45 protein-coding genes and 1 other RNA gene (2 of these 46 running past the window's edge) are annotated in these 57,671 nt (G+C 61.3%); 16 read left to right on the top strand and 30 right to left on the bottom strand.

Going from position 1 to position 57,671, the window contains the following annotated elements; translation table 11 throughout:
• The 19 genes in view from ACESTR_RS02365 to hutH are tightly spaced (at most 18 nt apart) and all read right to left on the bottom strand, a layout consistent with a single transcriptional unit that may run on beyond the window.
• On the bottom strand, positions 1–368 hold the 5' end (the start) of the coding sequence (locus ACESTR_RS02365; RefSeq protein ID WP_373178753.1) for a C45 family autoproteolytic acyltransferase/hydolase. Its footprint begins 1,291 nt before the window's first position; the window shows 368 of its 1,659 coding nt (coding positions 1–368); the start codon lies at positions 366–368; the stop codon falls past the left edge of the window.
• On the bottom strand, positions 365–1,864 hold the full coding sequence (locus tag ACESTR_RS02360; protein WP_302575465.1) for a phytoene desaturase family protein: 1,500 nt from the start codon (positions 1,862–1,864) through the stop codon (positions 365–367). The genes ACESTR_RS02365 and ACESTR_RS02360 overlap by 4 nt, the downstream gene beginning before the upstream one ends.
• A 1-nt stretch (position 1,865) precedes the next feature.
• Complete coding sequence (locus tag ACESTR_RS02355; RefSeq protein ID WP_373178751.1) at positions 1,866–5,708, bottom strand: 1-acyl-sn-glycerol-3-phosphate acyltransferase; 3,843 nt, start codon at positions 5,706–5,708, stop codon at positions 1,866–1,868.
• Entirely contained in the window at positions 5,701–6,855 is a 1,155-nt protein-coding gene (locus tag ACESTR_RS02350; protein ID WP_009596164.1) for a DUF2062 domain-containing protein, read from the bottom strand. The genes ACESTR_RS02355 and ACESTR_RS02350 overlap by 8 nt, the downstream gene beginning before the upstream one ends.
• On the bottom strand, positions 6,852–7,220 hold the full coding sequence (locus ACESTR_RS02345; RefSeq protein ID WP_014775380.1) for a (3R)-hydroxymyristoyl-ACP dehydratase: 369 nt from the start codon (positions 7,218–7,220) through the stop codon (positions 6,852–6,854). The genes ACESTR_RS02350 and ACESTR_RS02345 overlap by 4 nt, the downstream gene beginning before the upstream one ends.
• 18 nt (positions 7,221–7,238) lie before the next feature.
• Positions 7,239–7,853: a LolA family protein gene (locus ACESTR_RS02340; RefSeq protein ID WP_009596193.1), complete on the bottom strand. Its 615-nt coding sequence runs from the start codon at positions 7,851–7,853 to the stop codon at positions 7,239–7,241.
• Positions 7,850–8,536 carry a polysaccharide deacetylase family protein gene (locus ACESTR_RS02335; RefSeq protein WP_014775382.1) on the bottom strand — a complete coding sequence of 229 codons (687 nt, stop codon included), beginning with the start codon at positions 8,534–8,536 and terminating at the stop codon, positions 7,850–7,852. Before ACESTR_RS02335 ends, ACESTR_RS02340 begins: the two co-directional genes overlap by 4 nt.
• Positions 8,527–9,540 carry a beta-ketoacyl synthase chain length factor gene (locus ACESTR_RS02330; protein ID WP_279063189.1) on the bottom strand — a complete coding sequence of 338 codons (1,014 nt, stop codon included), beginning with the start codon at positions 9,538–9,540 and terminating at the stop codon, positions 8,527–8,529. Before ACESTR_RS02330 ends, ACESTR_RS02335 begins: the two co-directional genes overlap by 10 nt.
• Positions 9,537–10,700, bottom strand: coding sequence for a beta-ketoacyl-[acyl-carrier-protein] synthase family protein (locus tag ACESTR_RS02325; protein ID WP_227042270.1), 1,164 nt, complete (start codon positions 10,698–10,700; stop codon positions 9,537–9,539). The genes ACESTR_RS02330 and ACESTR_RS02325 overlap by 4 nt, the downstream gene beginning before the upstream one ends.
• On the bottom strand, positions 10,697–10,951 hold the full coding sequence (locus ACESTR_RS02320) for a phosphopantetheine-binding protein (RefSeq protein ID WP_262906758.1): 255 nt from the start codon (positions 10,949–10,951) through the stop codon (positions 10,697–10,699). The genes ACESTR_RS02325 and ACESTR_RS02320 overlap by 4 nt, the downstream gene beginning before the upstream one ends.
• A 5-nt stretch (positions 10,952–10,956) precedes the next feature.
• Positions 10,957–12,921 (bottom strand): beta-ketoacyl synthase N-terminal-like domain-containing protein, encoded by a 1,965-nt coding sequence (locus ACESTR_RS02315; RefSeq protein WP_288299203.1) that lies wholly within the window; start codon positions 12,919–12,921, stop codon positions 10,957–10,959.
• Positions 12,906–13,349, bottom strand: coding sequence for an acyl-CoA thioesterase (locus ACESTR_RS02310; RefSeq protein ID WP_022044338.1), 444 nt, complete (start codon positions 13,347–13,349; stop codon positions 12,906–12,908). The genes ACESTR_RS02315 and ACESTR_RS02310 overlap by 16 nt, the downstream gene beginning before the upstream one ends.
• On the bottom strand, positions 13,349–13,789 hold the full coding sequence (locus ACESTR_RS02305) for a hydroxymyristoyl-ACP dehydratase (RefSeq protein WP_195559123.1): 441 nt from the start codon (positions 13,787–13,789) through the stop codon (positions 13,349–13,351). Before ACESTR_RS02305 ends, ACESTR_RS02310 begins: the two co-directional genes overlap by 1 nt.
• Entirely contained in the window at positions 13,765–15,267 is a 1,503-nt protein-coding gene (locus tag ACESTR_RS02300; protein WP_279063185.1) for a B12-binding domain-containing radical SAM protein, read from the bottom strand. Before ACESTR_RS02300 ends, ACESTR_RS02305 begins: the two co-directional genes overlap by 25 nt.
• Entirely contained in the window at positions 15,237–16,118 is an 882-nt protein-coding gene (locus tag ACESTR_RS02295; RefSeq protein WP_009596156.1) for an acyltransferase, read from the bottom strand. The genes ACESTR_RS02300 and ACESTR_RS02295 overlap by 31 nt, the downstream gene beginning before the upstream one ends.
• Positions 16,108–16,356, bottom strand: a complete 249-nt coding sequence (locus tag ACESTR_RS02290) for a phosphopantetheine-binding protein (protein WP_009596180.1) — start codon at positions 16,354–16,356, stop codon at positions 16,108–16,110. The genes ACESTR_RS02295 and ACESTR_RS02290 overlap by 11 nt, the downstream gene beginning before the upstream one ends.
• Before the next feature lie 14 nt (positions 16,357–16,370).
• Positions 16,371–17,594, bottom strand: a complete 1,224-nt coding sequence (locus ACESTR_RS02285; RefSeq protein WP_227042272.1) for a beta-ketoacyl-[acyl-carrier-protein] synthase family protein — start codon at positions 17,592–17,594, stop codon at positions 16,371–16,373.
• A gap of 4 nt (positions 17,595–17,598) precedes the next feature.
• Complete coding sequence (fabG, locus tag ACESTR_RS02280) at positions 17,599–18,339, bottom strand: 3-oxoacyl-ACP reductase FabG (RefSeq protein WP_009596187.1); 741 nt, start codon at positions 18,337–18,339, stop codon at positions 17,599–17,601.
• Complete coding sequence (gene hutH, locus ACESTR_RS02275; protein WP_014775391.1) at positions 18,336–19,850, bottom strand: histidine ammonia-lyase; 1,515 nt, start codon at positions 19,848–19,850, stop codon at positions 18,336–18,338. Before hutH ends, fabG begins: the two co-directional genes overlap by 4 nt.
• A 264-nt stretch (positions 19,851–20,114) precedes the next feature.
• Here hutH and ACESTR_RS02270 point away from each other — a divergent pair, with 264 nt between their 5' ends.
• A complete protein-coding gene (locus tag ACESTR_RS02270) occupies positions 20,115–21,377 on the top strand; it encodes an anaerobic sulfatase-maturation protein (RefSeq protein ID WP_014775392.1) in 1,263 nt (420 codons plus the stop codon).
• A 75-nt stretch (positions 21,378–21,452) separates the two neighbouring features.
• Here ACESTR_RS02270 and ACESTR_RS02265 read toward each other — a convergent pair whose 3' ends face one another.
• Positions 21,453–22,976 carry a DHA2 family efflux MFS transporter permease subunit gene (locus ACESTR_RS02265; protein ID WP_302575435.1) on the bottom strand — a complete coding sequence of 508 codons (1,524 nt, stop codon included), beginning with the start codon at positions 22,974–22,976 and terminating at the stop codon, positions 21,453–21,455.
• 208 nt (positions 22,977–23,184) lie between these two features.
• Positions 23,185–23,553: RNase P RNA component class A (gene rnpB / locus ACESTR_RS02260), an RNA gene on the bottom strand.
• A gap of 193 nt (positions 23,554–23,746) precedes the next feature.
• Between rnpB and ACESTR_RS02255 the strand changes: the two genes are divergently transcribed.
• The 7 genes from ACESTR_RS02255 to ACESTR_RS02225 all read left to right on the top strand — a co-directional run bounded on the left by ACESTR_RS02255 (position 23,747) and on the right by ACESTR_RS02225 (position 35,978).
• Complete coding sequence (locus ACESTR_RS02255; RefSeq protein WP_130062911.1) at positions 23,747–24,343, top strand: RNA polymerase sigma-70 factor; 597 nt, start codon at positions 23,747–23,749, stop codon at positions 24,341–24,343.
• 87 nt (positions 24,344–24,430) lie between these two features.
• Positions 24,431–25,432: a FecR family protein gene (locus ACESTR_RS02250; protein WP_039939430.1), complete on the top strand. Its 1,002-nt coding sequence runs from the start codon at positions 24,431–24,433 to the stop codon at positions 25,430–25,432.
• A 126-nt stretch (positions 25,433–25,558) separates the two neighbouring features.
• Positions 25,559–28,924: a SusC/RagA family TonB-linked outer membrane protein gene (locus tag ACESTR_RS02245; RefSeq protein WP_279063179.1), complete on the top strand. Its 3,366-nt coding sequence runs from the start codon at positions 25,559–25,561 to the stop codon at positions 28,922–28,924.
• Positions 28,925–28,937: 13 nt separating this feature from the next.
• Positions 28,938–30,548 carry a SusD/RagB family nutrient-binding outer membrane lipoprotein gene (locus ACESTR_RS02240; RefSeq protein ID WP_014775395.1) on the top strand — a complete coding sequence of 537 codons (1,611 nt, stop codon included), beginning with the start codon at positions 28,938–28,940 and terminating at the stop codon, positions 30,546–30,548.
• Between the two features lie 27 nt (positions 30,549–30,575).
• The gene (locus tag ACESTR_RS02235; RefSeq protein ID WP_195559126.1) at positions 30,576–32,486 is read left to right on the top strand and encodes a glycoside hydrolase family 18; all 1,911 of its coding nucleotides are present in this window, start codon (positions 30,576–30,578) and stop codon (positions 32,484–32,486) included.
• Positions 32,487–32,507: 21 nt separating this feature from the next.
• Positions 32,508–33,674, top strand: a complete 1,167-nt coding sequence (locus ACESTR_RS02230) for a DUF1735 and LamG domain-containing protein (RefSeq protein ID WP_373178748.1) — start codon at positions 32,508–32,510, stop codon at positions 33,672–33,674.
• A gap of 243 nt (positions 33,675–33,917) precedes the next feature.
• Positions 33,918–35,978, top strand: coding sequence for a family 20 glycosylhydrolase (locus ACESTR_RS02225; protein WP_315976100.1), 2,061 nt, complete (start codon positions 33,918–33,920; stop codon positions 35,976–35,978).
• A gap of 91 nt (positions 35,979–36,069) precedes the next feature.
• On the opposite strand, the gene ACESTR_RS02220 is transcribed toward ACESTR_RS02225, so the two are convergent.
• The 7 genes from ACESTR_RS02220 to ACESTR_RS02190 form a co-directional block, all read right to left on the bottom strand.
• On the bottom strand, positions 36,070–39,696 hold the full coding sequence (locus ACESTR_RS02220) for a PL29 family lyase N-terminal domain-containing protein (protein WP_278973132.1): 3,627 nt from the start codon (positions 39,694–39,696) through the stop codon (positions 36,070–36,072).
• A gap of 331 nt (positions 39,697–40,027) precedes the next feature.
• On the bottom strand, positions 40,028–41,050 hold the full coding sequence (locus ACESTR_RS02215; protein ID WP_022044353.1) for a vWA domain-containing protein: 1,023 nt from the start codon (positions 41,048–41,050) through the stop codon (positions 40,028–40,030).
• A 13-nt stretch (positions 41,051–41,063) separates the two neighbouring features.
• A complete protein-coding gene (locus ACESTR_RS02210; protein ID WP_022044354.1) occupies positions 41,064–42,056 on the bottom strand; it encodes a vWA domain-containing protein in 993 nt (330 codons plus the stop codon).
• A gap of 12 nt (positions 42,057–42,068) precedes the next feature.
• Complete coding sequence (locus ACESTR_RS02205) at positions 42,069–42,851, bottom strand: tetratricopeptide repeat protein (RefSeq protein WP_022044355.1); 783 nt, start codon at positions 42,849–42,851, stop codon at positions 42,069–42,071.
• 4 nt (positions 42,852–42,855) lie between these two features.
• Positions 42,856–43,836 carry a hypothetical protein gene (locus ACESTR_RS02200; RefSeq protein WP_195559130.1) on the bottom strand — a complete coding sequence of 327 codons (981 nt, stop codon included), beginning with the start codon at positions 43,834–43,836 and terminating at the stop codon, positions 42,856–42,858.
• Complete coding sequence (locus ACESTR_RS02195) at positions 43,833–44,717, bottom strand: DUF58 domain-containing protein (RefSeq protein WP_009596218.1); 885 nt, start codon at positions 44,715–44,717, stop codon at positions 43,833–43,835. The genes ACESTR_RS02200 and ACESTR_RS02195 overlap by 4 nt, the downstream gene beginning before the upstream one ends.
• Positions 44,718–44,719: 2 nt before the next feature.
• Positions 44,720–45,718 carry an AAA family ATPase gene (locus ACESTR_RS02190; RefSeq protein WP_022044356.1) on the bottom strand — a complete coding sequence of 333 codons (999 nt, stop codon included), beginning with the start codon at positions 45,716–45,718 and terminating at the stop codon, positions 44,720–44,722.
• Between the two features lie 287 nt (positions 45,719–46,005).
• Here ACESTR_RS02190 and ACESTR_RS02185 point away from each other — a divergent pair, with 287 nt between their 5' ends.
• The 4 genes from ACESTR_RS02185 to ACESTR_RS02170 are packed head-to-tail and all read left to right on the top strand — an operon-like array spanning position 46,006 to position 50,951.
• Entirely contained in the window at positions 46,006–48,543 is a 2,538-nt protein-coding gene (locus ACESTR_RS02185) for an ATP-dependent helicase (protein WP_039939424.1), read from the top strand.
• Positions 48,544–48,548: 5 nt separating this feature from the next.
• Positions 48,549–49,490, top strand: a complete 942-nt coding sequence (locus ACESTR_RS02180) for a glycosyltransferase (RefSeq protein WP_195559132.1) — start codon at positions 48,549–48,551, stop codon at positions 49,488–49,490.
• Positions 49,487–50,140: an endonuclease III gene (nth, locus tag ACESTR_RS02175; protein ID WP_009596199.1), complete on the top strand. Its 654-nt coding sequence runs from the start codon at positions 49,487–49,489 to the stop codon at positions 50,138–50,140. Before ACESTR_RS02180 ends, nth begins: the two co-directional genes overlap by 4 nt.
• Before the next feature lie 34 nt (positions 50,141–50,174).
• Positions 50,175–50,951 (top strand): DUF4886 domain-containing protein, encoded by a 777-nt coding sequence (locus tag ACESTR_RS02170; RefSeq protein WP_227042280.1) that lies wholly within the window; start codon positions 50,175–50,177, stop codon positions 50,949–50,951.
• A gap of 439 nt (positions 50,952–51,390) precedes the next feature.
• On the opposite strand, the gene ACESTR_RS02165 is transcribed toward ACESTR_RS02170, so the two are convergent.
• Positions 51,391–53,262 (bottom strand): ABC-F family ATP-binding cassette domain-containing protein, encoded by a 1,872-nt coding sequence (locus ACESTR_RS02165; RefSeq protein WP_227042281.1) that lies wholly within the window; start codon positions 53,260–53,262, stop codon positions 51,391–51,393.
• Between the two features lie 193 nt (positions 53,263–53,455).
• Here ACESTR_RS02165 and ACESTR_RS02160 point away from each other — a divergent pair, with 193 nt between their 5' ends.
• The 4 genes from ACESTR_RS02160 (at position 53,456) to ACESTR_RS02145 (ending at position 57,404) form a co-directional block, all read left to right on the top strand.
• Complete coding sequence (locus tag ACESTR_RS02160) at positions 53,456–54,487, top strand: DHH family phosphoesterase (RefSeq protein ID WP_009596205.1); 1,032 nt, start codon at positions 53,456–53,458, stop codon at positions 54,485–54,487.
• A gap of 145 nt (positions 54,488–54,632) precedes the next feature.
• Positions 54,633–55,085, top strand: a complete 453-nt coding sequence (locus ACESTR_RS02155; protein ID WP_278432861.1) for a hypothetical protein — start codon at positions 54,633–54,635, stop codon at positions 55,083–55,085.
• Positions 55,086–55,133: 48 nt separating this feature from the next.
• Positions 55,134–56,021, top strand: a complete 888-nt coding sequence (locus tag ACESTR_RS02150; RefSeq protein WP_009596147.1) for a LysR family transcriptional regulator — start codon at positions 55,134–55,136, stop codon at positions 56,019–56,021.
• Positions 56,022–56,336: 315 nt separating this feature from the next.
• Positions 56,337–57,404, top strand: coding sequence for a YeiH family protein (locus tag ACESTR_RS02145; protein ID WP_009596153.1), 1,068 nt, complete (start codon positions 56,337–56,339; stop codon positions 57,402–57,404).
• 24 nt (positions 57,405–57,428) lie between these two features.
• Here the strand turns inward: ACESTR_RS02145 and ACESTR_RS02140 are convergent, their stop codons facing one another.
• A protein-coding gene (locus ACESTR_RS02140) for a GNAT family N-acetyltransferase (RefSeq protein WP_039939422.1) crosses the window boundary here: on the bottom strand, positions 57,429–57,671 show its 3' portion. 327 nt of this gene lie beyond the right edge of the window; only the last 243 of its 570 coding nucleotides appear in the window; its start codon lies beyond the right edge, outside the window; it ends in the stop codon at positions 57,429–57,431.

Genomic DNA, 57,671 nt, shown 5'->3' with positions numbered 1-57,671 from the left:
TTGAAGATCACGATCAGGCCCCGCAGGAACTTCAGGTAACCGTCCGAAGGGATGAATTCGCGGATCTGGTCCACGAAAACCTGCTCCTGATAGCGCATCAGCCCGGCCGTGAGCGCTCCCGCCGCCGCTCCCGACTCTTCGGGCGACCCGGCCGTGTAAAGCTCCCAGAGACCGTATCTGTTATGGCGCAGGAAACTTCCGCGGCACGAGGTGTAGCCGCCGTGGTCCGCGACGCGGTAGGCCGCCGTGTCTACGGTCATCGCGGGCGGCTCCATGTCGGCCGTGAGGTAGAGTCCCCAGAGGAACGCCGCCGCCAGCAGCGGAAGCGCAAGGAGCGTGATGAGCGTGTATTTGAGAAATCGTTTCATGCGTCGCCTATTTTTTTAGCCAGATATTCCGTGCCCAGCAGCTCGGCGCAGGTCGCCGCCGCCGAGAGCGTTACCCCGATCGCGCCGTGAACCGTCAGGTTCTGCCCCGTGAGCAGCAGGTTTTCGAATTTCGTCCGTACGGGAATGCAGGTCGCCATGACGTTGCGGCAGTCTTTCTGCAGGCCGTAGGCAGCCCCGTGGGGGATTCCGGTGTAATGCCGGTAGGTGAGGGGCGTGGCCGCGTACGTCTGTTCGATCGCCGCCCGCAGGCCGGGCAGCCGCTCGCAGACGAAGTCCGTCAGATGCTCCGCGACGGCCGTTTTCAGGGCCGTATACGCTTCGGGACGGCGGCCCGGCGCCGATCCGCTCCATGCCGACCAGATGTCGGTGGCGATCGGGGCCATCAGCGTCACCACCTCGCTCCATGCCGGATCGGCGCACGGCGGCTGTGCGCTGAACAATACCATTTTCGGGCGCATGGCCTCCGTGTCGAAGAGCGTATCCCAGACGTCTCCGCCCTCGGCGTAATAATAGAGGTTGCGGTTGATATAGGGAAAACTTTGCGGCCTGAGCAGCAGATACACCGAGAAAAGGCCGTACGTGCCCGGCATGCCGGCCATCCGGTCGCGGAACGCGCGGCGCAGAACCGGCGTCGGCCCGATCAGGCCGAACGTCGCCGCGGGATGGATGGCCGAAATGACGCTCTTCGCCTGCAGTATCCTGCCGTCGGCGAGTTCCACGCCCGTGATGCGCCTGCCTTCGGTGTGGAGCGCGCTTGCCCGGCATCCGGTGAGGATCGTGCCGCCGTGCTCGCGGATTCTGGCCGCCAGCGCGTCGGCGATATGCTGCGTCCCGCCGGCGAAACGGCAGGCGCCTTCGATGTTCGAATGGTTTATCATGGCGTGGTGGTAGAGCGGCGAACGCTCCCGCACGCCGCCGTAGAGGGGGTTGGTCCCGGCCAGAACGCTGCGCAGCAGCGGGTCGGCGACGCATTCGCCGATGAACTCCGCCGCCGATGCGCCGAGGTATTTCACCCCGCCGGACGACAGCCGTCCCGAACGGTGCACTTCGACGCCTATGCTGTCTCCTATCTCCCTGATTTTGTCGCAGTAGCGGGCGATTCCCGCCGCCTCGCGCGGGAAGAGGGAGGTCAGGTGCCGCCGGAACTCGTCGTAGCCGTGCATGTAGGCGAACTCTCCGGCTCCGCCCGGCGATACGATGTCGAACGCTTCGTCGAGCGGCCGTATTTCGAGCGAATCCCCGATGCCGAAATAGTCGAAATAGCGGCGCATGATGCCGCCCTGCTGCATGCTGCCCACGTAGTGCATCCCCGTGTCGATGGAATGGCCGCGGCGGCGGAACGACTGCAGGCAGCCGCCGGGGACCGCCGCCTGTTCGACTACGCAGACGCCCAGCCCTTCGCGGCTCAGCATGACGCCGCATTCCAGTCCGCCCAGCCCGCTGCCGATGACGATTATGTCGAATTCCTCCTGCATCTTATTCCGGTCGGGTCAGTATGTAAACCGTATTCGACGTGTGCGCGTCCGTGTGCGCCGCGTGGATCTCCAGCCCCAGCCTGCGGGCCGTCTGCTGCAGTTCCGGCGTCGAGGTGAAGTGCAGTTCGCCGTCTGTCTTGTTGAATCCGACGATCTTCGTGGACCACACTTCGGTCATGGCCGTGGTCTTGTGCCGTTCGGCCTTCCCCGCGTCGCCGTCGCGGATGATGATCCGCCCGCCCGCCTTGAGCCGCGCCGCACAGCGTGCGATCAGTCCGCGCTGCTCTTCGGGCTGCATGTAGTGCAGTACGTCGAGCAGCAGGAACGCATCGGCTTCGGGCAGCTCCGCCGTGCGCAGGTCGGCGTGGACGAACTCCGTTTCGGGCCGCCGCAGGAAACTGTGCCGCGCCGTTTCGATCTTCTCCGCGTCGTAATCCACGCCCACGATGCGGCGGCGGTCCGAGAGCATGGCGAGCATGTAGCTCAGCGGTCCGTATCCGCAGCCGAGGTCCACGACGGTCCCTTCGCGCGGCACGATGCGGTCGAAGAGCGTGTAGCACTTCTCCAGCCGTATCTTGACCCGCATGTACCACTCCAGCACGGGGCCTTTGTAGGTGTAGCTTTTGATGAGCATGTCGCGGAAATAGGGGTTGCAGGGCCGGTTGTAGGTCTCGTAGAGTTTGCGGTACTCGCGGCGCATCTGGCGGCATGCGGACTTGGCCTGCGCGGAGTAGTCCGCGGGGTCGCCGCAGGCCGTGCGCGGCAGGATGCGGCTCACGACCAGTCCGTGCTTGATGTAGATGGGCTGGCGTTTGGACGAGATCATGCCGTTGCCGTAGAGACATATCGGCAGGATGTCCAGTCCTAACTCCGCCGCGAGGTAGAAGGCGCCCTTGTGGAAACGCTTGATCCTGCCGTCGGCCGAGCGCGTGCCTTCGGGGAAGACGATGACGCTGTAACCCTCTGCGACCTTCTGCGCGAGCGCGGGAGCGAGGCGTTCGTACCCGTCTGCGGCGTGGTAGAAGCCCAGATAGCGGACGATGCGTCCGAAGACCGGCGAACGCCACACCCAGCCGTTGGTCACCATCACCGCCTTGGGGCAGATGCTCAGCAGTACGAGGATGTCGATGAACGACTGGTGGTTGGCGATCACCACCGCCGGTTCGGCGAACGTCTCGCCCGTGTCGTTCAGGCGGATGGTTTTGGTGGTGACCATCGCCCGCAGGAATCCCCGCGTCATGTGGTGGATCGACCACTGCACGATGCGCTGCTTGCGTCGTCGCGCCATCGGCAGCGGCCAGAGCGTGAAGATCAGCGCCTGCAGCAGCTGGCATCCCGTCACGAACAGTCCGAATGCGTAGAGGGTGTTGATGAGGCTGCCCAGCGTGTAGGGCGCGCCGCCTTTTTCGGTCTGCGACGAGACGAGCATCCGGAACAGCACGGGCTGTACGGTGTAGGATACCAGCACCACGGCGACGATGCCGAAGAGCGAGATCAGCGCCAGCGAATGGAGCGCCGGATGCCGCGCGAAGATCAGCGCTCCGAGTCCCACGACGACCGTGAAGGCTGAGAAGAAGATGGCCGTCTTGTGCGTGTCGAGCATCCTGCGCCCGGTTTTGTATTCGCTCAGCAGTCCGTCCATGATGAAGATGCTGAAGTCGTCGCCGATGCCGAATATGAAGGTCGAGAGGATGATCGTCACGATGTTGAACTCGATGCCCAGCATGGCCATCAGTCCGAGGATGATGACCCACCCGACGGCCATCGGCAGCAGCGACATGAGCGTCAGTTCGATCCGGCCGTAGCAGAGGAACAGCGCCGCGGTGACCAGTATCGACGAGATCGAGAGTATCAGGTAGAAGTTGCGGTTCACGCTCCGCGCCATTTTCCCGGCGTAGAACGCCCGGTCGGCGGCTACGATGTCGTCCGTCGCCGAGAACGCCGCGTATACCTCGTGCTTGCAGCTGTCAGCCAGCGTCACATGGCTCAGGAAGATGGGAGACTTCTCCTGTCCGTCGATCCACTCGCGGAATACCTCGCGCGCCGCCGCGGATGCGTAGTCGAGCGGGCCGTACTCCTTTTCGGCCAGCTTCAGCGCGCCGTCGAACGCGCCGTCGGCGAAACCGTAGCGTTTTTCCGCCTCTCGAATCCCCGCGCGCACCGCTTCCCGCCGCTGCGGAGTCCAGAACCGGCGCCACCGCTCCAGCCGCCGCTGCTGTTCGGCGCTGTCCACCACGAACGATGCGATGCCGGCGTGGGAGTCGATTTTCCCGGCCTGTTTGAGCGAGTCGAGCCGCCGGCCCATGCGCAGGTAGCTCGCGACGGCTTCGCCCGGCGTGTCGGCCGTGGTGATGAAGAGCACCTTCGACCGTTCGCCGTCTTCGTCGGTCAGCCTGCTCAGCCGCTGCTGCGCGGCGGCCAGCCGGGGCGGGTCGTAGTTCAGGTGCATCATGTCGCTGTCAAAGCCGATGCGGTTGAAGAAGAAGAGACATATGAACGTGAGCAGCAGGATCGCCGCCACCAGCGGGCGGTTCCGGTCGGGACGCATTCCCGTGAGCCGCTCCACCCGTTCCAGCACGGCGGACCCCCCCCCGCGTTTCTCCTTACGGATCAGGTGGGGAAGCAGCACCAGACTGAAAAGCGTCGTTCCGACCAGCGTCAGCGATGCGAACAGCCCGAAGTCGCGCAGCAGCTGCGAATCGGTGAAGAGCAGTCCCGCGAAGGCGCCGATGGTCGTTATGCTGCCGATGGTCAGCGGATAGGCCAGATCGCGGATGATCTGCCGCGGATCGTGGCAGTGGTTCGCATGGCAGAGTATGTGGATCGAATAGCTCAGCGCGATGCCCATTACGACGGTCCCCGCACCTACGGCGATCGACGAAATCGTATGGCACGTCAGCGACATGAGCGCCAGCGCGAACAGCGCGCCGCCCGCCACGGGAATCAGGGCCAGCAGGACCGCGAACTTGTTGCGGAACGAGAAGGTGATGAACGCCACGATGATCAGGATGGCGACGTTGAGCGTCAGCATCATGTCGCGCTTGATCTGGCGGGCGTTGTAGGCCGCCACGGCGGGTCCGCCGTAATAGTCCGCCGTGATTCCTGCGGCGGCGTATTCGGCGTTCAGCCCCTCCAGCGCCGACTCGATCCGCTCGATCAGCCGGTCGCCGACGCCCGTGTCGCCGCTCTGGTAGTGCGGTGATATGAAGACCAGCAGCGTGGTCATGTCCTTCGAGAAGAGGTAGTCGTCGCAGAGCGTGTAGTTGCCTCCGATGTTCAGCTCCTGCAGCTTGCCCAGCGCGCCGAACGACAGCCCCAGCGGATCGTCGTAGATATATTCGTCGATAAATCCCCCGACGGGCGACAGCAGGCGGCGGTAGTTGCCCTCCATCGCCTGCGCGATGCCCCGCGGGGTGACGAGCGTGTCCATGCGGGCGTAATCCGCTTCCGAAAGCAGCAGCGGCAGGTTGCCCTGCAGGAACGACCGCATGCCGTCCGCCAGTTCGCGGCCGAAGGTCGCTTCGACTTCGGCATAACGCCTGAAGAGCGTGTCGGCGTTGAGCCGCGCCGCCAGCGAATCGGCGCAGGCCATCATCTCGTCGGTCTTGTCGGCCGCATCCTCGCCGGCATTTATCATCACGGCGATCTTGTCCTTGATCTTCAGGTTCGAGAACGCCGCGGCCGCCTTCCGCTCCCCGTCGGGGAAGAATCCGGTGATGTTCTCGCTGAACCGCAGCCGCAGTGCGGCTGAGGCCATCGCCACGACCAGCACTCCCAGCAGCGCATAGAGCAGCGTGCGGCGGGATTCGAAGAAGTCGTACAGGGCGATGAAGAACTTATTCATGGCGGGGCGTGCGTTTACAGAAGACGAGCAGGGCGTAGCTGACCGCCGCGGCCGCGACCGCGCATACGGCGGCCATGACGAAACTGCCCACGACGTACTGGAACATGTCGGCGGCGGCCCTTTCGAGCGTGATGTCCGACAGCGACAGCGGCATTGCGCGCCGCAGTACCTGCGCGCCGGTCCAGTAGCTGCCGTAGAGGATGAAGGGGATCATCGGCGGGATGCTGATGTTCGAGCTGAGTATCGCCACGGCCTTGTTGAGCCGTGTGAAGTGGGCCGTAACCCCCGCCGCGATCATCTGGTAGCCCCACAGCGGGGCGATGCCGAAGAAGATTCCCAGCCCGATCGAGGCGGCCAGCTGCGGATTCGAATCCCGCGAACGGGTGATGTTGTCCGCCACGAAACGCCGGATATTCTCTTTGGTGAGCGACCGCAGGAACCGCCACGGATAGTAGAACAGCAGGGCGCCCAGCACGAGGAACGTGTTGAGGATGCTGATGCGCGTGAAATCCTTGCCCGGCCGGAAGTGCGTCACGCGTTCGTCCTTTTCGGGGTAGAAGACGTTGACGGGGATGTTGCGCACGGCGATTCCCCGCCATGCGGCCCGCACCAGCACCTCGACTTCGAATTCGTAGCGGCGCGTCAGGAACCGCATGCCCTTCATCCGCCGTACGGGATAGAGCCGGAATCCCGACTGCGTGTCGTCGAGCCGCATGCCGGTCTCGACGCGGAACCAGAAGTTCGAGAATTTGTTGGCGAAGGTGTTCTTGCCCGGCATGTTGTCCGAGCGGAGGTTCCGGGCGCCTACCAGCAGCGCGTCGGGCGTCTTTTCGATCTCTTCGACGAACTTCGGGATGTCCGACGCGAAGTGCTGTCCGTCCGAGTCGATCGTTATCATGTAGCGGTAGCCGTGTTCTTCGGCATAGCGCAGTGCCCGGCGTATCGCGTACCCTTTGCCGCGGTTCGGGGCGTAGGAGATGGTCCCGACGCCCTCGGCGGCCAGTATCTGCGCCGTCGAATCGGTCGAGCCGTCGTTTACGACCAGCACGTGCGCGCAGTAGCGGCGCACGTCGGCGATCACGCGGGCGACGGTTTTTTCGTTGTTGTAGGTCGGGATCACCGCCAGTATGTCGTTCCGGTCGTTCATGGTTTGGGGGTGGCGGTCGCCTTGAGTTTGAGGACCGTTTTTTCGTTGTTCGTGACGACGCAGGTCACTTTTTTCGCCGCCGTGCCGTCGTCTGCGAGGCGGATGTCTATGTCGAGCAGAGTGTCCGCCTGCGGAACGATCATGCCGAGGAACTTGCATTCGCGGATCGCCGTGAAGCGGTGCCTGCGTCCCGTGCCGCGCTCCAGACACTCCCGGACGATCTGCAGCGTGCAGACGCCCGGCAGCACGGGGTTGCCGGGGAAGTGCCCTGCGTAGACCGGATGCGCCGCATCGAGCCGGACCCGGAACGCGAGCCGGTCCTCTGCCGAGAGGTAGTTGTCTATGTCGCTGAAGAGTTTCTGCATCTGAGTCGGGATCGGAGGTCAGGGGTTGAATTTCGCGGGATCGACCGCGAGGTTGAATCGTTTGTCGCGGAACTCGTAGACCGAATGTCCGCCTTCGGTTTCGTTCAGCTCCATCCGGTCGAGCGTCATGTTCTCCAAGTCGAAGCGGAGCGTGATCGAGTCGATGTATTTGCGGGCGCGGCGCGACAGGGGTACCATCCGTACGGTCCCCGCGCCCTCCGTTTCGTCGTAGCCGATCTGCCACCCCTCGCCGAACTGCGAGAGGTCGCCCGTCATGCTGGCGCGGATCATCAGCGCGACCTGCTGCAGCATGGGATTGGCCGAGGTCGCGGTTTCGGTCACCTGCCCGGCGGTCCTGAGGATGATGCGGTCGTCGCGGATGATGACTTTGTCGCCCGCAGGCACGGTGTATTCGAGCGCCATGGCTTTGGTGTTGTCGTAGTAGAAACGGCCTTTTAGCTCGATTTCGCCCTTCATCCGGCGCACCTGCCGGTGCTGCGTGAAGTCGCACTGAATGGTCTTGTTATCGCGGCTGGCTTGGGCGAGCCGCTCCCGGAACGAGTCGGGCAGCTGTCCTTGGGCCGTCAGCGCCGACAGCAGCGCAAAGGGAATTAGCAGGGAGGTTATTTTCATGGTTTTTCGATTTTAAACAGTTCGCATACGGTCGCCGTGCCGTAGCCGCGCCGCTTCAGGTCGTCGAGAACCAGCCTTAGCAGCCGATCCGCGCCGGGACGGTCGTCGTGCAGCAGGATCACCTTGCCGTCGCCCAGCCGGCGGGCTATGCGCTCCGCCACGGCTTCGCGGCTGCGGCGCAGAAGCGTGTCGAACGAGCGGACGCTCCACCCGATGCAGCGGCTCTGCGTCCGCTTCACGGCCCGCGCCACCATCGGGTTGGTGACCCCGAACGGCGGCCGGAAAAGGTGCGTCTCCACGCCGGCGATCTGCCGGAGCGACTCCCTGCACCGCAGGATGTCGGCCGTCATCGCCCAGCTGCTCCGCATCGGGAACCCGGCTGCGTGCTCCCAAGTGTGTATGCCTGTATCGTGCCCTTCGGCGGCGATGCGGCGCACCAGTTCCGGATGCCGCTCGGCCTTTGCGCCGACGAGGAAGAACGTCGCCCTTACGCCCCTCTCCCGGAGCAGGTCCAGCACACGGGGCGTCATCTCCGGGTCCGGTCCGTCGTCGAACGTCAGCGCGACGACCCGTCCCGCGGCCCGGTTGCGGCACAGCGTGCGGACGTACGCCCCCAGCCGTATCTGGTAGGAGCAGTAGAACAGGACGAATCCCGCGGCGATTATGACGGCGGCTACATACATGTCAGTTCCATGGCCGATTCGGTGCGGCCCGAAAAGTCGTTGTAAAGTGTGATCTTATGCCCGGCGTTCTCCGCGACCGCCTGCCGGAATACCTCGGCGATCGCTGTAAAGTGCGGCTTGACGCCGGTTTGCGAAGCCCGTATCGCCCGGCCTTCGGACGCTTCTGCGCCGGCTTGTCCGATACAGGCGTTTTCGTTTCCCGATGTCTTTCCGCAGGGGTTTTCCGTATGGTTCTTTTCCCCGCCGCTCTCTCTTTCGTATCTCTTTTCGCAGGTCGCTCTGGCGTATGCTTTTCCGCCGGGTTCTCTTTCGTGTGCCTTTCCGCCGGGTTCTTCGGCGCGGGGCTTCTCTTCTCCGTCCGTTTCTCCGCTTGTTTCTCCGCCCGCCGGATATCCGCCGTCCGCTGCCGGAGTCCCGGCCGGGATGCGGATTCCCGTGATTTCGGCGACCGAACAGTCGAACCGCTCGGCCGTCAGCACGAAGAATACCGACGATTCGCCCCACGTCCCCTCCTGTGCGACGCGGAGCCGCTGCAGAACCTTCTCGACCGAGGGCGTCGTCTCGTCGAATGCGCCGACCAGCACGGCCTGCGACCAGCCCGCGCCGATGCGCAGTGCGGCGTCCGTAAGCGCGTTTTCGAAACTCGTCCAGCGGTGGGCGTAGGTGGTGTTGTAACAGTGCAGTCCGCGCAGCAGGGCGATCTGCGCGCCGACCGTGTTGAAGGTCGACTGGATGAACGGCGTGGGGTTGAGCATCGTCTCATTGCCTGCGATCAGCCCGTCGAGGAATTTCTCGCTGTCGGCGATGCACCCCAGCCCCGTCGCGGTGATTATCGCGTCAATCGGCGCCCGTGCGCCGAATTCCAGCAGCGATTCGATGCCGGCGGCCACGCCCGACTTCACGACACGGCTCATCCGCCGCCGCAGATTCATTTCGGGAATCAGGACCTTGATGTCGCTGCGCAGCTCCGCGCCCGATGTTATGCAATTGACGTATGCCTTCATTTTGCGAATATCAGTGAGGAACAGTTTCCGCCGAACCCGAACGAATTGGACAGCACCGAATTTACGGCTGCGGATTCCGTCTCCGCGACGGGCCGCAGCCCCAGCTCCGGAATCGGCTCCGCGAATCCGGGATTGCCGTAGCGCAGTCCGTGCCCGATGGCCAGCGCCGACAGCACGGCTTCGATGCCGCCCGCCGCGGCCAGCGCGTGCCCGGTGAAGCCCTTCGTCGAACTGAACGGCGGCACCTGCTCGCCGAACAGCCGCCGCAGAGCGGTGCCTTCGGTCAGGTCGTTGTTCGGCGTCGCCGTGCCGTGTGCGTTGATGTAGTCCACGCGCTCCAGCCCGCTCCGGGCCAGCGCTTCGGCCATGGCGCGGTACGCCCCCTCGCCCGTCTCGGACGAAGCGGTCTGGTGGTGGGCGTCGTTGGCGTTGGCGTACCCCGCAAGGCGGCAATAGGAGCGCATGCCCGGTTCTTCGCGCGCAAGGACGACATATCCCGCCCCTTCGCCCAGATTCAGCCCTGCGCGCGTGGCGTCGAACGGGCGGCACCGCTCCGGGTCGAGAATCGAGAGCGAGTTGAATCCGTTGAGCGTGAAGCGGCACAGTGCGTCGGTGCCTCCGGCCACGACATAATCGGCCATGTCGTTTTCGAGCAGCAAGGCTCCGGTGATGACGGTGTTCGCGGCCGACGAACAGGCCGTGCTGACGGTCGCCGTGTAACCCGTGATGCCGCAGTACTCCGCGATCCGGCGGGTGCTGTCGGCGCAGTCGTGCCCCGCCACTGAGCGCAGGCGGCCTCTGCCGTTGTCCGACCTGAAGTCGCGGTAGAAGTTCTCCGTGAGGTCCATGCCGCCGACCGAAGTCCCCGAAACGAGTGCCACGCGCGCCGCGGCGGGAATCGCCGCATCGGCCACGGCCTGCGCCGCGGCGATCATCCCCAGCAGGGCCGTGCGCGAAGGGGTCTCGCGCGCCGGGATGCCGAGCAGTTCGCCGAGCGCCCGGTTGTCGCGCCGGACCTCTCCGACGGGCACGTCGACGGCCGAACGGAAAAGCGTCAGCTTCCCGATCCCGCTGCGTCCGGCCCGCAGGGCCGCCAGCGTCTCCCCGGCCCCGTTGCCGAGTGCCGAGATGATCCCTATGCCCCGGACGGCTATGTTCATTTGCGGTTTTTACGGATATAGTCGGCCAGCGTGGCGACCGAGTGGAATATCGGTTTGGCTTCGGCCGGGTTGGCCAGCCGGATGCCGTAGTGTTTTTCGAGCAGGAGCGTGATTTCGAGGGCGTCGATCGAATCCAGTCCGAGTCCTTCGCCGAACAGCGGCGCGTCGGTGGCGATCTCTTCGGCGGTGATCTCCTCCAGATTCAGCGCTTCGATAATCTGCTGTTTGAGTTGCATTTCCAGATTTTCCATCGTATCTATTCGAGTTTTTCGGTTAATGTCAGTTCACAGTCGTACTCCCCGCCGCAGAGTTCGCACCAGCCCCATACGACGGCGTCCATGCGTCCTTGGGCGATCAGTCCTTCGGCGTATTTCCGGATAAAGTTACAGCTTTTGTCGGGGAACGCAAAAAAAGTGCTCTCGCCTTTCAGCCCGTGCTTGATCGCGATCTGCCCCAGCATGATGTTCGGGAGCGTGTAGACGAACACCGCCGGAGAAGCCCCGCCCCCGTCGTCGGCGTCGATGACGGCCTGATGGCGCATGTCGCTGTCGAGCGATGCGCTGCGGTTGGCCAGCACCACGCCGATCCGCTCGGCCGGGCAGTCGGGCCGTCGCCCGGCCAGCAGTTCGCACGATGCGACGTAGGCCAGCTTGCAGAGGTCGTCCATCTTCGAAAACTTCATGTTCGGGTCTGCCAGCGCGCGGTATCTCTCGCGGATGAAGACGCCGAACGGCACCTCCGGATGCCGCGTTATGGCTACGTGCGCCGTGTCGCGGGCGGTGCGTATCTCTTCGGTCTCGTCGCCGCCTGCCTGTCCGGCGTTTGTTATGACGTTGTTTTCGTTCGCAGCGGCGCACTCTTTCTGTCCGACGTTCGCTGCGGCGTTACTCTCGTCCGCTCCGGTGAATCCGGGTTGTCCGCCGGCTGTTTCCTGCCTGCGTTTGTTCTGTGCGTCGTCCCGGTCGGTTTCGGCGCCGTTTGTCCCGTCCTGACGGGCGGGATTCTCTCCGTCGCAGTATCGTCCGCCGAAAACGTCGCTTCGCTCCGCCGCGGCATTCTCGTCCGTGCTGCCCGTCTCGTCCGTGCCGTATGCGTTCCGGCCCGTCCCGCGCCGGAATACCGCCGCGGCGTTGCAGCCGCCGAATCCCGACGCCGTTTTCAGCGCGGCGTCCGTCCGGGTCGTGCGGTGTTCCGCGCTTATGTTCAGCGGATAGGGCACCCCGCACTCCGCATAGCCTTTGACGCCGAAGACGGTTCCTTCGGCCAATCCGTGCACCGTGACGATGCTTTCGATGACGCCCGATGCGCCGAGCGTATGCCCGAAATAGGGTTTGAGCGAGTTGCAGGGCGTGCCGCACAGTCCCGCGAGATGCAGCGCCCGGCTCTCCATCTCGTCGTTGTAGAGCGTCGCCGTGCCGTGGGGATTGACCATGCCGATCGCTGCGGCGCCGAGCGACGCTTCGCGGAGCGCTGCGCCGATTGCGAACGCGAGTCCGTCGCCCGTGCGCGACGGAGCCGATATGTGGTTCGCGTCGTTGGAGATGCCGCCTCCCGCCACGGTGACGCCCGTCGCCGAAAGTCCTCTGTCGGCCGTGAGCAGCACCGCGCCGCCGGCTTCGCCCAGCGTCAGCCCGTCGCGCGCCGCGTCGTAGGGGCGGCAGAGCGCGGGACTTACCGATTTGAAGGCGTTGAATCCGCTGACGATGAAATCGCACAGCAGGTCGAATCCCGCGACGAAAACATGGTCGTACTCGCCGCTGCGGATCAGCCGCGACGCGACGACGATGGCCGACACGCCCGAAATGCAGGCGTTCGAGATCACCAGTGGCCGGTTCGCTGCCCCGAAATACTTTCCGACGACCTCCGCCGTGTCGTTCAGGTCGCATTTCGCCGGATCACCGTTCAGCAGGCCGATGTTGCCTTTGGTCGTGGAGAGCAGGATGAGCGTCCGTTCGTTCGCGGGCGACACGCCCGATCGGGCGATCACCTCGCCCAGAGTCAGCAGCGCCAGTCGTTCCGCGGGCGTGTATTCCGCCACTGCCCGCTCCGCCGCCAGCTGCGCAAACCGTTCCGGGTCGATCCGGCAGACGGGCGTGCCGTCGTGCCATACCGAGAGATTCGTCCTCCCGGCGCGCACGGCCTCCATATTCTCCCGCGTGCCGAATCCGAGCGCTGACAGGATGCTGTCGGGTCCCCACCAGACCGCTACTTCACGTCCCATCTCTCCTTCCATTTGCGGTAGAACTCCGGCGCGAGCAGCTGCAGCTCGCCGCGGGCGTCGAGAAACACCTGCGTCGAGCTTCCCTCGGCGACGATTTCTCCGTCGGTGGCGCTGCGGATCGTGTATTCGAAACATATTTTCGCCGCTTCGGTGGCGATATAACGGGTCTCGACCACGGCCGTGTCGTTTACGCGCAGCGGCTTTTTGTATTGCAGCTGCAGTTCGACGATCGGCGCGGTGTATCCGCTGGCATGGATGTCCATGTAGCCCAGCCCCGCGAATTCGCGCCCGAAGGCCTCGCGTCCGTCCTCGAAATAGCGCACGTATTCGCCGTGCCACACGATCTGCATCGAGTCCACCTCGCTGAATCTTACGCGCAGCGACGTCTTGCCGACCAGACTCGCCTCGGCTGTTTTTCTGCGTACCATCACTCTTCCATGTATATTTTCATCCGGCACTCGGCGACGGGCTTTCCGCCGCATTCGGTCCGTGCCGAAAGTAGGGTTACGTTCATTACCGCCTGTTCGACGGCGATCGTCGTGACGAGCCGGCTGCCGACCGGGGGCAGTGCGTGGACTTTCAGGTCGTTCACGGCCCCGATATATCCCAGCCGCACCTTTTCGCCGCGGCTGCGGTCCATGTAGCCTGCGCGCAGGGCGGCCGACTGGGCGATATGCTCGATCAGGCCGCACTCGCTGAGCGCGCCCTCTTCGACGAAGATGTTGTCTTCGCATACGGTCAGCCCGCTGCGGGCGCATCCGTCTTCGCCGATGCCGTAGAAGGCGTCCGCCATGACGATCGGCGGCCGCTGCGGAATGTATTCCACTATTTCGTCCGCCGCAATCAGGGCTTTCTCAGGTACTCCCATAAAGGTCCTTTTTTATTTCGTTTCAGCCGCAGCGTATCGACCAGCGCGCTCTGCGGATCGTCGGGGAAAACCCACGCCTTGCCCGTCGCGGCGGCCGCGCTGCGGGCCTCTTCCAAGTCGAAGTCCGGGGCGATGTAATAGGCCGGCGCCAGCAGGTCGTCGTCCGGGGCGACGACGCCTTCGCGTGCGGCCAGCTCCGCCAGCCGGGTGTGCGGATAGATGCGCATGCCCGCATAGGGGAACATGACGGTGTATTCCAGCCGGCGCGAATTTTCGATCGTTTCGCGCACATGCTCCCGCGTGTCGCCGTACCCGCCCAGAATCAGGAAGTGGGCGTAGTAGACGCCGTTGTCCAGCGCCAGCCGGCTGGCCCGCACGACGTCGCCGAAGGTGAAGCGTTTGCCGTAGGCTTCCAGCGTCCGGTCGCAGAACGACTCGGTGCCGAATTCGATGTGGGTCAGGCCCGAAGCCCTGAACAGCCGCATCTGCTCGGCGTCGATGCCCCGCGGCGAGAAGTAGGCGCCCCACGCGACGTTCGTCCCGCGCCGGATGAGCGTTTCGGCCAGCCGGACGTTGTATTCGGGACGGATGTTGAACACCGAGTCGGTGAAGAACAGGTAATTTATGCCGTAATCGCGCTTGGCGCGGAGGATGTTTTCGGCGATGATTTCGGGGTCCATCGTGCGCACGCACCGCCCGTCGATATGAGGATACGAACAGTAGATGCACTCGTAGGGGCACCCCCGCTTGGTCTGGATGTTGAGCATGCCGCTCCGCTTCCAGTAATACCCGGTCAGCTCCGGCTCGAACTCCACTTCGATCGCCGGCAGGTAACTGCGCCGCCCGTTTCCCGTGCGTTCGTTTCCGGTGGGGCTGTTGGTGCGTTCGTTTTCCGTGGGTGTGTTTTCCGTGCGTTCGTTTTCCGAGAGACGGTTTTCCGCAGGGCCGTTTCCCATAGGTCCGTTTCCCGTGCGGCCGTCGCGGGTGTAGACCGCCGGAATGTCTGCCCCGGTTTCGCCCCGCTCCAAGGCTCCGATCAGCTCCGCCAGCGGCCCTTCGCCCTCGCCGTGAATGCCGTAATCGGCCCCCAGCTCCCGCATGAACGCCTGCGGATAGATCGAGAATCCCGCCCCGCCGATAATCAGGGGTGCGTCGCTGGCTGCGCGTATGACGTCGATCAGCGCCTTGTACTCCGGCAGAAACCCCCGCCGGTCGAGCGAATTGGCGCCGTCCACGTTGCGCAGCGACACCCCGATGTAGCGGGGCGCGAGCGTGCGGATGCGTTCGGCCAGCTCTTCGTCCGTGAGCAGGTTGCAGTCGGCCGTATCGACACGTATCCCGCTTATCGTGCGCTCAAGGTAGGTTTTCAGGTAGGAAATTCCGAGCGGATAAACGGGGTAGGGCGACGTGTGACGGTTTGCCGAAATGAGTAATATGCTACATGCGCTCACGACCAGAACCGATAGAAATTGAACCATTGCTGCGGATAGCGCCTCACCACGGCTTCGAGCGAGCGGACGTAGCTTTCGAGCACGGCGTTCGGGGTTTTGCCGTCCGGCGTCTCCGGAATGTCGAAGATGAAGCGGTAACGCCTGCCGCGTTCGCGCATCGCATAGTAGAATACCGCCGGCGCCCGGAACTTCTCGGCGACGACGAAGGGTCCCGCCGGGAAGAGGGCCTTGCGGCCCATGAAGGTCACCGGTGCCGTGGCGCCGCCTTCGACGAAGCGGTCGCCCTGAAAGCAGACGTACTCCCTGCTGTCGAGCACCTCCTTGATCCGCAGGATCGACTCGATGCCGCCCTCGTTCACGGGGATCACCTTGTAGCCCTCCTGTTTGCAGTGCTTGTCCATGACGTTTTTGATCCGCCGGTATTCGGCGTCGTACATCACGAGGTGCATTTTGCGGGCGTAGTCGCCGAAGAACCCGGCCCCCGTGCCCCAGCAGCCGACGTGCGCGCCGATGATCACCGCGCCGCGCCCGCCGTCGAGCAGACGCAGGAAAGCGTCGTAATTCTCGAATTCGAATTTATACCGGTCCGCCATGCCGCTGCCGATGGCCACCCGGTCGATGATGGTCTGCCCCAGCGCGTAATAGTGGGCATAGAGTTTGACCGCCGAGCGGAAGACGCCGTAACGGAGTATGCGGCGGTTATAGAACCAGACGGCCCGCGTGGCGCGGGGTGCGAAAGGGATGAAGTAGACGACTACCAGCGAGAGGAAAGCGTACGCGGCGCGTATTCCGAACACGTTCATCAGGAAGATGAAGAAACCGTATCCGAAAGATCCGCCGCGCGAGCGTCCGCTCCACCGTTTGTCGTTATTTGCCATTCGTTCGGCTGATGATCAGGTCGTAGAAGTCCTGAAAGGTCTTCAGCTCCTTGAAGTCGGGACCCGTGAGCGTCACGCCGAAATTCTTGTCGACGAGCACCACGACATCCACCAGATCGAGGCTGTCGAGGTCGAGCGTTTCGAGCAGCGGCGCATCGGGGGTGATGACCTCCTGCTCCACTTCGAATTCGTCGGCCAAAACGGTATTGATTTTTTCGATGAGTTCCTGTTGTGTCATTGTCTGCGTGAGATTTATTTGCATTTCTTGATAATGAGGGTCGAGTTGGTTCCGCCGAATCCGAACGAGTTCGACAGAAAGCGGTCGAAGGCGAGGTCCACCTTGCGGGCGGGGATGTTGAGCTTCGAGGTGGCTTCGTCTCCCTGCGCGAAATTGATGTTCGGGGCGATGAATCCGTGCTCCATCATCAGCATCGAGTAGACGATTTCGCTGGCTCCCGCCATCCACATTTCGTGGCCGGTCATCGACTTGGTCGAGGCGACGTAGGGCCTGTGCGCGCCGAACACCTCGTCGATGGCCAGCGCTTCGTTGTAGTCGCCCAGCGGCGTCGAGGTGGCGTGGGCGTTGACGTAGGGAATCTCTCCGGGCTGCATGCCCGCATCCGCCAGACAGCGCAGCAGCGAGCGGCGCGGTCCGTCCACGTTCGGCACGGAGATATGCTCGCCGTTCGACGAGAATCCGTATCCGGCCACTTCGCCCAGTATCGCCGCGCCCCGGCGCACCGCCGAGTCGTAGCTTTCGAGGATCACGGTCGCCGCGCCTCCGCTCGGTACCAGCCCGTCGCGGTCCTTATCGAAGGGGCGCGATGCCGCCGCGGGGTCCGATTCGCGCTTCGAGAAGGCTCCCAGCCCGTCGAAACTGCCGACCGAATAGAGGTTCACCTCCTGCGCTCCGCCGCATACGATGCGCTCCTGCAGTCCCTGCCGGATCATCAGGTATCCCATGCCGATCGCGTGCGAGCCGCTGGCGCAGGCCGCCGAGAGGGTGAGGTTGACGCCCCGCAGGTTGAAGATCACCGAGAGGTTCATCGTGACGGTCGAGTTCATCGACTGGAAGATGTTTCCCGAACCGACCATCGCCGTATTCCGCTTGGCGCGGATGATGTCGATGCCCTCGATCACCGGGGCCGCGCTGCTGTCATTGCCGTAGATGATGCCGACCTCGTTGGCCGCCAGAAACGCTTCGTCCATTCCCGCGTTGCGCATCGCCTCGGCCGTGGCCATGTAGGCGTACTCGCCCTGCTGGGGCAGGCAGAGCCGCTTGCGGCGGTCGAGCGCCCCCTTCAGTTCGGGGCGCTTGACGATACCGGTCAGCGCCGATATGTATCCCAGCTCCCTGCGCTCCGGGTCCAGCCCGATGCCCGAACGCCCTTCGCGCAGCGATTCGGTCACTTCGCCGAGGCTGGTGCCGATCGAGGACCAGATGCCCAGTCCGGTGATGACTACTCTGTTTTCCATGGTGTCAGGTGTATAATCCTCCGTTGATCGATATCACCTCCCCCGTGATGTAGGAGGCCTTGTCCGAGATGAGGAACATCGCCAGATCGGCGACCTCCTCCGCCTCGCAGAAGCGTCCGGCGGGTATCTGTTTTTTGAGTTCCGCTTCGTCGAGGTCGGCGGTCATGTCCGTGCGTACGAATCCCGGCGCGATGGCGTTTACCGTCACGCCCTTCTTGGCCACCTCCTGCGCCAGCGCCTTCGTCGCCGCGATCACGCCGCCTTTGGCCGCCGAATAGTTGGTCTGTCCGGGCAGTCCCTTGATTCCCGACAGCGAGACGATGTTGACGATGCGGCCGAAACGTTTGACCAGCATGTCCTTCAGCAGCGGGCGCGTGACGTTGTAGAATCCTCCGAGGCCGGTATCCACTACCGAGTGCCACTGCTGCGGCTCCATCCACATCATCAGAGTGTCGCTGCGGATGCCCGCGTTGTTCACCACCACCTCGATGACGGCTCCCTTGTGCCGCTCCTGCCACGCCGCGATCGCCGCCGCGGTCTCTTCGCCCGCGGCCACGTCGAACCGCAGGGTCTCCCCGTCGCCGCCCGCGGCGCGGACGCCTTCGAGCGTCCTTTGGGCTTCGTCGGCGTTCGAGCGGTAGTTGATGAGTACGTAGTAGCCGCTCCGGGCCAGCTTGAGACATATCTCGCGGCCTATGCCCCGGCTTCCGCCGGTGACGAGCGCATATTTCGTCGGTTCGGTCATGCTTGCTGTTTGAGGAAGTTTTCGATGGCTGCGATCTCCCGGTATTTGGGCGTGTCGTCGATGAACTTGGGTACGATGCGGCGGATGTCGTCGTACAGCTGCCGGGTCTGGGCCGACAGTTCTGCGGCGCACTCCAGATAATCCGCGGCCTGCACCAGCGCGAGCATCTCGATCGCCAGCACCTGATAGCCGTTTTCGATCACCTGACGGGTCAGCATCGCGGCGTTGGTGCCCATGCTGACGATATCCTGATTGTCGTTGTTGTTGGGTATCGAGTGCACGTACATCGGATTCGAAAGCGTCTGCGATTCGGCCGTGGTCGAGGTCGCCGTGAACTGCGCCGCCTGCAGGCCGTAGTTGAGCCCCAGCTTGCCGAGGTTCACGAACGGCGGCAGCGTTTCGTTGATGCGGTCGTGGAAGAGGTAGTTCAGCTGCCGCTCGGCGAGCATCGTCATCTTCGTGACGGCGATCTTGAGCTTGTCCATCTCCAGCGAAACGTAGTCGCCGTGGAAGTTGCCGCCGTGGTAGATGGTCCCCGTCTTGGAGTCCACCACCGGATTGTCGTCCACCGAATTGAACTCTTCGACGAGTATCTTCTCCGCCTGTTCGAGCGTTTCGAGCACCGGACCCAGTATCTGGGGCGTGCAGCGCAGCGAATAGTAGGGCTGCACCTTGTGCTTGAAGGTCGGAGCCTCTCCCGTGTCGCCGTTGTAAAGTTCCGTTTCGCGCTTGCGCAGGCGGCGGCTCGATGCGCATATTTCGCGCATCCGGCGGGCGATTTCGATCTGCCCGGCGTGGAGCTTGCAGGCGTTGAGCGGCTCGGCCATGAAGTCGTCGTACGATTCGACCACCTCGTTGAGCATCACCGAAGCCTTCACGGCCCAGTCGAGCAGGCGGCGGGCCTGCGCGAGGTTCACCATGCCGATTCCCGTCATCACGGCTGTGCCGTTGGTCAGCGCCAGCCCGTCGCGGATGCGGAGCCTGAGCGGCGTTATGCCGCACGCCTTCATCGCTTCGGCCGCGGAGACGGTTTCGCCGCGGAACGACACTTCCGATTCGCCGATCAGCGCCAGCGCGATATGCGCCAGCTGCACCAAGTCGCCGCTGGCGCCGACGCTGCCGTGGCGCGGCACGAGCGGATATATTTCGTTGTTGAGGAAATCGGCCAGAATCCGCACCACGTCGGGATGTACGCCCGATTTGGCGTTGAGAAAGGTTTGCAAGCGCGCAAGCATGGCCGCACGCACGCAGATGTCGGGCAGCGTCTCGCCCGCACCGCAGCTGTGCGAACGTATGATGTTGTATTGCAGGCTGTTCAGGTCGGCATCGCCGATCCGGTACTGGGCCATGGGGCCGAAACCGGTGTTGATGCCGTATATTACTTTTCCCTGCTCGAAATCTTCGAGAAAACGGTAACATGCCTCGACTTCCCGGAGTTCCGCTTCGCCGAGCGAAACTTCTGTCCGGTTGAAAATCCGGCCGTTAATGGAGTCCAAGTCCGAATAGTGCATTTTTTGAACGGATTTATGGCTCCAAAAATACAAAAACTATCTCAATAAATCCTTTATATGGTCACTTTTTTGTTTCCATTGTCCACTCCGGCCGTGCTCTGCGGGCAGGGTGCCGGACCCGCCGCGCCCTTACGCATTCCGGACGCCGGCCATTCGCGGTGTCGCGGCGGCTTTCCGGATTTGCCGTTTCGGAGACTCTTTTGAACATTCATGGCGGATATTGCCGGGATTTTATTATTTTTGTCCGGACTTTCCTGCTTACCTATGAAATCGAAAGACATCTTCACTTTCCGCGACGCCGAGAAACAGGCCGGCCCCGTTGCCTTCTCGACGATGCTCAAGCCGGCCGGCTCGGCCTGCAACCTCGATTGCCACTACTGCTATTACCTCGACAAGGCGGTGCAGTACGGCGGCCGGCAGGCCGTGATGAGCGACGAACTGCTGGAACTTTACGTCAAACAATATATCTGCGCCAACGAAGTCGATACGGTCCAGTTCTGCTGGCACGGGGGCGAACCGCTGCTGCTGGGCGTCGATTTCTACCGCCGGGCCATGGAGTTCCAGCGGAAATACGCCGACGGCAAACGCATCGAGAACACCCTTCAGACCAACGGCACGCTGGTCGACGAGGCGTGGTGCGATCTGTTCGCGTCGAACAATTTTCTGGTGGGCGTCTCGCTCGACGGTCCCGAAGACATTCACGACGCTTTCCGCCTTACCAAAGGCGGCAAGCCGACCTTCGCGCGCGTCATGGAGACCGTGCGGATGTTCGAACGCAGCGGCGTGGAATTCAATACGCTGAGCGTCGTGAACCGCCGCTGCGAAGGCCGCGGCGCGGAGATCTACCGCTTTTTCCGCGACACGGTCCACAGCAAATACATGCAGTTCCTGCCCGCCGTGGAGCATGTCGTCGACAAGCCGGGCTTCCACCGTCCGCTGATCGTCTCCCCCGACCGCGAAGGCGCGCGGGTGGCCGAGTGGTCCGTCACGGCCGAAGGCTACGGGCGTTTTCTGTGCGACGTTTTCGACCAGTGGGTCGTGGGCGACGTGGGCCGCTATTACGTCCAGATGTTCGACGCCTCGCTGGCCCAGTGGTGCGGCGTGCAGCCGGGCGTCTGCTCGATGGGCGAGACGTGCGGCGACGCGCTGGTCGTCGAGCACAACGGCGACGTCTACTCCTGCGACCACTTCGTCTACCCCGAATACAAACTGGGCAACATCGCCCAGACGCCGCTCGACGAAATCTACCGCACGGCCAAACGCCGCGAATTCGGCCTGAACAAGCGCAACACGCTGCCCACGGAATGTCTGCGCTGCAAATTCTACTTCGCCTGCCGTGGCGAGTGCCCCAAGCACCGCTTCGACCGCGGTGCCGACGGAAGCCCGAAAAACTCGCTCTGCGAAGGTTTGAAAATCTACTTCCGCCACGTGGAGCCGTACATGGAATACATGCGCGACCTGCTGTCTAAACAGCAGGCTCCGGCGTGGGTCATGCCCTTCGCCCGCAAACGCATGGGGCTGGAATAACCCTGCCCGGCATACGAATACGCCTGCATCCTTCTCCGGGTGCAGGCGTTTTATTTGTGTCCGGCGGACGCCGCCCTATTCGGGTTTTGTCCGGTAAATGGTTGTCTTGTCGGTTTTGCCGGAGACGGCCTCTCCCGGCGAAGGGGTTGCCGCACCTTTCACTCCGCTCTTTCCCGGCCGTTTTTTCCGGAAGACCCCCAGCAGCGGAAGCAACGCCGCCAGCGTGATGACCGCCACCACGCGCAGGGCGTCCGTGACCCCTTCGACGTAGGTCTGCGCCGCGGAGACGGTCTCGTGTGCGGCGTGGTAGGAGGTTCGCGCCGAGAAGATCACCGTCAGGAGGGCGATTCCGATGCTTCCGGCCAGCTGTTTGATGCTGTTCGAAATGCCGGCCGCCGCGGCCATGTCCTGCTGGGTGAGGTTCTTGAGCGAGAAGAGGTTGAGCGGCGCGAACGTAAGTCCCATGCCGAAGCCGCGCAGATAGAGTATGAAGAGAATATGTCCGTGCGTGGTGTGGAGCGTGAAACGGCTGGCGAGCCAGAAACTCAGCGCCATGATCAGAATGCCCGCCGCGCTCAGCAGCAGTGGCCTGACATAGCGGGTCAGATAACCCGAAACGGCCGAGAGCACGCCCTGAATCACACCTACGGGCAGGAACATGCTTCCCGCCGCCAGTGCCGTGTATCCCAGTCCCCGCTGCATGTAGAGCGGCAGCAGATAGGTGCCGCCGAGCATGCCTATGGCGAAGAGCGTCAGCACGGCCATCGAAATTCCGAAGTTGCGTTCCGCGAGCAGCCGGATCTGCAGCAGCGGCGCGGGATTGCGCAGCTCCGCGACGATGAACCACGCCAGCGCCGCCCCAGCGACGATGAAACAGCCGATCACTTCGGGCGCGCTCCACCCGCCGGGATTCGACGGCGAATTGCCCCGCGCCAGCGCATAGATCGCCAGCGGCATGAAGAGCACGATGGCCGCGAACCCCTGCCAGTCGAACGGGCTGCGCGTCTGGTTCTTCCACTCCTTTTGGACGAATGCCGCGAGCAGGACGGCCAGCACTCCGACCGGCACGTTCACGTCGAATATCTTGTGCCAGCTGTACGCATCGACCAGATAGCCGCCCAGCAGCGGCCCGAACGAGATCGAAGCCGCCGCGGCCATCGACCACAGACCCAGCGCCAGACCGCGCTCCGCGGGCTTGAACTCGCGCGTCACGATCGCCAGTCCCAGCGCTTGTATGATGCCGCTTCCTACGCCCTGCAAGGCCCGCGCCCCGATCAGGAACGGGTCGCTCGAAGCCTTGCCGCAGAGCCACGAGCCGAGCGTGAACAGCACCAGTCCGAGGATATAGACGCGTTTGTTGCCGAACCGGTCCGCAAACCACCCTGCCGAAGGAAGCATGATCGTCATCGTAATCATGTAGGTCGTGATGACCCATTCGGCCGACGAGATGCCGATGCCGAAGGCCGACATGATCGCCGGCAGTCCGACGTTCACCACCGTCACGTCCAGCACGGCCATGAACGTTCCGAGCATGATCATGCCCAGAATCCACCATTTGTAGCCGCTGCTTTGCCGTATGTGTTCGCGCAGATTCGCCATTGCGCGGCAGTGCGTCAAAAAAAATGCCACCACAGCGGCGGCGGACCGAAGGGAGGGGAAAACCGGCGGCCTGAACAGCCGCCGCAGAGCAATCGGGACGACCCGCGTCCGGGGAATCGCAACGCGAGGCGGCCGGGCGGCAAAACCCGCGGATGCGGATAAGGCTGCGCCCGAAAAAAAAGGAACGCTCTCTATTCGAGAACGTTCCGTACGTGCAGGTCCTGTAAGCCGGGTTCTGTTTCCGGGGCGAACCCCGGACCTCTGTCATTTATCTAGGGCGGCAGTCTCCTGCCGTCTCAAGCAACCTACCCCCCGGCATCGGGCGAGCAACCCTTAATTGCCGGTATACACGGTCTTGCAACCCGCGAGACGTACTGCCGGGCGACATCGCTGCCCCCGCGGTGGGCTCTTACCCCGCCTTTTCACCCTTACCCGCCGGGAAATCCCTTGTGGGCGGTTCTTTTCTGTTACGCTCCTATACCCTCACGGATATCAAGTCATTAGCTTGCGCGGCGCTCTGCGTTGCCCGGACTTTCCTCTCCCGGCCACGGCCGGCAGCGACAGAGCGGACCTGCACCGCAAAGATAATAAAATTCGGCGGTATTCCCGCTTCGGGGGCGCGATATTCGGAAAATGCGTTTTCCTCCTCCGTACGGGCCGTACCGATGCGGTGCATGCGAAGTTTTTTGGAAATATCGGATTAAATAGTACTTTTGCTAAAGGCTGATTCCGTCCGCAGCGGCGGCCGAATCGTGCGAATAACCCGGCCTATGACAGATAACGCGCAAACAATCAACATGCAAGACAACCGTACGGTTGTGGGTTTGCTCCGCGCCGGAGACGAAAAATGTTTCGACGCGCTCTTCCGCCGTTATTATAAACCCCTCTGTACCTACGCCACCCGTTTCGTCACCCCGGCCCGCGCCGAGGAGCTGGTGCAGGATACGCTGATGTGGGTCTGGGAAAACCGCACGTCGCTGCTGCCCGAAATGCCCCTCAAGTCGCTGTTGTTCACCATCGTCAAGAACAAGTCGATCAACCATATGTCGCGCGATACGATCAAAAACCGCGTGATCCGCCAGCTCGCCGAAGACTATGCGGAGGAGTTCGACGATCCCGATTTTTACCTCGAAGGCGAACTGGTGGAGCGTCTCACGGCCGCGCTGCGCAAGATGCCGCCCGAATTCCAGCAGACTTTCCGCATGCACCGGCTCGAAGGCAGGACCCACAAGGAGATCGCCGCCGCGCTCGGCGTGTCGCCGCAGACGGTCAATTACCGGATCGGGCAGACCGTGCGCCTGCTGCGCGAAGAGCTGAAAGAGTACTGGCCGCTCGTCGTTTTGCTGTTGTGGCCGGACCTGCACTGAAAAAATACCGAAAATTCCCTATTTTTTTTGAATTCCGTTTAGCATCCTCTGCCGACGGATTGTATTACTATATAGATTAGCGAACAGATGACGAATTTACAGATCAGCGAAGAAGTATTGGCAGCCTACCTGAGAGGCGAACTGAATGCTGCGGAGGCCGCGGCCGTCGAAGCGTGGTACGACGCGTCGGCCGCCAACCGCAAACTGCTTGGGGAGGTTTATTACATATTATATGTCAACGACCGTATCAACGATACGGCCGGTATCGACGTCGAGCGTTCGCTCCGTCAGTTCAAGCGCCGCATGCACGCCGGACGCCGTATCTCCTTGCGGCGCATCGCGGTCCGCGCCGCCGCCGCTGCCGCCGTGGCGGTGATTCTGCTGGCCGGGGGCGTTACCACCGTGTCGCTTTCCAAACGCCTTGCGCAGCCCCTGACCGTCATCACCCATCTGGGCGAACGTTCGCAGGTGGTGCTGCCCGACGGCACCAAGGTCTGGCTCAACTCCGCCAGCAGCGTCGAGTACGTCGCACCGTTCTTTTCGCGCGAACGCCGCGTGAAGATGGACGGCGAAGCCTATTTCGAGGTGCAGCACGACGCTCAGGCGCCCTTCGTCGTCTCGACCAACGGACTCGACATCAAGGTGCTCGGCACCCGCTTCAACATCCGCAACGACGACAGCGACCACCGCATCACCACCGTCCTGCTCGAAGGAGCGGTCAAGGCCTACGCTTCGGGCGACGAGAAGGCCGCCGTGCGCCTGCGCCCCTCGCAGCAGCTGGTGTTCGATACCCGGACCGGCGCCATGCGCCTGACCGACGAACCTTCGGCCGACCGGTCGATCAACTGGATCGACGGCCGCTTCTGCTTCGAGCACGACACCTTCGGGGAGATCGTCGCCGAACTCAAACGCTACTACAACGTCGATATCCGCTTTATGGACGAAGCCCTGCGCAGCGAACGCTTCTCCGGCGACTTCCGCGTCGAGGACGGCATCTACCACATCATGTCGGTGCTGCAGCTCACCTATAAGTTCACCTACAAGGTCGTCGGCAACGACATCGAAATCTACCCGAATCCTAAACGATAACCTAATACCAACCTGAAAACCACCGAACCGCCTATGGGAGAATAATACGTCAGTTTTCGCAGGCCGCTGTACGCAGCGGCGGTTTTTGACAATCTACTTTTCAAAATCTAACCTAAATTCAGATCCATGAAAAAAACTTACCTTGCAGCAGGCAGGGGAGTGCATGCCGTCTCCGCATGTTTCCGTTGTCTGTTTCTTATCCCGATTTTCGTATTGGGATGCTTCGGCGCTCATGCCGCAGCACAGACGCAGCAGTCCGTTTCCCGCGTCAGCCTCGACGTCCGGGACGCCGCTATCGTCAACGTTTTCCAAACCGTTCAGCAGCAGACCGGCTGCTCGTTCGTCTACAACACGTCGGACATCGACACCGACCGCAAAGTGACCGTTTCCGCGCAGGACGAGCCGCTGACGGCTCTGCTCGACAAACTTTTCGCAGGTTCCGACATCGCCTACACGCTTCGCGACAAGCACATCGTCCTTTCGAAGAAAACTAAAAATTCCCCCCCCCACAACGCTCAGGGCGGAGTCAGCGGAACCGTTAAGGACGCTCAGGGCATGCCGCTGATCGGCGCCACGGTGCTGATTCAGGGCACGACGACCGGCGTGGCCGTCGATCTCGACGGCAATTTCATGCTGCCGCAGGCCAAGGTCGGCGACACGCTCGAAATTTCGCTGATCGGCTATGCCAAGCAAACCCTTCCCGTAACGGGCTCCGCGCCCCTTCAGGTGGTAATGCTCGAAGACAACGAGGTGCTCGACGCCGTCGTGGTGACCGCCCTCGGTATCAAGCGCGCCGAGAAATCGCTGACCTACAACGTGCAGGAGGTAGCCGGCGACATCGTCACCTCGGTCAAGGACGCCAACTTCATGAACTCCCTTTCGGGTAAGGTCGCCGGCCTTCAGATCAATGCCAGTGCATCGGGCGCCGGCGGTTCGACCCGCGTGGTGATGCGAGGCGTCAAGTCGATCAACGGCGAGAACAACGCCCTCTACGTGATCGACGGTATTCCGCTTCCGAGCCTGCGTTCGAGCCAGACCTCAGGCACGTATGAAACGCCCGACGGCGGCGACTTCGAAGGTATCGCCAACTTCAACCCCGACGACATCGAGTCCATGTCGATCCTTTCGGGTGCCACGGCTTCGGCCCTCTACGGTGCTCAGGGCGCCAACGGTGTGATCCTCATCACCACCAAGAAGGGCAAGGAGGGCCGCGTGCGGGTCAACTATTCGAACTCGACGACCTTCTCCCATCCCTTCGTGATGCCCAAATTCCAGAACACCTACGGCACGAGCGAAATCGAGCCGATGATGAGCTGGGGCAGCAAACTCGCCACGCCGACTTCGTACGATCCCGCGGATTTCTTCCAGACCGGATTCAACGAGACCAACTCGGTGGGCCTTTCCGCCGGTACCGAACGCAACCAGACCTATGCGTTGGCTTCCGCCGTCAATTCGCGCGGTATCGTACCCAACAATGTCTACAACCGCTACAATTTCTCGATCCGCAATACGACGATGCTTATCAAGGACCGCCTGACGCTCGACGTGGGCGCGACCTACATGAAGCAGTACACCCGCAACCAGACCATTCAGGGCCAGTACCGCAACCCGCTGGTGGGCATCTACCTCTTCCCGCGCGGCAACGACATCCGCAAATACGAGATTTACGAGCGTCCGGGTTCCGACTCGCGCTATATGGAGCAGTTCTGGGACCTCGAATTCCTCAAGGGCGTCGAGAACCCGTGGTGGATCACCAACCGCGAGCTGAACGAAAACCGTCAGCACCGCTACAGCTTCAACGCTACGATGAAGCTCGACATCACCGACTGGATGAGCCTGACGGGCCGTATCCGTACCGATAATGCGACGATCAACTACACCCGCAAACTCAGCGCTTCGACCAACACGCTCTTCGCTTCGAAGTACGGCAGCTACCTGAACCGCACGATGACGCACAACAACCTCTACGGCGACGTGCTGCTGAGCATCGACAAGAGCTTCTTCGACAATGCCTTCTCCCTGCAGTTCAACCTCGGCGCCAGCATCATGGACGACAAGAACCAGCTGACGGGTTACGAAGGTTATCTGGCGGGCATTCCCAACAAGTTCACCTACAACAACATCATCTCCGACAACTCGCAGAGTTTCCCGACGCAGGAGAACTACCACGACCAGATTCAGGCCGTGTATGCGACCATGCAGCTGGGCTGGCGGGGTATGCTCTACGTTGACGTTTCGGTCCGCAACGACTGGGCCTCGATGCTGGCCTTCACGCCCAAACAGAACATCTTCTATCCTTCGGTGGGCCTTTCGGCCGTGATTTCGTCGATGGCCGACCTCTCGAAGGCGGGCATCTCGTTCCTCAAGGTGCGCGGATCCTATGCCGAGGTGGGCAACGCTCCCGAACGTTACATCACCGGTCCCAACTACACGCTGACCAACGGCGTGGTGAGCACGGCGACGATCGCTCCGGCCAAGCACCTCGAAGCCGAGCGTACCAAGTCGTTCGAGGCCGGTCTCGACGTCAAGTTCTTGGGCAACAAGATCTCGGCTACGGCTACCTACTACAATACCAACACCTACAACCAGCTCTTCCTTTACGACGCACCTCCCAGCTCCGGCTACAAACAGAAATACATCAACGCCGGCAAGGTCAATAACTGGGGTATCGAGGCTTCGGCCGGATACAAGAACACATGGCGCGATTTCTCGTGGGCCACGACCCTCAACTTCTCGATGAACCGCAACAAGATCAAGGAGCTGGTTCCCGAAGGCACCCGCGATCCGGATACGGGCTCGCTGGTCGATATCAAGGAGGTCAATAAGGACTACGGCGGTTACCGTGTCAAGCTCGTCGAGGGCGGTTCGATCGGCGACTTCTATGTCAAAGGCCTGCTGACCGACGACAAGGGTCATATCTATGTCGATCCCAACTCCAACACCGTGCTGCTCGATCCCGATCCCGAAGCCTACATCTTCGCCGGCAACACCGAAGCCCGCTTCCGCTGGGGCTGGAACAACCAGTTCTCCTACAAGGGCGTTTCGCTCGGCGTGCTGATCGACGCACGTATCGGTGGCCGCGGCGTATCGGCCACGCAGGCCCTCATGGACCGCTTCGGCGTTTCGCAGGATTCGGCCGACGCCCGCGAGAACGGCGGCGTATGGATTTCCGACGACCAGCAGGTTCCCGACGCCAAGACCTTCTATGCCAACAGCGGCGACGGCATGGCGATGCTTTCGCACTATGTCTACAGCATGACCAATGTCCGCCTGCGCGAGCTTACGCTGGGTTACGACCTGCCCTCCAAATGGTTCCGCAACAAGGTCAATATGAGCGTATCGTTCGTCGGCCGCAACCTGTTCATGTTCTACAACAAGGCTCCGTTCGACCCCGAAGTGACCGCTTCGACGAGTACCTACTATCAGGGTGTCGACTTCTTCATGCAGCCGAGCGTCCGCACCCTCGGATTCAGTGTAAAACTCCAATTCTAAAGCTCAACCGACTATGAAACGAAACAATATCAAACAAGGATTCCTTTCGCTGGCGGCCGCCTGTCTGGCGTTCACCGCCTGCACCGGGGACTTCGAGCGCTTCAATACCGACCCCAATGCTGCGCAGGATGTGGATCTGAAGATGTTCATCACCACCATGCAGATGGACGCCGTCTACTCGTGCAGCGGCTCGGATACCGATCCCAACAACCGTTATCAAAAAGCTTATAACCTGATCGGCGACGTATACGCCGGTTATATGTCCGGTACGAACAACTGGGACGGCGGCACCAACCCCCAGATTTATGCGCTGAACGGCAGCGATTGGTGCAACGTACCTTTCAGCGAGTCGTTCACCAATGTCATGCCCGCTTGGCTGCAGCTGAAGTACGCCCACGCCAACGGTTTGCTCAGCGACGACATCTTCGCTGTGGCTAATATTCTGAAAGTCATGTCGCTTCATCGCGTGAGCGATATCTACGGCCCGCTGCCCGTGCTGCATTTCGGCGAGACGGAGAACCCTTACAATTCGCAGGAAGAGTGCTATATGCACTTCTTCGAGACGCTCGACAGCGCGATCGCGGTGCTGAAGGACGTCGTGGAGAACAATCCCGACGCCAAACCGCTCGAAGAGGTCGATGCCCTCTACCACGGCGATTATTCGAAATGGCTCAAGCTCGCCAACTCGGTGAAGCTGCGTCTGGCCATGCGCATCTGTTACGTGAAGCCCGACCTTGCGAAGCAGTACGCCATGGAAGCCGTCCGCGACGGCGTGATGGAGACGGCCGACGACAGCGCGCTTTTCCAGAGCTGGGGATCCATTACGATCATCAACCCGCTCGAAAAGATCTGGAACGGCTATAGCGACACCCGCATGGGCGCTTCGATGGACTCCTACCTCAACGGTTACAACGACCCGCGTCTTCCGGTTTATTTCCAGCCTGTCACCGAAGGCGACAACAAGGGCGAATACCGCGGTGTAGCCAACGGAATGCCCAATCCCCAGCAGGATGATTACAAGGCCATGTCCGCGCCCAACGTACAGGAGAAATCCACCGATTCGCCCTTGCGCTGGATGATGGCCTCGGAAGTCGCGTTCCTGCGCGCCGAAGGTGCCATGCGCGGCTGGACGGCCGAGATGGGCGGTACCGCCGAGGAGTTCTATAACAAGGGTATCGAGCTGTCGTTCCTCGAAAACGGCCTGAGCGCCGATGCCGCCGCAAGGTATGCCGCCGACGAAACGAGCAAACCGACCGACTTCACCGACGTTTCGGCCGCCAATACCAAGTATAATATTTCGGCCTTGGGCAAGATTACGATCAAATGGAACGCCGGCGCTTCCGAAGAGGAGCAGCTTGAGCGCATCATCACCCAGAAATGGATCGCCATGTTCCCCAACGGCACCGAGGCTTGGTCCGAATTCCGTCGTACGGGTTATCCCCTGATTTTCCCCGTACGCTCCAACTATCCGACCAGCGGCGTCGATACCAACAAGCAGATCCGCCGCATGGTCTTCCCGCAGTCGGAATACTCCAACAACGGCGCGGCCGTGCAGGAGGCCGTCAAACTGCTCGGCGGTCCTGACAACGGCGGCACGAAGCTGTGGTGGGACAAAAAGAATTAGTAACCTGAAACTATACCTGAGTAAACTATGAAAAATATATTGAAACATGCAGTAGTTTGTCTCGTGCTGGCGGCCGCGGTGGCCTCCTGTACGAAGGAGACGACGCCTGAGCGGATCAATATCCAGCATCCGGACCAGCAGTCGCCGATCCTGCGCGACAATGCCTATTACCAGAATCTCCGCGCCTACAAGCAGACCAAACACAAACTGGCTTTCGGCTGGTACGGTTCGTGGACGGCCGTCGGCGCGTCCTATCAGTCGCGTCTGATCAGCGCCCCAGACTCGATGGACATCATCTCGATCTGGAGCCAGTGGCACACGCTCACGCCCCAGCAAATGGCCGATAAGGAGTTCGTTCAGAAAACGTTGGGTACGAAAGTGACCTATACGATTTTTTCGGATAAACTGCCCGAACCGTTCCTTGAAATCGGCAACGGTGAATATACCGACGAGGCCATTGAAGCTTATGCAAAAGCCTATTGCAAAGACTCGATGGACAAGTATCAGTACGACGGCATCGATATCGACTATGAGCCGGGCTATGGTGCATCAGGGCCTTTTGTCGGACATGACAATGCTCTGTTTACCAAGTTGATCAATGCCATGAGCAAGTATGTCGGTCCGAAATCTGGTACCGGACGCCTGCTGATAATCGATGGCGTGCCTTATGCGGTGGATCGTTCGGTTGTGGATTGTTTCGACTATGGTATCGTGCAGGCGTATGCTTCTTCTGGTTATACCGATCTGCAAAATCGCTTCAATAATGCCGATGCAAAAGGCTGGAAGCCTGAACAGTATATCTTTGCCGAGAATTTTGAGTCTTATTGGAAAACTGGCGGTGTGAATTTTACGGACCGCGAAGGTAATAGGATGCCGTCTCTTTACGGTATGGCGACCTTTAATCCCACGCAGGGTGCCGGCGCCGGATTCGGTGCATACCATATGGAGTACGAATACGGTAATTCGGCCATGCCGTACCAATTTATGCGCAATGCGATTCAGATGGCCAATCCTGCCGGAGGCTGGAAAACGCCTATCGATGTGGCTTTTTCGAGTAACCAATCTTCCAACTTTTCGTTCGTTGTCGAGGACGATGGTTCGGTGACCGGAACGATGCAGGATAAAGTTTCGTTGTCGTTCTCGCGTCCCGTTGTAAGCGGTATGCAGTTGACGCTGGGTGTGGATAATTCGCTCGTAGCCGTTTATAACGATGAGAACGGTACGGAATATGAGACCGTCGATCCGTCGTTGGTTAAGATGGAGCCGATCCAGTGCGCCGAAAATCAGGTGTTCTCTCCCGATGCGACGATTACGCTCGATCCTAAGTCAATCGAAAAGGGGTATTATTTGATTCCGGTGGTGATCAGTCCTATTTCGGATGCCGGATATGCCGTCAAGGAGGGCTCCGTACATTATATCTTCGTTACGAAGGTCGCGATGGATGTCGAAATCGGCGCGACGACGCTCGACGGCTCGAAGATCGCTCCGACCTCGGCATGGACGATCACCTGCTGTCAGGGTACTGCGACGAGCGGCGCCACCGGTGTTTGGAACTGCGACTCCGCCGCGCAGAAGGCGGCCATGTTCGACGGCAAGCTCGACGGCAACTGCTGGTATGCAAGCAGCGCTTCCTATTCGTGGGGCAACGGCGGCAACTTCACCATCGACATGGGCGAAGTCAACGACGTGACCGGCCTGCGCTGGCATATCCACTATCAGGATTCCGAACCGCAGTGCACCGACCTCACCTACAGCGAAGACGGCAATGTCTGGTACAGCCTTTCGGCCGGCGTTCCCTTCACTCCGGTGCTGTCCGACAACTGGAAGTGGGTCAAATTCAAGAGAACGGTCAAAGCCCGCTATATCCGGGTTTACGTGGGTCTTGTAACGGGCTGGACGAGCATGAACGAAGCCGAAATCTACGGCCCGGCCAACTAGCGATTTATTAACCAGAAAAAAATGTATGTTATGAAACTGAAATATTTAATCGCCCCTTTCCTCCTCGCTGCGGCTGCTCTCTGCGGCTGTCAGGAGACGGCGGAAATCCATCCGGTGGCCTACATGACCGATGCGCAGAAGACGGTTTCCAAGTCGGTTACCATCGATACGCCCCCGGCCGGAACGGAGATTTCGGTCTCCTCCTCGGTGCCTGTGAATAAGGATACCAAAATCAAGATTTCGTTGCGCCCCGACCTGCTGGAGGAGTATAATGCCAAATACCAGAAAAATTATGTTATGCCCCCCGCAGACAGTTATACGCTCAGCGGTGACGAAGTGGTGATCTCGGCCGGTTACAGTCGCTCCTCGGAGGTCGATTTTACCGTCACGTCACTCGATGACTTTCAGGAGGGTACGACCTACTGCATGCCCGTGAGCATCGAGCGGATCGAAAACAGCGGTCTTGCCGTTTTGGAACCTTCTCGGACACTTTTCATAGTATTAAAAACACCGGTTATCAGTAAGGCTATCTACCTCGGATCAAGTAACATTTATAAAGTGCCGTCGTTTCAGGAAGACGCCAATCTTGCTGCACTCAAAGCCATAACGCTTGAAGCCCGTGTCTATATGGACGGATTCCAGAATTATGATCCTTATATTAGTTCGATTATGGGTATTGAGGGCGAGTGCGGTGTCCGCTTCGGAGACGTGAAGGTCCCCAAGAACGTTCTTCAGATCTGCCATGGCGATTATCAGCCTGCTGCGACCTCTAAACCTTTTGATACGGGCAAGTGGTATCATGTAGCTGCCGTATGGTCGGGGAAGAGTTGGGATATTTTTATCGACGGCGTGTATGTTACTGGTGTTGCGACACAGGGGGAGACCATCAACTTGTCGAGCGATAATTCGGGCGGTTTTTATCTCGGCGCTTCTTATGGCGGTGGACGTCCGCTCAATGGTTATGTCGCTGAGTGCCGGGTCTGGACGCGTGCGCTGACTGAGGCCGAGATATCGAACAACATGAATTATGTCAATCCGGAATCGGACGGCCTGCTGGCTTACTGGCGTATGAACGCTTGGGAGGCCAAGGACGGCGGCGGCAACATCGTCAAGGACCTTACGGGCCACGGCTACGACGCCGTGGGCGGCAGCTCCAACCCGAGGATGATGGACACCAAGTGGATGTAATCCGGATACCGGATACCATTCCGATCCGCTGAACGGAAGCCGTGCGGCTGGTGCAGGAGACTGCCGCCGGGGCACGGCTTCTTTTTATTCCGGTTTTTATTCCCGGCGGACCGGTCGCTTTTGGCGGAGCTGAATCCCGGCTTGGCGATACTCTCTTCCGTCGGCGGCAAATTTATTTGACGCGGCGCCGGATTGTGCTATCTTTGTACGAAGAACCAAACCGATCACCCATAAAACTTACCGATGAAACTACGACTTTTGCTTTTCACCGCCGCATGCGTGTTTTTCGCGGCATGCGGTAACTCCCGCGGCGATCTCTCGACGGGCATTATCCCCGCTCCGCAGCAGGTGGCGTGGGGCGACGGCGCCTTCCGGATGCCCTCTACGCTGCTCTTTGCGACCAACCTCGAAGGGCAGGCCAAGGCCGACCTTGAGGCGTGGATGCGGCGCTCCGGCGACGGCTTTTTCCCCGTCTCTTTCGCCGAAGCCGCCGGGGACGACATCCCCGTTCTCTACCTGCTGCTTGCCGAGGGCGGCGCGCCCGAAAGCTACCGCCTCGACGTCGCCCGCGGAAAAATCACCGTCACGGCGCCCGATGCCGCCGGACTCTTCTACGGACTTCAGTCGCTGGGCCAGCTGGCCGAACGCTGCGGCCGCCGGATTCCGGCCGTTGTGATCGAGGACGCTCCGCGCTTCGGCTACCGGGGCTTCATGCTCGACGTCTCGCGCCACTTCCGCGACAAGGAGTTCGTCAAGCGGCAGCTGGACCTCTTGGCCCGCTACAAATTCAACCGCTTCCACTGGCACCTGACCGACGGCGCCGGCTGGCGCATCGAGATCAAGAAATACCCCGTCCTTACCGACATCGCCGCATGGCGGCCCTATCCCGACTGGGAGGGGTGGAACTTCGGCGGCAAACGCTACTGCCGCCGCGACGATCCGGCGGCCGATGGCGGCTACTATACGCAGGACGAAATCCGCGAGGTGGTCGAATACGCCCGCGCCCTGCATATCGAGGTGATCCCCGAAATCGAGATGCCAGGCCACAGCGAGGAGGTGCTGGCCGTCTTCCCCGAACTTTCGTGCAGCGGGAAACCCTATCTCAATTCCGACTTCTGCATCGGCAACGAACAGACGTTCGAATTCCTCGAAAACGTCCTTTCCGAGGTGATCGGACTCTTCCCCTCGGAGTATATCCACATCGGCGGCGACGAAGCCTCGAAGCAGGGCTGGCGCACCTGCCCCAAATGCGCCGCGCGGATGCGCAAAGAGGGGCTGAAAGACGTCGATGAGCTGCAAAGCTACATGATCCGCCGCATCGAGACCTTCCTCAACGCCAAGGGCCGCCGCCTGCTGGGCTGGGACGAGATTCTCGAAGGGGGACTTGCGCCCGACGCCACGGTCATGTCGTGGCGCGGCACCGAGGGCGGCATCGCCGCTGCCACCGCCGGACATCATGCCGTCATGACCCCTTCGAATTACTGCTACCTCGACTTCTGTCAGGACGATCCCACGACCGAACCGGTCGCCGCCGCGGCGTTCCTGACCCTCGAACAGGCCTATTCCTACGATCCGGCTCCCGATTCGCTCGGCGCTCAGGTCGTGCCGATGATCCTCGGCGTGCAGGGCAACCTCTGGTGCGAGCACGTCCCGACCGCCGAGCATGCCGAGCATATGATGTGGCCGCGCCTGCTGGCCGTCGCCGAAGTGGGGTGGAGTGCGCCTGAAAGGAAGGATTACGACGACTTTTATGCCCGTGCGCTCGACGCCGTGGCATGGCTTCAGGAGCGCGGATACCACCCCTTCGATCAGAAGAACGCCGTGGGGCCGCGTCCCGAATCGCTCGAACCCCTCCGCTGCCTTTCGACCGGCAAGACCGTGATTTACCATACGCCCTACAGTCCCAAATACGCCGCTGCGGGCGACGGCTCGCTGACCGACGGACTGCGCGGCGGCTGGAACTACGGCGACCGACGCTGGCTGGGCTGGCTCGACACCGATGTCGATCTGGTCGTCGATCTGGGTGAGCGGCAGCCCGTGCGGCGCATCGCCGCCGATTTCATGCAGGGCTTCTACGCCGATATCTGGATGCCCCGTGCGGTCGAATTTTCGGTCTCGGACGACAACGAGCACTTCACGCCCCTCGCCACGGTCGGGAACGACATTCCGGTCGAATTCAAGCAGGACTGCTACAGGGAGTTCGGCTGGACGGGCCAGACCGAGGCGCGTTACGTCCGCCTGAAAGCCCGTCACAACGGCCGTCCCGGCGGCTGGATCTTCACCGACGAAATCATCGTCGAGTAACCGTCGCGTTGCGTCCGTTTTGCGAAAAGGGATGCGGCCGTCAGGCCGCATCCCTCTTTTTGACGGGTCCCTGAGGACCTTCAGTGTGTCGTTACTTGCGGATCAGCCGCTGTACGCCCGTCGGGGTTGCGGCTTTCGGCATCTCCGTTCCGGCGAGCGGTGCGATGCCGGTTTCGGCCTTGACTTCGGACTTCGTTACGGACGCCGAATTTTTGGTCATCGTGTAAGGCCCGATCGCATAATCCTGCAGCGTATATCCGGCCTTGAAGAGATCCGGCCAAATGACATACTGACCGCCCGAATAGATGGCGTAGTCGATGCCGCATACGGTGTATTCGGTCCCGTTATAGGTGAACTTCCGGCCTTCGAACAGCACTGAGTTACTGCCTATGTCATAACTGCCCGCGATCAGCTCCTGATCTGTGGTGTAGATCGGGTAGGGCGGCGTTTGCGTGGGATCGTTGAAATGATACCTAAGGTATACGTATGCCGTCAGGCCGTACATGCCCTGCGGGTCGAACGTCGGAATCGTGACGTTGCCGTCCTCGTTGTATTTGAGCAGGAAGGGGTAGTCGTCGCCCAGCGTGGTGATGCCCCAGCCCTTGACCCTGAAGCTTTCGTTGGTGCGGTAGGGCGTGATCTCCACGGTGTATGTCTGGGGCTGTTTGTTGATTTCCGACGAGGTCGAGGTCACGGTCCAAGTGCCTATATAACGCTCGTAGTCGGCCTCGCCCGTCGGTACGGCCGGGATCTTCACCTCGGTCTGTTCGATGGTCGTGCCGTGGGCGTTGGTGCCCGATGCGAGGAAGATGTATTCTGTATCAGCATCGACGTTGAAATAGAACGTGGCTCCGGTTTCCGAATTCGCCTGCGTCACAGCCGCCGAACTGATGGGGTTGCCGTAGCGGTTCATCACTTTTTCAAGCTCGCCCATTTGTTCGATCAGTTCCGGGAGCAGCGCTTTCGTCGTGCAGAGAACCTTTCCCGATTTCATCTCCGTACTCTTGACGGTGCCCGACAGCTGGAAGTACTCCTTGCCTTCGGCGGGCGCAGCCGTCAGCGTGAGCGTCGGCTTGGCCTTCGTGCCGTCGCTGATGCCGCCCCACGGGATCGGAATATCGGCGTAATCGGCCATCTGCGTACAGCCCTTGAAGGTATCCTTGTAACTGCTGGCCGAGGTGAAGATCTTGGCGCCGAAGATGTCGGGGTAATTCGTGCGTTCGTAGAGGTGCACCTTGACCTGCTGCTCGCCGTCCTGCACCATCGTGTAGGGCGATTCGCCGGTGAAGGCGGTGCAGCCGCTGAAGGTTTTGCTCGCCGTCGAGATTTTTTTCATGCTGTCGAAAATGGTTACGGGCAGCGATTCGAGCGACGTGCAGTTGAGGAACATTTCGCTGATGATGGTCGTACCTTCGAAATGGCGGAACATGTCTTCGGGAACGGTCTTGAGCGACGTACAGCCGCTGAACAGGTAAGCGGCGGACGTGCCGTTTTTCACGCTTTCCGGGAAGTAGTCCGCAGGCGCCGTTTCCAGCTGCGTGCAGTCTTTCCAGAGCGCGGGAATCGTTTTCAGCGCGACGCAGTGCTTCAGCGAAGGGAATTCGGTCAGTTTGATACACCCTTCATAGAGATAGCTGGCCGTGGTGATTTTGGTCATGTTCTTGAAAATATCGACGGGAATGGTCTCCAGCGTCTTGCAGCCGCTGAACAGACTGTTCATGTTCGTCGCTTCCGTGAGGGTGTCGAACAGCCCTTCGGGGAGTGATTTGAGGTTTGCACACCCCTTGAACAGCGACGCGACGTTGGTGAGCTTGGTCATGTTCTTGAACAGCTCTGCGGGCAGGGTTTCGAGCGCCGCGCAGCCGAAGAATCCCGACGTGAGGCTGTTCGCTTCCGTCTGGTTGGTGAAGAATGTTTCGGGAACGCTCTTGAGCGATGCGCAGTTGTTGAAGATGCTTCCGAGGTTGGTCAGGGCGGGCATGTCGGCCAGCAGTCCTGCCGGAACGCTTTCCAGCGCCTTGCAGCCGCTGAACAGGCCGGATGCCGAGGTGGCTTTTGTCGTCTTTTCGAAGAGTTTTTCCGGGACGCTCTTTAGCGCCGTGCAGTTGTAGAACATCGAGGCGACCGAGGTGATTTCGGGCGCGCCGGCCAGCAGTCCTTCGGGCACGGTTTCCAGAGCCGCACACCCGGAGAACATGTATTCGACCGTGGTGACGGCGGCGAAGGCGTCCTCTTCGGGCTGGGGCACGGTTACGAGCGAGGTGTTCGCGAAGGCGTAATCCAGCGTCGTCATGCCGAGTTTGCCCCATTGTCTGACTTCGAGAATGGCGGGAGCCACGGTTTTGTTGGTGAGTCTTCCGGAGAGTTTTTCCGTGGTTCCGCTTATGGTTACGTAATAGATGCCGGATTCGGCGTAGGTGTGGTTCACCATCGCGGCCGCGGTCGAGATCGTGGCTGCGACCGGCTCGCTCTGGCCGTCGCCCCAGTTGATCGTGACGTCCACGGCGCCGTAGAGGGGCAGGTAGACCTTGTTGTTGTAGGCGCTGCTGCTGTATTCCTTCGCTTCGACCTTGAGCACCATCTGGGCCGGGTCGTAATAGGCTTCCTGATAGATCAGGATGGTTTCGATCACCGTCTCTCCCGCCACCAGCTCGATGTTGGCGCTGCGGGACTGGGTTTCCGTGTTGGCCGCGACGTTAAAGGTCAGGGTTTCGGTCCGAATCTCCCCCCCCCTCGTCTCTGCCAGCGTAATCCATGCTTTCGCGGCTTCGGGAATCGCTACCGTGTAATCCAGATCGGTCTCCACCTCGACCGTTACGGGGCCTCCTGCGGCCGTCGCCTCCTTCGAGGAGGTCGAGACGTTCAGCACGCCCGACACGAATGTCAGCGTGCGCATCAGCGTCTTGGCGTCGCCGTCGCTGACCAGCACGATGACCTTGCCGGTCGAGCTGTTGCCGGGAGCCGTCACGGCGATCGTTCCGCCTTCGTTGCCCGTGCGTTTCACTTCGGCCTTCCATGCGCCGTCAGCGAGGGCCTGAATGTCGGTTTTGGCGTCGGCTCCGGTCAGCGTGAAGGGAATTTCCGCCGTTTCGCCCACGCGGATCGTCGCCGAGGCGGTGTCGAACGCGATGCCGAACTGCACGTACAACTCGAACGTCAGCACCGTTCCGTCGGCCAGCGTCAGGTAAACCAGCTTGCCGTCCTCGCTCGTGGCGACAGACTTGAACAGATTCTGGTCCGTCTGGGCCTGTCCGCAGTCGGTCCACGTCGCGCCGTTGTCGTAGGATACCCACCAATGGCTGTTTTCGATCTTGAATTCGGGGGTGACGCCCGATACGGGAAGTTTTTTGCCGTTGTCGAGGATAAAGTCGCCGTTGAGCGTCCAGTAGTAGACACCGTCGGAATCCTGTTTCACCCCGATGACCGACGAAGTCCCGTCTTTTCCGTCGCTGATGGTGATCGTCGAGGTCTCGCCGGCCGCGGTGACCAGCGTGATGACGTAGCCGCCGTCTTCACCGGGCTGTACGTCCGAGATGAACCGTTTCCCGGCGACAAGCTCCTTGAGTGTTGTGACGTCGGAGTTGAGCGCCTTGACGAGCGCCTGCAGTTCGGTGAGCTGACCGTCGAGGTCGTCCAACCGTTTTTGGATGTCCGTATCGTCGTACGAACATCCGATCAGTGCCATTAGCGGCACAATCATCAGAAGAATTTTTTTCATGGCAAGCCTTTTAAAGAAATTGGTTTAAAAGAACTGAGTGATCGCTTCAAATATAGTAAAATTGATGATTTCTGCTGCATTTTCTCCGGATTTTTTGTTTAAAGTTGCCTTGCAAGCTCTTCTGAAGGGGGTGATCCGGGGGTGCAGCGGGTGATGTAAAGTCTCTTGCCTGTTTGTTTTATTGTTAAATATTGACACGGCGAGCCTTCGCACCATACGGGATTTCGTTTGTCTTTTATTGCTCCGAATGCGGCAAACGGCAAAGGGGGAGACGCATCATCGTCTCCCCCTTTACCGTATTTTTTACGGATAAAATTCTTTCCGAAGTAAGTTATTCCCTGAAGATGTTGAGGTGCGCCAGCAGCGGATTGCGGCGGTCGAGCAGCAGGAACTCCGCCAGCAGCAACACGATTGCCGCGAGCAGCAGGTATTGGTACTGTTCGTTGAACTCTTCGAAGCGCATCACCGACAACTCGCTCTGCTCCATTTCGTTGATGCTCTTCACGATCTCGTCGAGACCGATCGACTGCTTGCTCGAACGGACATAGGCGCCGCCCGTGATGTCGGCGATCTGGGCCAGCATCTCCTCGTTGAGCTTCGAAACGACCATGTCGCCCTTCTCGTCCTTGATGAATTCGCCGCCGATCTGAATCGGGGCGCCTTCGGGCGTGCCGATGCCGATGGTGTAAATCCGTATGCCCATCTCCGCGGCGCGCCGTGCGGCCGCCAGTGCGTCGTCCTCGTGGTTCTCTCCGTCGGTGATGAGGATGACGACGCGGCTGTGATTTTCCTCGGTTTCGCCCGAAAACGACATCAGGGCCTGCGACAGCGCCTTGCCGATGGCCGTGCCCTGCACCGGCACCAGCGACGGGTCGATGCGCTTGGCGAAGGCCTTGGCCATGCGGTAGTCCGAGGTGATCGGCAGCTGCACCTTCGGCTCCCCGGCGAAGACGATCAGCCCGACACGGTCCTGATGCAGACCGTCGAAGAGCTTGTTGATGGCGTATTTGGTCCTCTCCAGCCGGTTGGGTTCGAAATCTTCGGCCAGCATCGAGTTCGAGACGTCTACGGCCAGCATCATCTCGACGCCCTGCGTCTTCTCTTCGCGGAGTTTCGACCCGAACTGCGGGCGTGCCGCCGCCAGTATGAGCAGCGTGACCGCTGCGCAGAAGAGGATGAATTTGAGCGTCACGCGCCCGGTCGATACTTCGGGCATCAGCTCTTCCAATACCTGCATGCGCCCGAAGCGCTCCAGCCGCCTGCGGCGGTTGCGCGCCGCCAGCCAGAAGAGCAGGATCAGCGCGGGTATGACCGGCAGCAGCCAGAAATATTGCGGATTTGCGAATCTAAACATTGCAAATTACGTTTTACGGTATTCTTTTCAGCACCAGATTCGAGAACAGGAACTCCAGCACGAGCAGCCCCAGACCCGCCAGCGCCCAGAGCAGGAACTGCTCGTGGTAGGTGACGTGTTCCGTAACTTCCACCTTGCTCTTTTCCAGTTGGTTGATCTGGTCATAAATGGCCTTGAGCTTGGCCTTGTCCGTGGCGCGGAAATATTGTCCGCCGGTCTGCTCGGCGATCGACCTGAGGGTTTTCTCGTCGATCTCGACCTTCGCCATGACGGTTCCTCCGGTCGGCGTGCCGTAGATGTCCACGGCGGGGTAGGGGGCCATGCCCTCGGTGCCGACGCCGATGGTGTAGACGCGGATGCCCTGCGCTTTGGCGATCTCGGCCGCCGTCTGGGGCGCGATCTCGCCGCGGTTGTTCACGCCGTCGGTCAGCAGGATGATGACCTTCGACTTGGCTTCGCTCTCGCGCAGGCGGTTTATCGCCGTGGCCAGTCCGTTGCCGATGGCCGTGCCGTCCTCGATCAGTCCGCTGCGGATGCGTGCCAGCAGCGTCTGGAGCGTTCCCTGATCCGTCGTCAGCGGGCTTTGTGTGAAGGCTTCGCCCGCGAAGGCTACCAGTCCGATGCGGTCGCCGTAACGGTCCGCGATGAACGATCCGGCCACCTCCTTGGCCGCCGTGATGCGGTCGGGGCGGAAGTCCCGTGCCAGCATCGAACCCGAAACGTCGATGGCCAGCATGATGTCGATACCCTCGGTGTTCGTGCGCGAAAGACGCTCGACGTCCTGCGGGCGCGCCAGCGCCACGATCAGCAGGGCCAGCGCCGCCAGCCGCAGTACGAACGGCAGATGCCGCAGCCAGTAGCGTACGGTCTTCGGCGCGCGCACGACCCCTTCGACGCTCGAAATCTGGATCGACGCGCCGCCCTGCAGCGTACGCCACACGTAGTAGGCGATCATCGGCACGAGCGCCGACAACAGCCACAGATAATATGGTGATGCGAAATGCATAGTTCCTCTTTTTTACCAGTTTTTCGATCCGCGCACCACGACGCCCTGCTTCTCCTTGAGTTTGTCCTGCGTGCGGTCCTCCTGCGCCTGAATGGCGTCGAGCATCTGCTCCTGCTCCTGCGGCGAAATGCCGGCCGGAACGGGCTGCGGCTCTCCCTGCTGATCGCCTTCCTGCTCCTTGTCGGGCTGCGCGGGGTTCTGCTGCGGGTCGCCCTGCTGCTCCTTGTCGTCGCCCTGCCCCTTGTCGTCCTTCTGTTGGTCGTCTTTCTGCTGATCGCCGTTCTGCCGGTCCTGACCGCCCTGCTGCTCCTTGTTTTGGTCTTGATTCTTGTCGTCGCCGCCGCCACCGCCGCCGTTCTCGTCGTCGTCGATCAGACGCTTGGTGTAGGCGTAGTTGTATTTGGCCTCCTGATCAGAGGGATTCAGCCGCAGCGACTGCTTGTAGCTTTCGAGCGCTTCCTTGTATTTCTGCTGCTTGAACTGCGCGTTTCCGAGGTTGTAGAAGGCTTGGGCGCGCTCGTCGTCCGTGCGCAGCGTATCGGCCGCCGCCTGCCGCATGGTCTGCTCGGCCTTGTCGAACCGTTCGGCCTTGTAGAGCGCGTTTCCGAGGTTGTAACGGGCCTCGAACGATTCGGGTGCGGCCTCCAAAGCCCGCTCGTAACGCTCGATGCTCTTTTCGTAATTGCCCTTGTTGTACTGCCGGTTGCCGCGGCGCACCTCGCTGCGTTCGGGCATGTCCTGCGCCGAAGCGCCGAGGGCGGCAAAGAGAAATACGATATATAGGAGTCTGTACATCTTGTTACGCATTTTGGTTTTGCATCGGGTCCGGTTGCTCCGGCTCCTCCTCTTCGACGACGAGCTTGGTCTCCTCGACGAAATAGAACGCCTTCAGGTAGTCGGCTTCGTTCTGCTCGCCGTCGGGCGTCGCCTTGGCGAACTTCACCAGATCGGCGTCGCGCAGGATCGCCGTAAGGTCCATCCGGGCCTTGTCGGGCAGCTCTTCGCTGCGCATCGCCTCGATGATCTCGTCGGAGGTCATCTCCATGGCGCCCACGCCCCAGCGCGCCGCGATGTAGGTGCGCAGGATGTCCGTCAGTCCCGAATAATACTGCTTGTGCCTGTTGTTCTGCCATAGTTTCTGGTTGTGCAGCGCTTCGAGGGCCTTGATCGCCACCACGTGGGGCGGCTGCGGCGGCGCGGGCTTGAACAGGTCGCCCAGCCCCTTGCCGTAACGGGCCAGAATGCGCTTGAGCGCATAGAGCGCCACCAGCGCCAGCAGCAGGGCCAGCACGCCCCATTTGGCGTATCCGCTGACCTCCGCGAAGCGGAACGGCAGGTTGCGCTGGGGTTTCAGGTCGTAGATCGACTGCGAGGTCGAGTCGATCTGGAACGTGGCCACCTCCAGATAGAGCGAGTCGCGCGCCCGGAGCGTATCGACGATGTTCTTGTCGGCATACAGCACGGCCGGCAGTCCGAGGTTCCACTTGCCCTCCTCGAACGCCGCCAGCGTGTAGCGCTTGCGCAGCCTGAGGTGGCGTCCGTCGCGTTCGAGCGTGTCGATCGGGTGGTCCTTGACCAGTTCGAGGGGACTTCCCTCCTTGTTTTCGAATTCCGGGAACTGCACCACCTGCACCAGATCCTTGTCCACCTCGACCGTCAGGTCGAACCGGTCGCCGATCATGATGCTGTCCGGCTCGATGCGCGCCGTGACCGTCGGTGCGTTCTGCGCCCGGACGGCCGCGCCCGCAAGGAGCAGTGCTATTGCTAAAAGTCGTTTCATCGCTGTTTGAACAGTTTTAACAGTTCGGCCACGTAATCGCCGTCGGTCGAGATCATCGTCGAATCGATGCGGTTGTGCTTGAGCGTCGAGTCGATCTCGGCGCTGCGTCGCTCCCACGTCCGGGCGTAGTGCTCCCGCACGGCCCGCGACGAGGTGTCCACCCATACCTTGCGGCCGCTCTCGGCGTCCTTCAGCTCGACGATGCCCACGTCGGGCAGCTCCGTCTCGCGGGGATCGTATACGCGGATGCCCACCAGATCGTGCTTGCCCCCGGCGATCTTCAGCGCGTCGTCCAGCGCGGCCTTGTCCTTCGACGAATCCATGAAGTCCGAGAGGATGAAGGTCGTGCAGCGTTTCTTGTTGACGTTGGTCAGAAACCGCACCGGCTCCGAAAGCTTCGTGCCGGTCGATTCGGGCCGGAAGCCCACCAGCTCGCGGATGATCATCAGGATGTGGCTGCGCCCCTTCTTCGGGGGGATGAACTTCTCGACCTTGTCCGAGAAGAAGATGCAGCCCACCTTGTCGTTGTTCTGCGCGGCCGAGAAGGCCAGCACGGCGGCGATTTCGGTGATGATGTTCTTCTTCAGGCGGTCCGTCGATCCGAACATGCGCGATGCGGAGACGTCCACCAGAAGCATCATCGTCAGTTCGCGCTCCTCCTCGTAGATTTTGATGTGGGGTTTGCGCGACCGGGCCGTCACGTTCCAGTCGATGTCCCTTACGTCGTCGCCCGCGCGGTACTCCCTGACTTCGGAAAACGACATGCCCCGTCCGCGGAAAGCCGTATGGTACTTTCCGGCGAAGATCTCGTTCGAAAGACCGCGGGTCTTGATCTCGATCTTACGGACGCGTTTCAGAATATCGTTCTCGGTCTGCTGCATCGTTAGGGTACGATTACGTTGTTGAGAATGTCGGTGATGATCTCCTCCGAGGTGATGTTCTCGGCCTCGGCTTCGTACGTCAGGCCTATGCGGTGGCGCAGCACGTCGTGGCATACGGCGCGCACGTCTTCGGGAATGACGTACCCGCGGCGGCGGATGAAGGCGTAGGCGCGTGCGGCCTTGGCCAGCGAGATCGACGCACGGGGCGAACCGCCGTATGCGATCAGGTTCTGGAGCTTCTGGAGGTTGTACTCCGCCGGCTCGCGCGTGGCGAAGATGATGTCGATGATGTATTTCTCGATCTTCTCGTCCATGTAGACGTCCTCCACGACCTTGCGGGCCTTGACGATGTCTTCGGGCGAGATGACCTTGTTGACGGCGGGGAGTCCTCCCCCGGCGAGGTTCATGCGTACGATGTCGCGCTCCTCCTGCTTCTTGGGGTAGGATATTTTGGCTTTGAGCATGAAACGGTCCACCTGCGCTTCGGGCAGCGGGTAGGTTCCCTCCTGCTCCAGCGGGTTCTGCGTGGCCAGCACCAGAAAGGGCTGCGGCAGCGAATAGGTGTTGTCGCCGATGGTCACCTGACGCTCCTGCATGGCCTCCAGCAGTGCCGACTGCACCTTGGCCGGGGAGCGGTTGATTTCGTCCGCCAGCACGAAGTTGGCGAATACGGGGCCTTTCTTGACGACGAACTCCTCGTTCTTCTGCGAGTAGATCAGCGTACCGATCAGGTCGGCCGGCAGTAGGTCGGGGGTGAACTGTATGCGCGAGAAGGCGGCGTCCACGGCCTTCGCCAGCGTAGTGATGGCCAGCGTCTTGGCCAGTCCCGGCACGCCTTCCAGCAGAATATGGCCGTTCGACAGCAGGCCGATCAGCAGCGTGTCTACCAGATGGCTCTGGCCGATGATGACCTTGCCCATTTCCGTACGGAGCGTATCCACGAAGACGCTTTCGCGTTCGATGCGCTCGTTGAGTTCCTTGATGTTGATGACTTCGCTCATTGTTTTATATTGTTGAATTTCATTACCTCTTTTCCGCGCCCTGCATGTCCGGCCCGGCAAATCCGGCCCCGCATACTCTGCCGGCAACCCCGGTTCCGCACATGCTGCCCGACAAACCCGGTCCGCACATTCGGCCTGCATGCTCAGCCCGAAAATCCCGGTCCCGGACTGCGGGCGCAGAGAGCATGTCGCCGTATTGCCGTCGGATTTAGTTTTTTAACGTTTACAATGCAAAGATATTATTTTCTTTGAAAAAAACTTATTCAATTCTTATTAACTTTGCCGTCATGGAATCCAAAGAATCACCTATTTTACAAGGCCTGAACCCCGCTCAGCGCGCCGCCGTGGTGAATTACGACGCCCCGTCGCTCATTATCGCGGGCGCGGGTTCGGGCAAAACGCGGGTGCTGACCTCGCGCATCGCCTATATGATCGAGCAGGGCGTGGCTCCCTTCAACATCCTCGCGCTCACCTTTACCAACAAGGCCGCCGAGCAGATGCGCGAACGCATCGCACAGATGATCCCCGACAACCGCAGCCGCTATATCCGCATGGGAACCTTCCACTCGGTTTTTTCGCGTATCCTGCGCGAGAACGCCGACCGCATCGGTTTCCCCGATTCGTTCACCATCTACGAACCTTCGGACTGCAAGAACCTGCTGAAGACCATCGTCCGCGAGCTGAACCTTCCGGACGAGAAATACAAGCCCAACCTCTTGGCTTCGCGCATATCCTATGCCAAAAACTGTCTGGTGACCCCCGGCGCCTACCTCGCCAATTCGGTCTACGCCGCCGAGGACCGTCAGGCGCAGATTCCCGAATTCGGCAACATCTACAACATCTATTGCCAGCGCTGCAAGCGCAACGGCGCGATGGATTTCGACGACCTGCTGCTGCAGACCAACATCCTGCTGCGCGACGCTCCCGACGTGCTGGCGCGCTATCAGGAGCAGTTCAAATATATTCTGGTGGACGAGTATCAGGACACCAACTACGCCCAGTACGTCATCATCCGCCGTCTCTCGCAGCTGCATTCGAAGGTCTGCGTCGTGGGCGACGACGCGCAGTCGATCTACTCCTTCCGCGGGGCCAAGATCGAGAATATCCTCTCGTTCCAGAAGGATTTTCCCGACGCCATGGTCTTCAAGCTGGAGCAGAACTACCGCTCGACCCGCACCATCGTCGATGCGGCCAACTCGGTGATCGTCCGCAACTCCAAACGCATGGAGAAACACTGCTTCTCGGAGGGCGACAAGGGCGAGCCGATCCGCATCCTCAAAGCCTATACCGACCGCGAGGAGGCTGAAATGGTCGTCTCCGACCTGCGCGACAAGATCCGCCAGACGGGCGACGAGTGGTCCGAGGCGGTGATTCTCTACCGCACCAACAGCCAGTCGGCCGTGCTGGAGGACAACCTCCGCCGCCGGGGCGTTCCCTACCGCATCTACAAGGGCAGTTCGTTCTACGACCACAAGGAGGTCAAGGACATGCTGGCCTATATCCGGCTGGTGATCAATCCGCGCGACGACGAGGCGTTCAAACGCATCGTCAACTATCCCGCGCGCGGCATCGGCGACACGACCGTCCAGCGCATCGCCGAGCTGGCCGCCGGGCGCGGCGTCTCGATGTGGGAGGCGGTCGATACGCTGGTCGCCGAACCCGCCGCCGATCCCGTGCAGAAGACCATCGCCCGCAAGGTGTCGGATTTCGTCGCCATGATCCGCGGCCTGTCTCTGGCCCGCAACGAAAAGAGCCTTTACGACTTCGGTCTGGAGATTGCCACCCGTTCGGGCATCATCGCCGCCTACCGCACCGAGAATACCCCTGAGGCGACCTCGGCGCTGGACAATATCGAGGAGCTGCTCAACTCGATGCAGCTCTTCAAGGAGCAGCGCGACGCCGAGATCCGCAGCGGCGAACGGCAGGAGGACGAGGAGGCGACCATCGACGAGTGGCTGCAGAACGTCATGCTGATGACCGACATGGACAAGGACGATCCTGAGGACCGCAACAAGGTGACGCTCATGACCGTCCATTCGGCCAAGGGGCTCGAATACAAATACGTCTATATCGTCGGTCTGGAAGAGAACCTTTTCCCCTCGCAGCGGGCCGCCGAGTCGCCCGACGGCATCGAGGAGGAGCGCCGCCTGTTCTATGTGGCCCTGACGCGCGCCAAGGTCGAGGCGACGATCTCCTATGCCGAGATGCGCTTCAAGTGGGGCAATATGGAGTTCTCGCGTCCGAGCTGTTTCCTGCGCGAGATCGACCCCAAATATGTCCGCGCCGACTTCGACGCCGGCGAGGAGCGTCCGCGCCGCCCGCAGGACGGCGCAGGCCCCTCGGCCATCGACGAACTGCGCCGCCGCTTCGACTACCGCTTCCAGCAGAAACGGCAGGCCGACCGTGCGGGCGGCAATAACGGCGGCCAGCAGGGCGGCTTCGGCGGCCGGGGCAGCAGTTTCGGCGGGCGTTCTGCCGACGACCAGTCCGGTCCCGCCCGGCGCTTCGCCCGCGCCGCGGCTCCGCAGGGCGCGCGCCCTGCGGGCAGACCCGATCCGGCCCTCGTCCAGACACCGCGCCCCTCGACCGACGGCATGCGCCGCGTGGGCGTGCGGCAGGCGGTCGACGGCGGCGTGCCCGTAGGGCCGTCGATGCCCGTCAGCGGCGACTACACCGTGGGCCAGCGCGTCGAACATCCCAAATTCGGCGTCGGCATCGTCCAGCGCATCGAGACCCTCGCCACCGACCACAAACTGGTCGTGGCCTTCGACAGCGTGGGCGAGAAAACCCTGCTGGCCAAATTCGCCAAGCTGACCAAACTGTAGAGATGATGGAAACTTCCCCCCCCCTCATTTCAGTCTGCATGACCACCTATAACCACGCGCCCTACCTGCGTCAGGCCATCGAGAGCGTGCTCTCCCAGCAGACCTCGTTCGGCGTCGAACTGGTGCTGGGCGAGGATTGCAGTACGGACGGCACGGCGGAGCTCTGCCGCGAATACGCCGCGAAATACCCCGGCCGCGTGCGGCTGGTGACGGGCGGCCGCAACGTCGGCTGGCGGGCCAACTACCGCCGTACGTTCGACGCCTGCCGCGGGAAATACGTGGCCTACTGCGACGGAGACGACTGGTGGACCGACCCCTGCAAGCTGCAGATGCAGGCCGATCTGATGGAGTCCGATCCCGGTTGCGGCATGTGTTATACGGGCGCCGACGAATACTGGCAGGCGGAAGGGACCCTGAAATCCGATCCCGACCGGCACTATACCGATTTCGAGCAGATGCTGCTCGGCATTTCGGTCCCCAACTGCACGGCGCTGGCCCGCCGTGAGCTGATCGCGGCCTACTATGCCGAGATCCGCCCTGAGGAGCATCCCGAATGGCTGACCGACGACTGGCCCATGTGGCTGTGGTTCGCCTGCCGTTCCCGAATACGCTTCATAGACCGCGTGACGGCCGTGCACCGGCGCATGGTCGGGAGCGTGAGCCACGGAGATTCCTACAGGGGACGCCTTGCGAGCCGCGATTCGGCGATGGAGACCAGCCTCTGGTTCGACGAACGCTTCACGGCTTCGCGCAACCGCTTCCGCATTCTGCGCCGCCGTCATGTGGTGGGACTCTGGCTGCTCTCGTGGAAAGGGGCGGGAGTCGGCGAATACCTCGCGCGCTGGTGGGCCGATCTGCGGCGGACGCCGCGGCTCGTCTTCTGCCCGGAGGGGGCTATTTTTCTGGTGAAGAAAATTCTTTTTCGACGTAAAAAACAGCATTTATGACGACCAAACAACGTTACGACGGCGTAATCGCATGGTTCTCGGAGCATATGCCCGTGGCCGAGAGCGAACTGCACTACACCGACCCCTACCAGCTGCTGGTGGCGGTGATCCTTTCGGCGCAGTGCACCGACAAACGGGTCAACATGACCACTCCCGCGCTGTTCGAGGCGTTTCCCACGCCCTTCGATATGGCCGCGGCCACGGCCGAGGATATTTACCCCTATATCAAGAGCATCTCCTATCCCAACAACAAGGCCCGCAACCTCGCGGGCATGGCCCGCATGCTCTGTTCGGAGTTCGGCGGCGAGGTGCCGAGCGATCTGCAGCAGATGCAGCGCCTGCCGGGCGTGGGCCGCAAGACGGCCAACGTGCTGGGCGCGGTGTTGTGGCAGAAGGAGGTGATGCCGGTCGATACGCACGTCTTCCGCGTCTCGAACCGCATCGGCCTGACAACCAACTCCAAAACGCCCCTTCAGACCGAGTTGACGCTCGAAAAGAACATCCCGCCGCATCTGCTGCCGGTGGCCCATCACTGGCTCATTCTCCACGGCCGCTATGTCTGCACGGCCCGCGCCCCGAAGTGCGGCGAGTGCGGCATCGCCGTGTGGTGCCGCAAATACGCCGCCGACCATAAGGCCCCGAAGGGCTGAACCACCGACCGAAAACCCTAAAAACTTCAACGATATGACAAAAAACCTCTTCCGTATTCTGTTGTTCCTGCTGCTGCCCCTCGCCGGGCAGGCCAAAGACGCCGATTCGCTGCGCGTGCTCTGGGTCGGCAACAGCTATACCTATTACAACGACATGCCGGCCATCGTGCAGCAGATCGCCGCGACGCAGAAGGTGAAGGTCTCCTGCACGCACTTCCTCAAAGGCGGCGAACGCTTCTCCGGCCACCTGACGAACCAGAAACTGCTGAAGGCGCTGGCTGCCGGCGGCTGGGACTACGTCGTCCTGCAGGAGCAAAGCTCCGCGCCCGCCATGCCGACGCGGCAGGTCGCCCGCGAGGTCTATCCGCAGGCCCGCACGCTCGACAGCCTCGTGCATGCGGGTTCACCCGACGCCCGTGTGATCTTCTACATGACGTGGGGCCACAAGAACGGCAACCGCTTCCCGATTCCGGAATATCCGCCCATCAACCGCTACGAGACCATGCAGGAGCGGCTGATTACGAGCTACCTCGAAATGGCCTATGACAACGACGCGTGGTGCGCCCCTGTTGGCATGGCGTGGCGCCGCGTGCGGGCCGAACGTCCCGACTGCGTGCTCTATGCGCAGGATTGTTTCCACCCCGCGCTGCCGGGCAGCTACCTCGCGGCCAACGTGATCTTCACGACCATCTACGGCAAACCCTACCAGACCGATTGCACGATGGGTCTTCCGCCCGAACAGGCCGAATACCTCCAGCGCGTAGCCCAGCAAACGGTCCTCGAAAACCGGACGCTGCTCAATCTCGAATAATCCGGCGGCCAGATTCGACGGCCGAACCCGAATAAGACGACAACGGCGGAGCATTCGGCTCCGCCGTTGTCGTTTATAAGTCGTCCGGTCTCTTTCGCTTCGGTTTTCCGTCCTTCCGGCGGCATCCGTCCTTTTGCGCTTTTCTGTTTCCCTCCGGTCCCCGCTTTCCCGGCTGCGGCTGGTTTCCCGCTTTTCTTCCGTCCGGTTTCCGGTTTCCGTTTATCGGGGTCTTCGTTCTGCCGCCTGCGCCCGGTTACCCGTTCTTCCATTCGTGTCCGGTTTTTTGCGCTTTTCTGTTTCCCTCCGGTCCCCGCTTTCCCGGCCGCAGCCGCTTTTCCGTTTTTCTCCCGTCTCGGTTTTCCGCTCTTCCGCCTGCCCGTTTTTCCCGCTCTGTTAGCCTGTTCTCTGTTTTCCCGGCTTTTCGTTCTGCGTCCGGCGACTACCGCTCGCTCAGGAGGAGCCAGCGCATCGTCTTTTCGTCGATCAGCCCGATCAGCTCCGCGATGCGCTGCGACTGGGCCGTCAGTTCGTCCACTCCGAGCGAACCCGACGAAAGCGACTCCTCCAGCGCCGCTTTTTCGGCTTCCAGCGCCGGAATCTCCCGCTCCAGCGCCTCCAGCTCGCGCTTTTCGTTGTACGAGAGCCTGCGCGGCGCCGTCTCCGCCGCCTGCGTCCGCACCGCCTGCGGTTTGGGCCGCGCCTGCGCCTCCTGCGCGTGGCGTGCGGCTTCGTATTCGCGTTTCCACGCCACGTATTCCGAGTAGGTGCCCGTGAAATCCTTGATCTCGCCTCCGCCGCAGAAGACCAGCAGGTGGTCGGCCACCTTGTCTACGAAATAGCGGTCGTGCGACACTACGATCACACACCCCTTGAATGCGCGCAGGTACTCCTCCAGAATGCCGAGCGTCACGATGTCCAGATCGTTCGTCGGCTCGTCCAGAATCAGGAAATTGGGGTTGCGCATCAGCACCGTGCAGAGATACAGCCGCCGCCGTTCGCCGCCGCTGAGCCGCGCCACGAAGCTGTACTGTGTTTCGGGCGTGAAGAGGAAGTGCTGCAGGAACTGCGACGCGCTCATGCGCCGTCCGTCGCCCAAGTCGATCTGCTCGGCGATTTCGGTCACCACGTCGATCACCCGCTTCCCCTCGTCGAACTCCAGCCCCTGCTGGCTGTAATAGCCGAAGCGGACCGTCTCGCCGACCTCGATCGTCCCGCTGTCAGGGCGTTCGATCCCCGTCAGCAGTTTGAGGAACGTCGATTTCCCGCAGCCGTTGTCGCCCACGATCCCCAGTTTCTCGTAGCGGGTGAAGTTGTAGTTGAATTTGTCGAGGAGCACCAGCTCGCCGAACCGTTTGCCGACCTCCTTGGCTTCGAATATCTTGGTCCCGATCCGCGACGCCTTGACGTCGAGCCGCACTTCGCCGCGGCTGCGCGTCGATTGCAGGCGCGCTTCCAGCTCGTGAAAGGCGTCGATGCGCGACCGGGCCTTCGTCGCCCGCGCCTGCGGCTGGCGGCGCATCCACTCCAGCTCGCGGCGGTAGAGATTCGTCTCGCTCTCCCGCCGGGCCGCCTGCGCCGTCTCGCGCTCCTGCTTCTTCTCCAGATAATAGGAGTAGTTGCCCGCGTAGTGGTATAGCTGCCGGTCCTCGATTTCGAGGATGTCGCTGCACACCTTGTCCAGAAAGTAGCGGTCGTGCGTCACCATCAGCAGCCCCGCGCCGCTTGCCGTGAGATACTCTTCGAGCCACTCGGTCATATCGGTGTCGAGGTGGTTGGTCGGCTCGTCGAGGATCAGCAGGTCCGACTCGCTTATCAGCACGTTGGCCAGCGCCACGCGCTTGAGCTGTCCGCCCGAAAGGGTCCCGACCCGCTGTCCGAAGTCGCGGATCTTCAGCCGCGACAGAATCCGCTTGGCCCGCTGTTCATAGTCCCACGCTTCGAGCGCGTCCATGCGGGCCATCGCCTCCTGCAATCCTTCGCCCGACGGCTCTTCGATCGCCCGTTCGTATTCGGCGATGGCCTTCAGCGCCGGATTTTCCGAGTGGAAGCAGGCCTCCAGCACCGTCATCTCCGCCGGATAGACCGGACTCTGTTCGAGGTAGGCGATCCTCAGATCGCGGCGGGGTACGACCTCCCCGCCGTCGTGATCCTCTCGTCCCGCTATGATGTTCAGGAGCGTGGTTTTCCCGGTGCCGTTCTTGGCGACGAGGGCCACGCGCCGCCCGTCCTCGATCGCAAACGATATATTTTCGAAGAGTACCAGATCGCCGAACGATTTGGTCAGGTTCTCCACCTGAAGACAACAAGCCATAATGCGTTTTTTTTGTGTATGCAAAGCTACGCAAAAATACCGAACCGACAACCGCCGCCCCGAAACCGGATCGCCGGCCGCCGGCTTTCCGGAGTATGGAAACGTGCTATTTCGGTACGTTCCCGCGGTCGCGGTTGCATATCTCTTCTTTTTTTGTATCTTTGCAAAGATCATTTAGCGAAACAGAGCCGAAATGGAGTTATCGAAAGAGCGTCTCGAACGCCTGCGGGAACTGCTTGCCCCCGCCCATCAGCAGATCGTGATCGTGTCGCACACCAATCCCGACGGCGACGCCGTGGGATCGTCGCTGGCATGGGCCGAGGCGCTGCGGTCGATGGGACATGAGGTGACGTGCGTCGTTCCGAACAAATACCCCTATTTTCTCGACTGGATGCAGGGCATCGAGGAGGTCGTGGTCTTCAAGAACGACACCGAAGGCCGCGCCGCCCGCGCCATCGCCGATGCGGACATCCTCTTCTGTCTCGATTTCAACGCCGTTTCGCGGCTCGAAATCCTCAGCGAGACCATCGGTGCCAATACGACGGCCCGCCGCGTGCTGATCGACCACCACCTTTCGCCCGACGAGGGTTTCGACCTTTCGTTCTCGCATCCCGATTCGTCGAGCACCTGCTTTCTGGTCTACTCCATCGTCGAAGCGCTGTTCGGCGCGCAGGCCGTTACGCGCCGCATGGCCGAAGCGCTCTATGTGGGCATCATGACCGACACGGGCAATTTCGCCTATTCGTTCCTCACGCCTGAGCTGTTCCGCGCCGTGGCCGTGCTGGTCGGGACGGGCATCAGCATTCCCGACATTCACAACAACGTCTACAACGCCTATACCGAGGGCCGCGCCCGGCTGTTCGGCTATGCCATCAACCGCAAGATGGAGATTATTCAGGACGGCACGGTGGCCTACATGTCGCTGCTGGAGAACGAGATGCGCCGCTTCCAGTTCCAGCAGGGGGACAGCGAGGGTTTCGTGAACTACGCCCTGACGGTCAAGAAGATGAAGATGTCGGCCATGTTTCTGGCTCACCGCAAGTTCATCCGCGTCAGCTTGCGTTCGCGCGGAGATGTCGACGTCAATCTCTTCGCCCGCAAGTACTTCAGCGGCGGCGGCCATAAGAACGCCGCCGGAGGTAAATCGTTCGTTTCGATGCAGGAGACTATCGCACACTATATCAAGTCGGTAAAGGAATTCGCTGACGAGGGCCATCTCGGCTGATCCGCCGGAGCGGCCGCGCTGCGGCGGTTTCCGGCAGTTCTCTGCGGCCGGATTTCCGGTTGTCAATGGTTTCGGCAGATCGGTTTCGGCTGTCAATCGTCTTGCGGCGACTTTGCCCGTCCGGTTTCCGGTGGTCTGCCGCCTTGTGGCGGTTTCCGGCGGTCAATCGTTTTGCTGCGGTTTCCGCCTGCTCGATTCCGCCGCCCGGTTTCCGGCTGTCAACTGTCTTGCGGCGGTTTCTGCACCGGATTTTTGGCTGCCGATCGCCTTTGCAGCGACTTTGCCCGTCCGGTTTCCGGTGGTCTGCCGCCTTGTGGCGGTTTCCGGCGATCAATCGTTTTGCTGCGGTTTCCGCCTGCTCGATTCTGCCGCCCGGTTTCCGGCTGTCAACTGTCTTGCGGCGGTTTCTGCACCGGATTTTTGGCTGCCGATCGCCTTTGTAGCGACTTTTGCCCGTCCGATTCCGGCTGCATGGCTTCCGGGGCCTGCCGTATCGCTTCTGCCGGGCAGCAGCGACCCCTGCGGTTCTGGTGCGCTCGCGGCAGCCGCCTGCGGTTCCCGGTTTTCGGGCCGTCGTGCACCCGAATTCCGGCCGTGAATTCCGCCGGTTGCCGCAAAAGATGCTGTCTCATTAATTTGGAACGTTATGGACGATTTCCGACTCAAAGTCTTCATTACGGCGGCCCGGACGCTCAGCTTCACCCGGACGGCCGAACGGCTTTTCATCTCGCAGCCCGCCGTCAGCAAACACATCGGCGAGTTGGAATCCCAATATAAGGTACAGCTTTTCATGCGCCGCGGCAGCCGTCTCGAACTGACCGGGGCCGGAGAGACCCTGCTCGCCTGCGCCGAACGGCTGGCCGACGACTACCGCTGCATGCAGTACGAAATGAGTCTCTGCGCCGACGCTCCCGTGGGCGAATTGCGGCTGGGGGCCAGCACGACCATCGCCCAATACCTCCTGCCGCCGATTCTGGCCAGATTTACGACGCGCTTTCCGGGCGTTCGGGTCGCGATGATGTCGGGCAACAGCGATCAGGTCGAGCAGGCGCTCGGCGGGCACGGCATCGACTTGGGAATGGTCGAGAGCCTGAGCCGCCGTCAGGGGCTGCACTATACGGTTTTCGCTCCCGACGAGCTGGTGCTGGTGGCCCGCACGGGCGGTCCCTATTCGCGGACCGAGTCGATAACGGCCGATGAGCTGCGCGAAATTCCGCTCGTGTTGCGCGAGGGCGGATCGGGAACGCTCGAAGTCATCAAGGCGGCGCTGGGACGCGCGGGCATCCGCATTCCGCAGCTCAACGTGGTCATGCGGCTGGGCTCGACCGAGGGGATCAAGGCTTTCGTCCGCAACAGCGACGCCATGGCCATCGTTTCGGTGATCTCGGTCGTGGACGAGCTGCGCAGCGGCGTGCTGCGGATCATCGACCTCGAAGACCTTCCCCTGCGGCGCGATTTCGCGTTCGTGCACGTCGAAGCCGAGCCGTCGGCTCTCGTCCGGCAGTTCATCGAGTTCGCAAGGGCCGACCGTTGACCGGGCGGGCTTTCTGGCGCAGCCTCGACGAGCGTATTTGCCGTGATTCCTTCGCCGTTTCTGCTCTCATTTCTGCCGCGTTTCCGCAGCCGCCGTTTCTGCCGCCGTTCCCGCCGTGCTCGCGTTGCGGTTCCGGGCTTCGTTTCCTCCCTTCTTTGTGCCGCCGCTTCCGGAGACGATCCGCCCGTTTGCTCTTCAGTATAACTTTTTGTTATGGTATATAATGATTTCTTGTTTTATATTCCGCTAAAAGATGCGACCTTTGCCGGCGGAATAAAGAAAAAGTTATAGTGACCATTAAAAAAATACAAGCATATGCTGGAAAAAGGTAACAGGGCGAACACCCTGCACGGAATTCTGCTGATCGCGCTGTTTTCGTTCGCGGCCTTCTACATCGCCGGCTTTCCCATCGTAAAAAGATTGTCGTTCAGTCCGCTGATCGTGGGCATCGTGCTGGGTATGCTCTACGCCAACAGCCTTCGCAACAAACTGCCCGAAACGTGGGTCCCCGGCATCAAGTTCTGCACCAAGCAGCTGCTGCGCTGGGGCATCGTCCTGTACGGATTCCGCCTGACGCTGACCGAAGTGGCGGCTGTCGGCATTCCGGCCGTCGCCGTCGATCTGGTCATCGTGACGGTCACCATTTTCGGGGGAGTCCTGCTGGGCCGTCTCTTGAAGATCGACCGCGATACGGCGCTGATGACCTCGACGGGCAGCGCCATCTGCGGCGCGGCGGCCGTGCTGGGCGCCGAACCGGTCGTGAAGTGCGAGGGTTACAAGACCGCCATCGCCGTCTCCACGGTCGTGATTTTCGGAACCCTCTCGATGTTCCTCTATCCGCTGATGTTCCGGATGGGGCTGCTCGGTGGACTTACGGACACGGGCGTGGCCGTCTACACGGGCAGTACGCTGCATGAAGTGGCCCATGTGGCCGGAGCCGGCAATGCGATGGACCCGACCGATGCGCTGGGAATCGCGGGGACGGCCACGATTACCAAGATGATCCGCGTGATGATGCTCGCGCCGGTGCTGGTCGTCATGGGCTTCGTGCTGGGCCGCCGGAAGAGTTCCGGAGCCTGCAGGGAGAAGAGCAAGATCGCCGTGCCGTGGTTCGCCTTCGGATTTATCGGGATCATCTGCCTCAATTCGCTGCTGCAATACCTGTTCGGCGTGGAGAGCGTCCGCGAGATTCCGCTCAACGGAGCGATCGAATACGCCGATACCTTCCTGCTGACGATGGCCATGACGGCGCTGGGCACCGAGACGAGTATCGACAAGTTCCGGCAGGCCGGGGCGAAGCCCTTCGTCTTGGCGGGCCTGCTGTATGTCTGGCTGGTGGCGGGCGGTTATTTCGTCACCAAATATCTGGTCGGAATCTTGTAAACAGAGCTGCCCGGAGTCTCCGCTTTACGGTAATTTCGGCAGCGTGGGGGCTTCGTGCTCCGAATAGCCGAGCACCGTCTCCCGTACGAAGTCCGCGAAGCCGCGGGCTTCGTCGTATGTAAGGGGGCCGGGATAGCTCATCAGGATCAGCTGATGGGGCGTGAAGGGTTTGCGGAACGAAGGGTGGATGTACTCGTAGGGGTTGGCGACGAAGCCCAGCCGTTCGTAGAAATGACGGCGGCGGATCGAGATGTCGTCCACCGGCGG

The sequence above is a fragment of the Alistipes sp. DJF_B185 genome, from assembly GCF_964250025.1.
GTDB classification, from domain to species: Bacteria; Bacteroidota; Bacteroidia; order Bacteroidales; family Rikenellaceae; genus Alistipes; species Alistipes finegoldii.
This window is presented reverse-complemented; position numbering and strand designations above follow the sequence as displayed.

Bases quoted from the DNA above. Each gene is read 5' to 3' on its own strand.
- ACESTR_RS02325 (WP_227042270.1), bottom strand. From the start codon at position 10,700: ATGAACATAGCCGTCCGGGGCATAGGGATCATCTCGGCACTCGGCAAC.
- ACESTR_RS02210 (WP_022044354.1), bottom strand. From the start codon at position 42,056: ATGCATTTCGCATCACCATATTATCTGTGGCTGTTGTCGGCGCTCGTG.
- ACESTR_RS02270 (WP_014775392.1), top strand. From the start codon at position 20,115: ATGAAATCGAAAGACATCTTCACTTTCCGCGACGCCGAGAAACAGGCC.
- ACESTR_RS02145 (WP_009596153.1), top strand. From the start codon at position 56,337: ATGCTGGAAAAAGGTAACAGGGCGAACACCCTGCACGGAATTCTGCTG.
- ACESTR_RS02285 (WP_227042272.1), bottom strand. From the start codon at position 17,594: ATGGAAAACAGAGTAGTCATCACCGGACTGGGCATCTGGTCCTCGATC.
- ACESTR_RS02220 (WP_278973132.1), bottom strand. From the start codon at position 39,696: ATGAAAAAAATTCTTCTGATGATTGTGCCGCTAATGGCACTGATCGGA.
- ACESTR_RS02230 (WP_373178748.1), top strand. From the start codon at position 32,508: ATGTATGTTATGAAACTGAAATATTTAATCGCCCCTTTCCTCCTCGCT.
- ACESTR_RS02170 (WP_227042280.1), top strand. From the start codon at position 50,175: ATGACAAAAAACCTCTTCCGTATTCTGTTGTTCCTGCTGCTGCCCCTC.
- nth (WP_009596199.1), top strand. From the start codon at position 49,487: ATGACGACCAAACAACGTTACGACGGCGTAATCGCATGGTTCTCGGAG.
- ACESTR_RS02160 (WP_009596205.1), top strand. From the start codon at position 53,456: ATGGAGTTATCGAAAGAGCGTCTCGAACGCCTGCGGGAACTGCTTGCC.
- ACESTR_RS02195 (WP_009596218.1), bottom strand. From the start codon at position 44,717: ATGCAGCAGACCGAGAACGATATTCTGAAACGCGTCCGTAAGATCGAG.
- ACESTR_RS02350 (WP_009596164.1), bottom strand. From the start codon at position 6,855: ATGAACGACCGGAACGACATACTGGCGGTGATCCCGACCTACAACAAC.
- ACESTR_RS02320 (WP_262906758.1), bottom strand. From the start codon at position 10,951: ATGGAAAATCTGGAAATGCAACTCAAACAGCAGATTATCGAAGCGCTG.
- hutH (WP_014775391.1), bottom strand. From the start codon at position 19,850: ATGCACTATTCGGACTTGGACTCCATTAACGGCCGGATTTTCAACCGG.
- fabG (WP_009596187.1), bottom strand. From the start codon at position 18,339: ATGACCGAACCGACGAAATATGCGCTCGTCACCGGCGGAAGCCGGGGC.
- ACESTR_RS02335 (WP_014775382.1), bottom strand. From the start codon at position 8,536: ATGTATGTAGCCGCCGTCATAATCGCCGCGGGATTCGTCCTGTTCTAC.
- ACESTR_RS02150 (WP_009596147.1), top strand. From the start codon at position 55,134: ATGGACGATTTCCGACTCAAAGTCTTCATTACGGCGGCCCGGACGCTC.
- ACESTR_RS02300 (WP_279063185.1), bottom strand. From the start codon at position 15,267: ATGGTTCAATTTCTATCGGTTCTGGTCGTGAGCGCATGTAGCATATTA.
- ACESTR_RS02250 (WP_039939430.1), top strand. From the start codon at position 24,431: ATGACGAATTTACAGATCAGCGAAGAAGTATTGGCAGCCTACCTGAGA.
- ACESTR_RS02165 (WP_227042281.1), bottom strand. From the start codon at position 53,262: ATGGCTTGTTGTCTTCAGGTGGAGAACCTGACCAAATCGTTCGGCGAT.
- ACESTR_RS02190 (WP_022044356.1), bottom strand. From the start codon at position 45,718: ATGAGCGAAGTCATCAACATCAAGGAACTCAACGAGCGCATCGAACGC.
- ACESTR_RS02205 (WP_022044355.1), bottom strand. From the start codon at position 42,851: ATGTACAGACTCCTATATATCGTATTTCTCTTTGCCGCCCTCGGCGCT.
- ACESTR_RS02185 (WP_039939424.1), top strand. From the start codon at position 46,006: ATGGAATCCAAAGAATCACCTATTTTACAAGGCCTGAACCCCGCTCAG.
- ACESTR_RS02235 (WP_195559126.1), top strand. From the start codon at position 30,576: ATGAAAAATATATTGAAACATGCAGTAGTTTGTCTCGTGCTGGCGGCC.
- ACESTR_RS02345 (WP_014775380.1), bottom strand. From the start codon at position 7,220: ATGCAGAAACTCTTCAGCGACATAGACAACTACCTCTCGGCAGAGGAC.
- ACESTR_RS02305 (WP_195559123.1), bottom strand. From the start codon at position 13,789: ATGGGAGTACCTGAGAAAGCCCTGATTGCGGCGGACGAAATAGTGGAA.
- ACESTR_RS02245 (WP_279063179.1), top strand. From the start codon at position 25,559: ATGAAAAAAACTTACCTTGCAGCAGGCAGGGGAGTGCATGCCGTCTCC.
- ACESTR_RS02265 (WP_302575435.1), bottom strand. From the start codon at position 22,976: ATGGCGAATCTGCGCGAACACATACGGCAAAGCAGCGGCTACAAATGG.
- ACESTR_RS02355 (WP_373178751.1), bottom strand. From the start codon at position 5,708: ATGAATAAGTTCTTCATCGCCCTGTACGACTTCTTCGAATCCCGCCGC.
- ACESTR_RS02225 (WP_315976100.1), top strand. From the start codon at position 33,918: ATGAAACTACGACTTTTGCTTTTCACCGCCGCATGCGTGTTTTTCGCG.
- ACESTR_RS02330 (WP_279063189.1), bottom strand. From the start codon at position 9,540: ATGAAGGCATACGTCAATTGCATAACATCGGGCGCGGAGCTGCGCAGC.
- ACESTR_RS02340 (WP_009596193.1), bottom strand. From the start codon at position 7,853: ATGAAAATAACCTCCCTGCTAATTCCCTTTGCGCTGCTGTCGGCGCTG.
- ACESTR_RS02200 (WP_195559130.1), bottom strand. From the start codon at position 43,836: ATGAAACGACTTTTAGCAATAGCACTGCTCCTTGCGGGCGCGGCCGTC.
- ACESTR_RS02360 (WP_302575465.1), bottom strand. From the start codon at position 1,864: ATGCAGGAGGAATTCGACATAATCGTCATCGGCAGCGGGCTGGGCGGA.
- ACESTR_RS02290 (WP_009596180.1), bottom strand. From the start codon at position 16,356: ATGACACAACAGGAACTCATCGAAAAAATCAATACCGTTTTGGCCGAC.
- ACESTR_RS02180 (WP_195559132.1), top strand. From the start codon at position 48,549: ATGGAAACTTCCCCCCCCCTCATTTCAGTCTGCATGACCACCTATAAC.
- ACESTR_RS02240 (WP_014775395.1), top strand. From the start codon at position 28,938: ATGAAACGAAACAATATCAAACAAGGATTCCTTTCGCTGGCGGCCGCC.
- ACESTR_RS02295 (WP_009596156.1), bottom strand. From the start codon at position 16,118: ATGGCAAATAACGACAAACGGTGGAGCGGACGCTCGCGCGGCGGATCT.
- ACESTR_RS02315 (WP_288299203.1), bottom strand. From the start codon at position 12,921: ATGGGACGTGAAGTAGCGGTCTGGTGGGGACCCGACAGCATCCTGTCA.
- ACESTR_RS02310 (WP_022044338.1), bottom strand. From the start codon at position 13,349: ATGGTACGCAGAAAAACAGCCGAGGCGAGTCTGGTCGGCAAGACGTCG.
- ACESTR_RS02255 (WP_130062911.1), top strand. From the start codon at position 23,747: ATGACAGATAACGCGCAAACAATCAACATGCAAGACAACCGTACGGTT.
- ACESTR_RS02215 (WP_022044353.1), bottom strand. From the start codon at position 41,050: ATGTTTAGATTCGCAAATCCGCAATATTTCTGGCTGCTGCCGGTCATA.